Annotated in this window: 49 protein-coding genes, 1 tRNA gene and 2 pseudogenes (1 of these 52 only partly in view); 38 read left to right on the top strand and 14 right to left on the bottom strand. The window is 64.4% G+C overall.

The genetic code is table 11. The features are described 5' to 3' along the window. Positions 1-205 precede the first annotated feature (205 nt). The 3 genes from AC1Z32_RS38715 to ilvD all read left to right on the top strand — a co-directional run bounded on the left by AC1Z32_RS38715 (position 206) and on the right by ilvD (position 3,231). Positions 206-628, top strand: a complete 423-nt coding sequence (locus AC1Z32_RS38715) for a nuclear transport factor 2 family protein (protein ID WP_483484132.1) — start codon at positions 206-208, stop codon at positions 626-628. 2 nt (positions 629-630) lie between these two features. Continuing rightward, positions 631-1,263, top strand: coding sequence for a TetR/AcrR family transcriptional regulator (locus AC1Z32_RS38710; protein WP_483484131.1), 633 nt, complete (start codon positions 631-633; stop codon positions 1,261-1,263). 108 nt (positions 1,264-1,371) lie between these two features. Then, entirely contained in the window at positions 1,372-3,231 is a 1,860-nt protein-coding gene (gene ilvD, locus AC1Z32_RS38705; protein WP_483484130.1) for a dihydroxy-acid dehydratase, read from the top strand. A gap of 65 nt (positions 3,232-3,296) precedes the next feature. Here ilvD and AC1Z32_RS38700 read toward each other — a convergent pair whose 3' ends face one another. Together AC1Z32_RS38700 and AC1Z32_RS38695 are read right to left on the bottom strand one after the other, a co-directional pair. Further along, positions 3,297-4,169, bottom strand: a complete 873-nt coding sequence (locus tag AC1Z32_RS38700; RefSeq protein ID WP_483484129.1) for an NAD(P)-dependent oxidoreductase — start codon at positions 4,167-4,169, stop codon at positions 3,297-3,299. A 40-nt stretch (positions 4,170-4,209) separates the two neighbouring features. Continuing rightward, on the bottom strand, positions 4,210-5,538 hold the full coding sequence (locus tag AC1Z32_RS38695; protein WP_483484128.1) for an MFS transporter: 1,329 nt from the start codon (positions 5,536-5,538) through the stop codon (positions 4,210-4,212). Positions 5,539-5,802: 264 nt separating this feature from the next. Here AC1Z32_RS38695 and AC1Z32_RS38690 point away from each other — a divergent pair, with 264 nt between their 5' ends. The 5 genes from AC1Z32_RS38690 (at position 5,803) to AC1Z32_RS38670 (ending at position 11,530) form a co-directional block, all read left to right on the top strand. Next, a complete protein-coding gene (locus tag AC1Z32_RS38690; protein ID WP_483484127.1) occupies positions 5,803-6,723 on the top strand; it encodes a LysR family transcriptional regulator in 921 nt (306 codons plus the stop codon). A gap of 229 nt (positions 6,724-6,952) precedes the next feature. Continuing rightward, positions 6,953-8,056 carry a tartrate dehydrogenase gene (locus AC1Z32_RS38685; protein WP_483484126.1) on the top strand — a complete coding sequence of 368 codons (1,104 nt, stop codon included), beginning with the start codon at positions 6,953-6,955 and terminating at the stop codon, positions 8,054-8,056. A 2-nt stretch (positions 8,057-8,058) separates the two neighbouring features. Further along, a complete protein-coding gene (locus tag AC1Z32_RS38680; protein WP_483484125.1) occupies positions 8,059-9,507 on the top strand; it encodes an aldehyde dehydrogenase family protein in 1,449 nt (482 codons plus the stop codon). 20 nt (positions 9,508-9,527) lie between these two features. Continuing rightward, positions 9,528-10,361, top strand: a complete 834-nt coding sequence (locus AC1Z32_RS38675; RefSeq protein ID WP_483484124.1) for a Rossmann-like and DUF2520 domain-containing protein — start codon at positions 9,528-9,530, stop codon at positions 10,359-10,361. Further along, positions 10,358-11,530, top strand: a complete 1,173-nt coding sequence (locus AC1Z32_RS38670; RefSeq protein WP_483484123.1) for an alpha-hydroxy acid oxidase — start codon at positions 10,358-10,360, stop codon at positions 11,528-11,530. The genes AC1Z32_RS38675 and AC1Z32_RS38670 overlap by 4 nt, the downstream gene beginning before the upstream one ends. Here the strand turns inward: AC1Z32_RS38670 and AC1Z32_RS38665 are convergent. Next, entirely contained in the window at positions 11,521-12,378 is an 858-nt protein-coding gene (locus AC1Z32_RS38665) for an oxidoreductase (RefSeq protein ID WP_483484122.1), read from the bottom strand. The two genes, AC1Z32_RS38670 and AC1Z32_RS38665, sit on opposite strands and share 10 nt — an antisense overlap. Before the next feature lie 119 nt (positions 12,379-12,497). Here AC1Z32_RS38665 and AC1Z32_RS38660 point away from each other — a divergent pair, with 119 nt between their 5' ends. From AC1Z32_RS38660 to AC1Z32_RS38650, 3 genes are all read left to right on the top strand, one after another. Next, positions 12,498-13,433, top strand: a complete 936-nt coding sequence (locus AC1Z32_RS38660) for a LysR family transcriptional regulator (RefSeq protein ID WP_483484121.1) — start codon at positions 12,498-12,500, stop codon at positions 13,431-13,433. A gap of 134 nt (positions 13,434-13,567) precedes the next feature. Continuing rightward, positions 13,568-13,936, top strand: a complete 369-nt coding sequence (locus tag AC1Z32_RS38655; RefSeq protein WP_483484120.1) for a BON domain-containing protein — start codon at positions 13,568-13,570, stop codon at positions 13,934-13,936. A 56-nt stretch (positions 13,937-13,992) separates the two neighbouring features. Continuing rightward, positions 13,993-15,585, top strand: coding sequence for an MFS transporter (locus AC1Z32_RS38650; RefSeq protein WP_483484119.1), 1,593 nt, complete (start codon positions 13,993-13,995; stop codon positions 15,583-15,585). 47 nt (positions 15,586-15,632) lie between these two features. Here AC1Z32_RS38650 and AC1Z32_RS38645 read toward each other — a convergent pair whose 3' ends face one another. Continuing rightward, a complete protein-coding gene (locus AC1Z32_RS38645) occupies positions 15,633-16,007 on the bottom strand; it encodes an NUDIX hydrolase (protein ID WP_483484118.1) in 375 nt (124 codons plus the stop codon). Between the two features lie 229 nt (positions 16,008-16,236). Between AC1Z32_RS38645 and AC1Z32_RS38640 the strand changes: the two genes are divergently transcribed. From AC1Z32_RS38640 to AC1Z32_RS38605, 8 genes are all read left to right on the top strand, one after another. After that, positions 16,237-17,073 (top strand): CHAD domain-containing protein, encoded by an 837-nt coding sequence (locus AC1Z32_RS38640; protein WP_483484117.1) that lies wholly within the window; start codon positions 16,237-16,239, stop codon positions 17,071-17,073. 80 nt (positions 17,074-17,153) lie between these two features. Further along, complete coding sequence (locus AC1Z32_RS38635; protein WP_483484116.1) at positions 17,154-17,903, top strand: DUF2278 family protein; 750 nt, start codon at positions 17,154-17,156, stop codon at positions 17,901-17,903. Positions 17,904-18,005: 102 nt separating this feature from the next. Next, on the top strand, positions 18,006-18,221 hold the full coding sequence (locus AC1Z32_RS38630; RefSeq protein ID WP_483484115.1) for a hypothetical protein: 216 nt from the start codon (positions 18,006-18,008) through the stop codon (positions 18,219-18,221). 139 nt (positions 18,222-18,360) lie between these two features. Continuing rightward, positions 18,361-19,599, top strand: a complete 1,239-nt coding sequence (locus tag AC1Z32_RS38625) for a multidrug effflux MFS transporter (RefSeq protein ID WP_483484114.1) — start codon at positions 18,361-18,363, stop codon at positions 19,597-19,599. A 104-nt stretch (positions 19,600-19,703) separates the two neighbouring features. Continuing rightward, positions 19,704-19,928, top strand: a complete 225-nt coding sequence (locus tag AC1Z32_RS38620; RefSeq protein WP_483484113.1) for a hypothetical protein — start codon at positions 19,704-19,706, stop codon at positions 19,926-19,928. A 171-nt stretch (positions 19,929-20,099) separates the two neighbouring features. Next, entirely contained in the window at positions 20,100-20,693 is a 594-nt protein-coding gene (locus AC1Z32_RS38615) for a nitroreductase family protein (protein ID WP_483484112.1), read from the top strand. 108 nt (positions 20,694-20,801) lie between these two features. After that, positions 20,802-21,086, top strand: coding sequence for a hypothetical protein (locus AC1Z32_RS38610; RefSeq protein ID WP_483484111.1), 285 nt, complete (start codon positions 20,802-20,804; stop codon positions 21,084-21,086). A 24-nt stretch (positions 21,087-21,110) separates the two neighbouring features. Next, positions 21,111-22,109, top strand: a complete 999-nt coding sequence (locus tag AC1Z32_RS38605; RefSeq protein ID WP_483484110.1) for an FkbO/Hyg5 family chorismatase — start codon at positions 21,111-21,113, stop codon at positions 22,107-22,109. On the opposite strand, the gene AC1Z32_RS38600 is transcribed toward AC1Z32_RS38605, so the two are convergent. Continuing rightward, on the bottom strand, positions 22,101-22,970 hold the full coding sequence (locus AC1Z32_RS38600) for a LysR family transcriptional regulator (protein ID WP_483484109.1): 870 nt from the start codon (positions 22,968-22,970) through the stop codon (positions 22,101-22,103). The genes AC1Z32_RS38605 and AC1Z32_RS38600 overlap by 9 nt on opposite strands. A 93-nt stretch (positions 22,971-23,063) precedes the next feature. Here AC1Z32_RS38600 and AC1Z32_RS38595 point away from each other — a divergent pair, with 93 nt between their 5' ends. Genes AC1Z32_RS38595 through AC1Z32_RS38585 form a run of 3 tightly spaced genes read left to right on the top strand, consistent with a single transcriptional unit; the run spans position 23,064 to position 24,659 of the window. Then, the gene (locus AC1Z32_RS38595) at positions 23,064-23,993 is read left to right on the top strand and encodes a DMT family transporter (protein WP_483484108.1); all 930 of its coding nucleotides are present in this window, start codon (positions 23,064-23,066) and stop codon (positions 23,991-23,993) included. A 58-nt stretch (positions 23,994-24,051) separates the two neighbouring features. After that, positions 24,052-24,339 carry a type II toxin-antitoxin system CcdA family antitoxin gene (locus AC1Z32_RS38590; RefSeq protein WP_483484107.1) on the top strand — a complete coding sequence of 96 codons (288 nt, stop codon included), beginning with the start codon at positions 24,052-24,054 and terminating at the stop codon, positions 24,337-24,339. Then, positions 24,339-24,659, top strand: coding sequence for a CcdB family protein (locus tag AC1Z32_RS38585; protein ID WP_483484106.1), 321 nt, complete (start codon positions 24,339-24,341; stop codon positions 24,657-24,659). Before AC1Z32_RS38590 ends, AC1Z32_RS38585 begins: the two co-directional genes overlap by 1 nt. A 74-nt stretch (positions 24,660-24,733) precedes the next feature. On the opposite strand, the gene AC1Z32_RS38580 is transcribed toward AC1Z32_RS38585, so the two are convergent. Then, a complete protein-coding gene (locus AC1Z32_RS38580) occupies positions 24,734-25,654 on the bottom strand; it encodes a LysR family transcriptional regulator (protein WP_483484105.1) in 921 nt (306 codons plus the stop codon). Positions 25,655-25,782: 128 nt separating this feature from the next. Between AC1Z32_RS38580 and AC1Z32_RS38575 the strand changes: the two genes are divergently transcribed. The 7 genes and pseudogenes from AC1Z32_RS38575 (at position 25,783) to AC1Z32_RS38545 (ending at position 33,129) form a co-directional block, all read left to right on the top strand. Next, positions 25,783-27,909, top strand: a complete 2,127-nt coding sequence (locus AC1Z32_RS38575; protein WP_483484104.1) for a 3-hydroxyacyl-CoA dehydrogenase NAD-binding domain-containing protein — start codon at positions 25,783-25,785, stop codon at positions 27,907-27,909. A 36-nt stretch (positions 27,910-27,945) separates the two neighbouring features. Then, positions 27,946-29,154: an acyl-CoA dehydrogenase family protein gene (locus AC1Z32_RS38570; RefSeq protein WP_483484103.1), complete on the top strand. Its 1,209-nt coding sequence runs from the start codon at positions 27,946-27,948 to the stop codon at positions 29,152-29,154. Between the two features lie 12 nt (positions 29,155-29,166). Continuing rightward, positions 29,167-30,306 (top strand): acyl-CoA dehydrogenase family protein, encoded by a 1,140-nt coding sequence (locus tag AC1Z32_RS38565; RefSeq protein ID WP_483484102.1) that lies wholly within the window; start codon positions 29,167-29,169, stop codon positions 30,304-30,306. Positions 30,307-30,366: 60 nt separating this feature from the next. After that, positions 30,367-30,621, top strand: a complete 255-nt coding sequence (locus AC1Z32_RS38560) for a hypothetical protein (RefSeq protein ID WP_483484101.1) — start codon at positions 30,367-30,369, stop codon at positions 30,619-30,621. Positions 30,622-30,909: 288 nt separating this feature from the next. Next, positions 30,910-31,038: pseudogene (locus tag AC1Z32_RS38555) on the top strand (ESPR-type extended signal peptide-containing protein); the annotation flags it as partial. A gap of 84 nt (positions 31,039-31,122) precedes the next feature. Then, positions 31,123-31,401 (top strand): annotated as a pseudogene (locus tag AC1Z32_RS38550) (two-partner secretion domain-containing protein); the annotation flags it as partial. A 204-nt stretch (positions 31,402-31,605) separates the two neighbouring features. Continuing rightward, the gene (locus AC1Z32_RS38545) at positions 31,606-33,129 is read left to right on the top strand and encodes a sensor domain-containing diguanylate cyclase (protein ID WP_483484100.1); all 1,524 of its coding nucleotides are present in this window, start codon (positions 31,606-31,608) and stop codon (positions 33,127-33,129) included. A 22-nt stretch (positions 33,130-33,151) separates the two neighbouring features. On the opposite strand, the gene AC1Z32_RS38540 is transcribed toward AC1Z32_RS38545, so the two are convergent. Both AC1Z32_RS38540 and AC1Z32_RS38535 read right to left on the bottom strand, forming a co-directional pair. Next, positions 33,152-34,099, bottom strand: a complete 948-nt coding sequence (locus AC1Z32_RS38540) for an amino acid ABC transporter substrate-binding protein (protein WP_483484099.1) — start codon at positions 34,097-34,099, stop codon at positions 33,152-33,154. A gap of 12 nt (positions 34,100-34,111) precedes the next feature. Then, entirely contained in the window at positions 34,112-35,419 is a 1,308-nt protein-coding gene (locus tag AC1Z32_RS38535) for a dicarboxylate/amino acid:cation symporter (protein WP_483484098.1), read from the bottom strand. A 379-nt stretch (positions 35,420-35,798) separates the two neighbouring features. Between AC1Z32_RS38535 and AC1Z32_RS38530 the strand changes: the two genes are divergently transcribed. From AC1Z32_RS38530 to AC1Z32_RS38520, 3 genes are all read left to right on the top strand, one after another. Then, positions 35,799-37,253 carry an ATP-binding protein gene (locus AC1Z32_RS38530; RefSeq protein WP_483484097.1) on the top strand — a complete coding sequence of 485 codons (1,455 nt, stop codon included), beginning with the start codon at positions 35,799-35,801 and terminating at the stop codon, positions 37,251-37,253. Positions 37,254-37,344: 91 nt separating this feature from the next. After that, positions 37,345-39,006 carry an FAD-dependent oxidoreductase gene (locus AC1Z32_RS38525; protein WP_483484096.1) on the top strand — a complete coding sequence of 554 codons (1,662 nt, stop codon included), beginning with the start codon at positions 37,345-37,347 and terminating at the stop codon, positions 39,004-39,006. Then, positions 39,003-40,406: an ATP-binding protein gene (locus AC1Z32_RS38520; protein WP_483484095.1), complete on the top strand. Its 1,404-nt coding sequence runs from the start codon at positions 39,003-39,005 to the stop codon at positions 40,404-40,406. The genes AC1Z32_RS38525 and AC1Z32_RS38520 overlap by 4 nt, the downstream gene beginning before the upstream one ends. A gap of 6 nt (positions 40,407-40,412) precedes the next feature. On the opposite strand, the gene AC1Z32_RS38515 is transcribed toward AC1Z32_RS38520, so the two are convergent. Further along, a complete protein-coding gene (locus AC1Z32_RS38515) occupies positions 40,413-41,765 on the bottom strand; it encodes an NAD(P)/FAD-dependent oxidoreductase (RefSeq protein WP_483484094.1) in 1,353 nt (450 codons plus the stop codon). Positions 41,766-41,905: 140 nt separating this feature from the next. On the opposite strand from AC1Z32_RS38515, the gene AC1Z32_RS38510 reads away from it, so the two are divergent. Next, entirely contained in the window at positions 41,906-42,841 is a 936-nt protein-coding gene (locus AC1Z32_RS38510) for a LysR family transcriptional regulator (RefSeq protein ID WP_483484093.1), read from the top strand. Between the two features lie 74 nt (positions 42,842-42,915). On the opposite strand, the gene AC1Z32_RS38505 is transcribed toward AC1Z32_RS38510, so the two are convergent. From AC1Z32_RS38505 to AC1Z32_RS38495, 3 genes are all read right to left on the bottom strand, one after another. Then, a complete protein-coding gene (locus tag AC1Z32_RS38505) occupies positions 42,916-43,362 on the bottom strand; it encodes a DUF4279 domain-containing protein (RefSeq protein WP_483484092.1) in 447 nt (148 codons plus the stop codon). After that, the gene (locus AC1Z32_RS38500) at positions 43,346-44,071 is read right to left on the bottom strand and encodes a hypothetical protein (protein WP_483484091.1); all 726 of its coding nucleotides are present in this window, start codon (positions 44,069-44,071) and stop codon (positions 43,346-43,348) included. Before AC1Z32_RS38500 ends, AC1Z32_RS38505 begins: the two co-directional genes overlap by 17 nt. A gap of 314 nt (positions 44,072-44,385) precedes the next feature. Then, positions 44,386-44,470: transfer RNA gene (locus tag AC1Z32_RS38495), tRNA-Leu, on the bottom strand. A 175-nt stretch (positions 44,471-44,645) separates the two neighbouring features. Here AC1Z32_RS38495 and AC1Z32_RS38490 point away from each other — a divergent pair. After that, entirely contained in the window at positions 44,646-45,848 is a 1,203-nt protein-coding gene (locus tag AC1Z32_RS38490; protein ID WP_483484090.1) for a mechanosensitive ion channel family protein, read from the top strand. On the opposite strand, the gene AC1Z32_RS38485 is transcribed toward AC1Z32_RS38490, so the two are convergent. Next, on the bottom strand, positions 45,843-46,838 hold the full coding sequence (locus tag AC1Z32_RS38485) for a LysR family transcriptional regulator (RefSeq protein WP_483484089.1): 996 nt from the start codon (positions 46,836-46,838) through the stop codon (positions 45,843-45,845). The genes AC1Z32_RS38490 and AC1Z32_RS38485 overlap by 6 nt on opposite strands. Before the next feature lie 96 nt (positions 46,839-46,934). On the opposite strand from AC1Z32_RS38485, the gene AC1Z32_RS38480 reads away from it, so the two are divergent. Together AC1Z32_RS38480 and AC1Z32_RS38475 are read left to right on the top strand one after the other, a co-directional pair. Next, a complete protein-coding gene (locus AC1Z32_RS38480) occupies positions 46,935-48,989 on the top strand; it encodes an oxidoreductase (RefSeq protein ID WP_483484088.1) in 2,055 nt (684 codons plus the stop codon). 50 nt (positions 48,990-49,039) lie between these two features. Next, positions 49,040-50,617: an ABC transporter substrate-binding protein gene (locus tag AC1Z32_RS38475; protein WP_483484087.1), complete on the top strand. Its 1,578-nt coding sequence runs from the start codon at positions 49,040-49,042 to the stop codon at positions 50,615-50,617. Positions 50,618-50,647: 30 nt separating this feature from the next. On the opposite strand, the gene AC1Z32_RS38470 is transcribed toward AC1Z32_RS38475, so the two are convergent. Beyond that, positions 50,648-51,520, bottom strand: coding sequence for a GNAT family N-acetyltransferase (locus AC1Z32_RS38470; protein ID WP_483484086.1), 873 nt, complete (start codon positions 51,518-51,520; stop codon positions 50,648-50,650). 247 nt (positions 51,521-51,767) lie between these two features. On the opposite strand from AC1Z32_RS38470, the gene AC1Z32_RS38465 reads away from it, so the two are divergent. Continuing rightward, positions 51,768-53,246, top strand: coding sequence for an aldehyde dehydrogenase family protein (locus AC1Z32_RS38465; RefSeq protein WP_483484157.1), 1,479 nt, complete (start codon positions 51,768-51,770; stop codon positions 53,244-53,246). A gap of 207 nt (positions 53,247-53,453) precedes the next feature. Beyond that, positions 53,454-53,557, top strand: partial view of a haloacid dehalogenase type II gene (locus tag AC1Z32_RS38460; RefSeq protein WP_062608427.1) — the start only. The gene runs 565 nt beyond the window's last position; 104 of the gene's 669 nt are visible here — the first part of the coding sequence; it begins with the start codon at positions 53,454-53,456; its stop codon lies beyond the right edge, outside the window.

Raw genomic sequence — 53,557 nt, 5'->3', positions numbered from 1 at the left:
GATATCCGGATCGAAACGATGTAATGGCGCGGCCTCGAAAGGGGCTGCGCCATTTTTTTTGTCCCATGGCTGCTTCTCGAATTGAAGTGATTGCATAGCGAACGATCGCCTCCATAGACCGATATTTCGATCTTGTAATGAGACTGTCGTCTCACTAGAATGAATCGGCAAGCATGACGAACGCGATTCGCGCAAGGAGGCAATCATGACGCTGACCCCTGTGGAGATGGATCGGAAGATCGACGAGCATTTCGGCTTCGAGCGACGCGACGATGTCGAAGGCGTTCTCGCCACGCTGACAGACGATGTGGAGCACGATGTCGTCGGCTGGCCCGCAGGCCCGGCGCACGGGCGCGAGCACGCACGTCCGTTCTATGAAGCGTTGTTCGCGGATTTGTCGGAAAGCCGGGTCGAGTGTCTGCGCCGTCTTTATGGCGATAGCTTCGTCATCGACGAATCGATGTGGCGCGGCAAGGCGCCGGGCAGGCCGTTCGGGCTCGAAGGCCGTGGACGTCCGCTGGAATTTCGCATGCTGCATGTGGTCGAGTTCAGCGAGAGCGGGCAGATCCGGCGCGAGAACGTGTGGGTCGATCTTGCGGCGATCATCGGGCAATTGCCGCAGGCTTGACCATGGCCGATTCAGTAACGAGAGCGCGCGGGAATCAGAAGCAGCGCACGCGAAAGGATCTGCTGCAGGCCGCTTCGCGGCTCATGAAGCAGGGGCGGAAGCCCGGTCTCGAAGAAGTGGCTGCCGAAGCGATGGTGTCGCGCGCGACGGCGTATCGCCACTTTCCGAGCATCGATGCGCTCTTGATGGAAGCATCGCTCGATGTCGATACGCCGGATGCGCGCAAGCTCTTTTCCGCGCGCGCATCGGATGATCCGGCCGCTCGTTTGCTGCGTGTCGACGCCGCGCTTCACGACATGATTCTCGCCAACGAGGCGCCGCTACGGATGATGCTCGCGCATTCTCTGGAACGCGCGGCGAAGGGTGAATCGGGAGACGAAGTGCCGCTGCGCCAGAACCGGCGCACGCCGCTGATCGAAGCGGCGCTCGAACCGGCGCGCGATCAGTTCAGGCCCGCCACGCTGGAGACGCTGACTCAGGCGCTCGCGCTCGTCATCGGCACGGAGGCGATGGTCGTCTGCAAGGACGTGCTGCAGATCGACGATGCACGCGCGCGCAAGGTAAAGCGTTGGGCGATTCGGGCGCTGGTGGATGCGGCGCGGCGAAGCGGAATGGACGAAACAGGTATGGGATAATCTGAAAATTCGCGCCGCCTCGACTCAAGAGGTCGCCGACATCGGCGCGCAAGGCCCGTTATCCCTCGTGGCCCGCTTCCATCCCGCGATACTTCAACAGCAACCACGATGCCCACTTACCGTTCCAAAACTTCCACCGCCGGCCGCAACATGGCGGGGGCGCGCTCGCTCTGGCGCGCCACCGGCATGAAAGACGAAGACTTCTCGAAGCCGATCATCGCCGTCGTCAATTCGTTCACCCAGTTCGTGCCGGGTCACGTCCACCTGAAAGACCTCGGCCAACTGGTCGCGCGCGAGATCGAGGCCGCCGGCGGCGTGGCGAAGGAGTTCAACACGATCGCGGTCGATGACGGCATCGCGATGGGTCACGACGGCATGCTGTACTCGCTGCCGAGCCGCGAGATCATTGCGGATTCGGTCGAATACATGGTCAACGCGCACTGCGCCGACGCCATGGTCTGCATCTCGAACTGCGACAAGATCACCCCCGGCATGCTGATGGCCGCGATGCGCCTGAACATCCCCGTGATCTTCGTCTCCGGCGGCCCGATGGAAGCGGGCAAGACGCGTCTCGCGAATCCGAAGACCAAGGCCATCGAGCTGAAGAAGCTCGATCTCGTCGATGCCATGGTGATCGCCGCCGACCAGTCGTACTCCGACGCCGATGTCGCCGAAGTCGAACGCTCCGCATGCCCGACATGCGGCTCGTGCTCGGGCATGTTCACGGCCAACTCGATGAACTGCCTCACCGAAGCGCTCGGTCTTTCGCTGCCGGGCAACGGCACCGTGGTCGCGACGCACGCGGACCGCGAACAGCTCTTCAAGCGCGCGGGCCGCGGCATCGTCGAGCTGGCGCGCCGTTATTACGAGCAGGAAGAGGCGCGCGTGCTGCCGCGTTCGGTCGGATTCAAGGCCTTCGAAAACGCGATGACGCTCGATATCGCGATGGGCGGCTCGACCAACACGATCCTGCACCTGCTCGCGATCGCGCGCGAAGCCGAGATCGACTTCACGATGGCGGACATCGACCGCCTCTCGCGCACCGTGCCGCAATTGTGCAAGGTCGCGCCGAACACGAACAAGTATCACATCGAGGACGTGCATCGCGCGGGCGGCATCATGGCGATCCTCGGCGAGCTGGATCGCGCGGGCAAGCTGCATACCGACGTGCCGACCGTGCACGCGCCGACCCTGAAGGACGCGCTCGCGCAGTGGGGCGTCAAGCTCACCGACGACGAAGCGGTCAGGACCTTCTACATGGCCGGCCCGGCGGGCGTGCCGACGCAAGTTGCGTTCAGCCAGAACACGCGCTGGCCGAGTCTCGACACGGATCGCGCCGAAGGCTGCATCCGCTCCTACGAGCATGCGTTCTCGAAGGAAGGCGGCCTCGCGGTGCTCACGGGCAATATCGCGCTGGATGGCTGCGTCGTGAAGACGGCTGGCGTCGATGAAAGCATTCTCGTGTTCGAAGGCACGGCGCACGTCACCGAGTCGCAGGATGAAGCGGTCGAGAACATCCTCAACGACAAGGTCAAGGCGGGCGATGTCGTGATCGTTCGATACGAAGGCCCGAAGGGCGGTCCCGGCATGCAGGAAATGCTTTACCCGACGAGCTATATCAAGTCGAAAGGCCTGGGCAAGACATGCGCGCTGCTGACCGATGGACGCTTTTCGGGCGGTACGTCGGGCCTGTCGATCGGTCACTGCTCGCCCGAAGCGGCGGCGGGTGGCGCGATCGGTCTCGTGCGCGACGGCGACAAGATCCGCATCGACATTCCGAATCGCACGATCGACGTGCTGCTGTCCGACGAGGAACTCGCGCGCCGTCGCGAAGAGCAGAACGCAAAGGGCTGGAAGCCCGCGAAGCAGCGTCCGCGCAAGGTGTCGGCGGCGCTGAAGGCGTATGCGAAGCTTGTGATGTCGGCGGACAAGGGCGCGGTGCGCGACCTGTCGTTGCTGGACGATTAAGTCCGCGTCAGCCGCAAATAGAAAAAGCCGCTCTCCGGAGCGGCTTTTTTCGTTCTATATAGCGATCAATCGCCCAGCAGATTCGGCAACTCCAGCAACGTGCGATGCGCGCCGCCGTCCTCGACCGCGCCCGCGAACGTCGACTTCACGGCGGACGCGATAGCATCGACCGCGCCGGTGTCGCCGGCCATCGTCACGTAATAGCCGAGGTCCTTGAGCGCGTTGGACATGTGAAAAGGCATGCCCGTCGGATCGCCATCCACGAGCGATGGACGCAGCCGTTCCAGCGCCGCGCCGCCGCCACCGCCTTTCGCGAGCACGTCGACGAAAGTCTGCGCATCGACGCCCGCGCGCTTCGCGCAGGCCGCCGCTTCGGAGATCAGCGCGATCGTTCCCAGCGACACGAAGTTGTGCAGCAGCTTCATGCTATGCCCCGCGCCGAGACCGCCCACGAGCGTGACGTTCTCGGCGTACGTGCGCAACAGCGGCTCGATGCGCGCGAACAGTTCGGCTGAAGCGCCGACCAGCAGATTCAGACGTCCTTCGTGCGCTTCCTTCGCGGTGCGCGTCATCGGCGCATCGACGAAGAGGCCGCCCGCTTCCTTGACGAGCCCGGCCATGCGCACCGTCGATGCGGGCACGGCCGTCGAGCAGTCGATGACGATCGTTCCTGGCCGCAATCCCGCGAGCACGCCATCGGGCGCGGTCAAAACGGCCTCGACTTCGGGCGAGCCCGTCACGCACAGAATGACGATGTCCGACTCGCGCGCGAGCGCTTCGCCGTTCGCGACGGTCTTCACGCCGCCCGCGCGCAGTTCGTCGAGCGGCTGATTGCCGGGATGCTCGACCACCGTCAGCGGATAGCCGTGCTTCATCACGTTGCGCGCAATGCCATGCCCCATCAGGCCGATACCGATCATGCCGATTCGCTGCTTCATGCTGTGTCTCTTCGTGTTGTCGGGTTCAGTTAAAAAAGGCTCAACGGTTCACGAGGCGCCTGGGCAGCAGCATCGTCAGGACGATGCCGAGCACGAGACAGCCGACCATCGAGAGGATCGGCAGCGTCATGCCGCCGGAGGCCTGCTTCAGGAAGCCGACCGCATACGGGCCGAAGAAGCCGCCGAGATTGCCGAACGCGCTGATCCATGCAATGCCGACCGCCGCCGCGGCCTGCCCGAGCACGGCCGTGGGCATGCTCCAGAAGAGCGGCGGAAACGACAGCAGGCCCGCATTCGCGATGCACAGCGCGAACATGCCGAGCCACAGATTGTCATGCCAGAGCACGGAGAGCGACAAGCCCACCGCGCCCATCAGCAACAGCGCCGCGACGTGCATGCGCCGCTCGCCGCGCTTGTCCGCGCTGCGGCCGAACATCACCATCACGACGACCGCGACCGCGTTGGGCAATGCCGCGAGCGCGCCGATCGCGAAGTCGCCGCTGATGCCCATCGACTTGATCATCGTCGGGGCCCAGAACGTGTAGCCGTAGATGGCGAACACGTCGAGAAAATAGATCAGGCAGAACGCCCACACGAGCCCGCTCGAGAGCAGGCCCTTGTGATTCGATTCGGCCGTCACCGCGCGATCGTCGGCCAGCACGCGTGCGAGGAACGCGCGATCGGCCTCGCTGTAACGCGGGCTTTGCGTGACGTCGTCGTCGAGTCCTTTCCACGTGTAGACGGCCGCGAGAAACGCGGGCAATGCTTCCACGATGAAGATCCACTTCCAGCCGGGCAACTGCATCAGGCCGTCGAAGTACTGCATGATGAAGCCCGTCAACGGCGAGCCGATGAGGCCCGCGAGCGCGAGCGCCGCATAGAACATGCTGAGGATGCGTGCGCGCCGGTCGCGCGGAAACGACCGCCCGATATAGAAGACGATCGCCGGAATGAAGCCCGCCTCCGCGACGCCGAGCAGGCAGCGCATCACGTAGAACTGCATCGGCGTGGAGACGAAGGCCGTCAAACCCGACACGATGCCCCACGACAGAATGATGCGCGTGATCCATCTGCGCGCGCCGACGCGTTGCAGGATCATGTTGCTCGGCACTTCGAAAATCACGTAGCCGAGAAAGAAGATGCCCGCGCCGAAGCCGAACACCGCATCGGAGAAGCCGAGCTGTTGCGCCATCTGCAGCTTGGCGAAGCTCACGTTCACGCGATCGATGTAGGACGTGATGTACGCGAACATCAGGATTGGCAGGATGTGCAGCGCAAGGCGGCGGAAGATCCGGTCCGCCGTGGCCGCGTCGTGTGCCGGGGCGGACGATGCCGCGCCTCCGGCCATGCTGGTCGCATCGATTTCCACGTCTGTCTCCATGTCTGTTTTTTGAGCCCCGTCCTGCGTCAGCCGGATTCGTGGAACGGCGGACGCGGCGGGACAGATGAAATGTAGCGGCTGCTGAGCGCGGGAGATATGCGAAATGCGTGAAGCGGGCTTTCGAATACTTCGAACACGCGCTTCGCGGCGCGGCGCGCGCACCGACTAGGGTTTTCCTGTATCCGGCCACGACGCAGCGAGACGAAGCCAATGCCATACTGCGCGGCATGATCTCTCACGGAGCACCGGGTTTTGTTCGATCTCACGTCGCTGGCTCTCTTTCTGCGCGCAGTCGAAATGGGCAGCCTGTCCAAGGCGGCGCAGCAATCTCATATGTCGCTGTCGACGGCGAGCCGGCGCATCGCGCTGCTCGAACATCACTTTCGCGTGGGGCTTTTGAACCGGACATCCGCGGGCGTCGAGCCCACGCCCGCGGGCGAAGCGCTCGCGCGCCACGCCACCGAACTGCTGCTCAAGACCGACGCGATCTATAGCGAGCTCTCCGATTACACGAAAGGCTCGGTCGGCCGCGTGCGCGTGTTCGCCAATATCTCCGCGATCAGCCAGGACTTGCCGGACCATCTGCGCGCGTTCTCGCAGCGGTATCGGGACATCAAGCTGCATATCAGCGAACTGCGCAGCATGGACATTCTTCAGGCGTTGCGCGAGGGGCGCGCGGATGTCGGCGTGGTGACGTCGCAGTCCGGCATGGAAGGCATTCGCCTCGCGCCGTATTGCACGGACCGCATCAGCGTCGTCGTGCCGGAGGACCATGTGCTGCAGGGCGAGCAGATCGACTTCGCGGCGCTGCTCGAACACGATATCGTCGGCCTCGACGATAAAGCCGAGGTCACGCGCATGCTCGTCAAGGAAGCCGCGCTCGCGGGCCGCACGATCCGCTTTCGCGTGCAGGTGCAAAGCTTCGAGGGCATGTGCCGGCTGATCGCGGCGGGGCAGGGCATCGGCGTGCTGCCGGAGGGCGCGGTGCGGCTCTTTCGCGAGCCGATGCATCTGCGCTTCATCCGCCTGACGAATCCGTGGGCCGAGCGCGTGATGTCGGTGGGAATTCGCGTCGGCGCGGCGCCTCTGCCCGCGCGCAAGCTCTTCGACTACCTGAGCGGCCTCGCGCCCGCATCGCTCGTCGCGCCGGGCGGCGAACGCTCGCACGGCTGAGCCCTTGCGGATATTCGAAGACTCCCGTTCCCGGATTCGCACTTCCTTCGCGCGAAGGCGTCCGCTAGATTTCCCCTCTGAATAGTCCGATGCCCGGGCGCACGCGCGTTCCGAATGGCGAAAGAGACGAAGGAGACAAGCAAGCCACGCCGCGCATACGCTGCGCGCTATGCCTCCTCTCGCGCTTTCGCGGGGCATTCCCGTGTCGAACTCAAGGAGGCATAGCGCAATGGCAACAACGCATCACATCGCCGTCATTCCGGGCGACGGCATCGGCAAGGAAGTCATGGTCGAAGGCTTGCGCGTGCTGAAGGCCGCCGCCACGCGCTACGACATCGCGCTCGACTTCGACGAATTCGCGTCGTGGTGCACGGAGCATTACGTGCAGCACGGCACGATGATGCCCGCCGACTGGGATAAACAGATCGGCCGGCACGATGCGATCTTCTTCGGCGCGGTCGGCACGCCCGACGTCGTGCCGGATCACACGGCCGTGTGGGAATCGATCATCAAGATTCGCCGCGAGTTCGATCAATACGTGAACCTGCGCCCGGTGCGGCTGATGCCCGGCGTGCCTTCGCCGCTCGCGAACCGCAAGCCCGGCGATATCGACTTTCTGGTCGTGCGCGAGAACACCGAGGGCGAGTATTCATCGGTCGGCGGACGCATGTTCGAAGGGACCGAGCGCGAGTTCGCGACGCAGCAGTCGGTGTTCACGCGCACGGGCGTCGACCGCATTCTCGACTTCGCGTTCCAGCTCGCGCAAAGCCGCCCGAAGAAGCAGCTCACCGCCGCGACCAAGTCGAACGGCATCTCGATCACGATGCCCTACTGGGACGAACGGCTCGCCGAAGCGGCGAAGCGCTATCCGGAAATCGCGACGAACAAGTTCCACATCGACATTCTGTGCGCGCATTTCGTGCAGCATCCGGACCGTTTCGATGTGGTCGTCGCATCCAATCTCTTCGGCGACATTCTTTCGGACCTCGGGCCGGCCTGCACGGGCACCATCGGCATCGCGCCTTCGGCGAACCTGAATCCCGAGCGGCGCTTTCCGTCGCTCTTCGAGCCGGTGCACGGCTCGGCGCCGGATATCGCGGGCAAGGGCATCGCGAATCCGATCGGGCAGATCTGGTCGGCGGCGCTGATGCTCCAGCATCTCGGCCGTGGCGAAGCGCGCTACGAAGCGGCGGCGAAGACGATCGTCTCGGCCATCGAAACCGTTCTCGACAGCGGCCCGCGCACGCCGGACATGGGCGGCACGGCGAACACCATCGAAGTTGGCACGGCGATCGCCGAAGCCGTCACGGAACACGCACTGATCACGGAGTAAGCATGGAATATCGTCACTTCATCGGCAACGCCTGGAAAGCGGGCGATAACGGCGAATCGCTCGATGTCATCGATCCGAGCACGGGCGAGCCGTTCGCGGCGATCGCGCGCGGCACGGCCGCCGATATCGACGCGGCCGTCGCCGCCGCGCGCCACGCGATGGGCGAGGCGCTCGACGGCCCGTGGGCGAAGCTCTCGCCGGTCGAGCGCTCGAATCTGCTGTTTGCCTATGCGAAGGCCGTGCTCGAAAACGCCGACGAGCTCGCGCAACTCGAAGCACGCGACACCGGCAAGGCGCTCAAGACCGCGCGCACCGATGCCGCCGTGCTCGCGCGCTACCTGCAGTACTACGCGGGCTGCGTCGACAAGCTGCACGGCGAGACGCTGCCCTATACGACCGGCTTCACGGTGCTGACGGTGCGCGAGCCGATCGGCGTGACGGGGCACATCATTCCGTGGAATTACCCGATGCAGATTTATGGCCGCAGCGTCGGCGCGTCGCTCGCGGCGGGCAACGCGTGCGTCGTGAAGCCCGCGGAGGACGCGAGCCTGTCGATCCTGCGTCTCGCTGAAATCGCGGCGGACATCGGCTTTCCGGCGGGCGCGATCAATGTCGTCACCGGTCTCGGCAGCGAGGCGGGGGCGGCGCTTTCCGCGAACGAAGGTATCGGCCATATCTCGTTCACCGGATCGACGGCGACGGGCGCGCTGGTCGCACGCACGGCGGCGGAGCGTCATTGCCCGAGCGTGCTCGAACTCGGCGGCAAGTCGCCGCAACTCGTGTTCGACGACGCCGATCTCGACGAAGCGCTGCCCGTCATCCTCAACGCCATCATCCAGAACGCCGGACAGACGTGTTCGGCGGGCAGCCGCCTGCTGGTTCAGCGCGGCATCTACGAGACGGTGATCGAGCGTCTGTCGCAACGCTTCGAGGCGCTTCGCACCGGTCCTTCGTCGATGGATCTCGACATGGGCCCGCTCGTCAACAAGAAGCAGCAGGCACGCGTGCGCGCCATGGTCGAAGAGGCGGAAGCGCAAGGCATTCGCGTCGCGGCGCGCGGCAAGATCGCGGTCGAGGCATCGCGCAACGGGTACTTCCAGGAAGCCGTGCTGTTCCGCGACGTGCCGCCGCAAAGCAGCCTCGCACAGGAAGAAGTCTTCGGCCCGGTGCTCGCGGTGATGCCCTTCGATGACGAAGCCGAAGCGGTGAAGCTCGCCAACGGCACGAACTATGGTCTCGTCGCGGGCGTGTGGACGCGCGACGGTTCGCGCGGTTTGCGTCTCGCGCGCAAGCTGCAGGCCGGTCAGGTCTTCGTGAACAACTACGGCGCGGGCGGCGGCGTCGAGCTGCCGTTCGGCGGCGTGAAGGCGAGCGGCCACGGACGCGAGAAAGGCTTCGAGGCGCTGTACGGCTTCACGAGCCTGAAGACCATCGCGATCAGGCACGGCTGAGCGCCACGCGGTCTCACATCATGGCGACTCTCAACATCATCGGCGCGGGGCGTGTGGGCGCGACGCTCGGCAATCTGATCGTCGCGAATCGCGTGCTCGATATCGGCGATGTATGCGACAGCGATATCGCGCACGCGCGTGAAGCGGCCGATTTCATCGGCGCGGGCCGCGCGCTCGACGATATCGCCGCGATGCGCCCCGCCGATATCTGGCTGCTCTCGGTGCCCGACATGCGGATCGCGGACGTGGCGCAAGCGCTCGCGGAACATCGCAAGGGCGACGCGCCATCGGTCGCGGTGCATTGCAGCGGCGCGCTCGATACCGACACGCTCGAGCCCTTGCGCGCGATCGGCTGGAGCGTCGCGAGCGCGCATCCCATGCTGAGCTTCGCGAATCCCGGCACCGCCGTGTTCCAGTTCGAAGGCACGCCCTGCGGGCTCGAAGGCGACAGCGCCGCGCGTGCCGCATGGAGCGCGATTCTCGCGGCAATCGGCGCGCGCTGCTTCGATATCGAGCCGGGCAGCAAGGCGCTTTATCACGCGGCGGCGGTCGTCGCGTCGAACTTCCTGCCGATACTCGCGGCGATGTCGGTGGAGATGTGGCAGGCGGCGGGCATACCGCAGCCGCTCATCGAAGACATGATGCATACGCTCGCGCGTAATGCGGCCGCCAATGTGGTCGCGCTCGGGCCGAAGGATGCGTTGACCGGTCCCGCCGCGCGTGGCGATCGCGCGGTGGTCGAAGCGCAGGCGAAGGCCATCGGCGAGTGGGACGCGGTTTCGCGCGATGCCTACGACGCGCTATCGACGCTCGCCACGCGTCTCGCGCTCACCGGCAAAGTCCGCGAGGCATGACGCTCACGCTCGACAACGCGCTCTCGATTGCCGATCTGCGCGAGCTCGCGCGCCGCACGCTGCCGCGCTTCGTGTTCGAGTTCATCGACGGCGGCGCGGAAGACGAGATCACGCTCGCGGCGAATCGCACGGCATTCGAGCGCGTCGCACTCGTGCCGCGCGTGCTCAACGATGTCTCCACGCCTGATCTGTCGACGCCGCTGTTGGGCACGCGCAGCAGCGCGCCCCTGCTGATCGCGCCGATGGGCTCGTGCACGTTCGCGCGTCCCGGCGCGGATCTGTCGATCGCCAAAGCCGCGGCGGCGCGCGGCATTCCGTACGTGCAATCGACGATGTCCACGACTTCGCTCGAAACCATCGCGCGCCATGTCGACGGCCGTTTGTGGTTCCAGCTCTATACGCTGAAGGATCGCGACTTCACGCGCAGGCTGATCGATCGCGTGCGCGGCGCGGACTTCGAGGCGCTCGTCGTCACCGTCGATCTCGCGGCCGGCGGCAAGCGCGAGCGCGATCTGCGCAACGGCATTGCGATTCCTTTGAAGCCGCGCGCATCGCATATGCTCGATGCGCTGCGTCATCCCGGCTGGGCGATGCGCTATGCGCGCAACGGCTCGCCGCAGTTCGAGAACGTGCGCGATCTCGATCCGGGCGATGGCGCGGGGCTCACCATCGCGCACAAGGTGGGCAAGATGCTCGATGCCGCGTTTTCCTTCGACGATCTCGCGCGGCTTCGCGATCAATGGGGCCGGCGCATCGTCGTGAAGGGCGTGCAGCATCCGGCGGATGCGGCGCGGCTCGCCTCGCTCGGCATCGACGCGATCTGGGTCTCCAACCACGGCGGCCGCCAGCTCGACGGCGCGCAGTCGAGTCTCGAATCGCTGCATGCCGTGCATCGCGCGCTCGGCACGGGCACGGAACTCATCATCGATTCGGGCGTGCGGCGCGGCGTCGATATCGTCAAGGCGGTGGCGCTCGGCGCGCAGGCGGCGGCGATTGCGCGGCCTGCGCTGTTCGGCGCGGCTGTCGGCGGCGACGAAGGCGCGTTGCGCGCGCTCGATATCTTGCTCGACGAGGCGCAACGCGCGATGGTGCTATGCGGTACGCCGAACGTCGATGCAATCCGCGCAGGCGATATGATCGCCGCGCCCTGGCCGCGCGCTCAGGACTGAAAGTCCGTCGACGCCGACAACGTCTTCCAGCTTTCGGTTTCCGCCGCGACATACGCGTTCTTCTCCGCGATTGCCTTCAGCGTGTCGGTGCCGAGCGGCAGGCGCAGCGGCGGCGTTTCTGCATCGGCGAGCGCGACGAGCGCGGTCGCGAGCTTGTCGGGATCGCCCGGCTGATTGTGATTCATGGTGACAGCAAAGCGCCGCACGTTGCCCGAGGTCGCATCGTAATCGTCGATGATCTCCTTGCCGACCACGAGCGACGACGCATCCAGAAAGTCCGTGCGGAAATAGCCCGGCTCCACGACGGTCGCATGAATGCCGAGCGGTTTCAGCTCGGCATGCAGCGCCTCGGTGATACCTTCGACGGCGAATTTCGTCGAGCTATAGACGCCGAAGCCCGCCGCCGCGCGATACCCTCCGACCGACGACATGTTCACGACATGCCCGCTGCGCTGCCTGCGCATCGTCGGCAGCACGGCGCGCGTCACGTTGAGCAGCCCGAAGACGTTGGTGTCGTACATGCGGCGCACGTCGGCGTCGCTGGACTCTTCGACGGCGGCGAGCAGACCGAAGCCCGCGTTGTTGACCAGCACGTCGATGCGGCCGAACTTGGCGACGGCGGCTTCGACGGCCGCTTTGGCCTGGGCTTCGCTCGTGACGTCGAGCGCGACCGGCAGCAGCGCGGGCGATTCGCCGAGACGCTCGACGATCGCCGAGACATTGCGGCCCGCGGCGACGACCGCGTTGCCGTCGTCGAGCGCCGCGCGGGCGATCAGCGCGCCGAGGCCGCGCGATGCGCCGGTAATGAACCAGACGCGCTTGAATTGCTGTTGGCTGACGTTGCTCATGATGTGCTCCGTTCGTTTCGGTGGTGAAGGTGAAACGAAGCATAGGCCGCCCGATTCGCACGAACTAGCCGTCGAACGCTAGACTAATAATCAACTAATATTTGCTAATCGAGGCGTTCATGAACGAGGTACGCGCGATTTCGATCTTCGTGCGCGCCGCCACGCTCGGCAATCTGCGGCGTGCGGCCATTGATCAGGGGATTTCGCCGCAAGCCGCGAGTCACGCAGTCATGCAACTCGAAAAGTCGCTCGGCGTGCGCCTTTTTCATCGCACGACGCGCAAGCTGTCCCTGACCGAGGAAGGCCAGCGGCTTTTGCAAAACGTCGAGCCGGCGCTCGCGATGCTTTCGTCGGCAATGGCGGATGCGCGCAGCGCGAAGGAGCACATCGCCGGGCCTTTGCGTGTCAGCGCGCCGAAAGCGCTCGGGCGCGCGCTGTGGCCTTCGGTGCTCGAATTCGCCGCGCTGTATCCCGATGTCCAGCTCGACGTGCGCTTCGACGACCATTTCACCGATCTCGTGGCGGAGCGCGCCGATGTCGGATTGCGTGGCGGATCGCCGCCCGCCGGCGGCGCGATCGCGCGGCGCCTCGTGCCGATTCAGCTGATCGTGTGCGCGTCGCCCGCGTATATCGGGCGGCACGGCACGCCGCGAACCGTCGAGGATCTTTCCTCGCACCGTTGCACCGGCTACCGGCGCGCGAACACCGGCAAGCAGGCGCCGTGGGAATTCATGATCGGCGATGAAATCGTGTATCGCGAGATCGGGGCGACGCTCTGCGCGAACGATATCGACGCGGAAGTGGACGCGGTGCTCGCCGGCCTCGCGATCGGTCAGCTGGGAAGCTTCTCGGCGGTCACGCATATCCGCGAGGGACGGCTCGTGCCGCTGCTCACGCGGCATATGACGCAACGCGAATCGATCTATATCTACTACCGGCATCGGACCGAGCAGCCGCTTCGCGTGCGAACGTTCATCGACTTCATGGTCGCAAAGCTCGCGGATAACGGTGACTTTTTCCTGTCCGCTTCCGAATTGCGCGCGCTGGCGAAGTGAAGGGCGAATGGCGCGCGGATCGTTTGAACCGGCTTGGTTCTCCTGACGATTCAAAACTATCCCTTGGATGTGGCGCATCGACGACTAGAATTCATCGTGCCTCTATGACGTTCAAGTCACCCTGGAGCCACGCAATGAAAACGATCAATGCGCTCAAGCTCGCAGCCGCCGCGTCGGCGGTTGTGTTTTCCGTCAACGTGTGGCCGCAGAGCAGCGATGCGGCGGCCACGGCCGGCGCCAGCGCGCCGTCGGCGAGCACCGGAAGCTCGAAATCAGCCGCCCGCAAGGCCAACCGGGCGCTCAGCAAGCAAGTGTCCCAGGCGCTGCAGAAGGGCGGCGTCGACACGAGGGGCATGAACGTGATCGCCAAGAACGGCGCCATCACGCTCGCCGGGCGCGCCGCCGACGCATCGCAGATCGACAAGGCCGCCTCGATCGCGAAGGGCGTGAGCGGCGTCACATCCGTCAAGAATTCACTGACGATTCAGGAAGGCGGGCAGTAACGCACACGCCGCCACGCGGCGACAGTGCGTGCTCGCGCACGCGGCGGGAGCACGCCATGAGTTCGTTCGTCGACGTTCACGATCCGGAACGGCAACGTCTGCCGTTTCGCGAATCGCTGCTCGCGATGCTCGGCATCGTCTTCGTCACGATGCTGGTCGCGCTCGACCAGACGATCGTGGGCACGGCGATGCCGCGCATCGTCGCGGAGCTGAAGGGCTTCGAACTGTACGCATGGGTCGCGACTTCGTACATGCTCGCATCGGTCATCACGATTCCGATCTTCGGGCGGCTGGGCGACCTGTATGGGCGCAAGCCGTTTCTGCTCGCCGCCGTCGCGTTATTCACATCGGCTTCTGTATTGTGCGGGCTCGCGAACAGCATGCTGTTTCTCGTGATCGCACGCGGTTTGCAGGGCATCGGCGGCGGCATTCTGCTCGGCACGGTGTTCGCGACCGTCGCCGATCTCTTTCCCGATCCGAAACTACGCCTGCGCTGGCTCGTGCTCGTCACGTCGACATTCGGCGTGGCCAACGTGATCGGCCCGACGCTCGGCGGCATGCTCACGCAGATGCGCGGCTGGCGGCTCGTGTTCTTCGTCAACGTGCCTATCGGCATCGTGTCGCTGATGTTCGTGCAGATGTTCGTGCCGAACCTGCATCGCCTGAAAGGGCGCGAGCGGATTCAACTCGACTGGCTCGGCGCGTGTGTCGTCGCGGTGACGCTGGGCGCGCTGCAACTGTTGATCGAGGTGCTGCCGAAGGAAGGCTTGAGCGGCACGACGATCGTGCTCTCGCTGATCACGATCGTGTTCGGCGCGACGCTGTACTTCTGGGAAAAGCGCATGGGCTATCCCGTCGTGCCCATCGACGTGCTGCTCGACCGCAGGCTCGCCGCGCTGTTTGCGATTTCGGTGCTGGGCGGCTTCGCGCTCTTCTCGATGGCGTTCTACATTCCGCTGCTGTTTCAGGGCGGCTATGGCATGTCGCCGCACGATTCGGGCATGCTGATCACGCCGCTCCTGCTCGGCACGTCGGTCGGCAGCATGCTCAACAACCGCATCGTCACGCGCATCCGGCGCGCGAACGTGCTGCTGTATGCCGGCTTCGCGCTCTCCGCGGCCGGCTGTCTCGCGCTCGTATCGCTGAAAGGCCACGAGCCGCATGCCGTCTGGATGGCGTGCATGGGCGCGAGCGGACTGGGCCTCGGGCTCGTCGCGACGAATCTCACGATCTGCTCGCAGCAGATCGTCGCGCGCGATCAACTCGGTGCGGTCACGGCGTTGCTGCAATCGTTGCGCATATTCGGCGGCATGCTGGGCACCGCGATCACGGGCGCGCTGCTCGGGCATCTCTATGCGCGAAGCGTGCACCGTCCGCTCGATTCGTATCAGGCCACGCAATGGCTCAAATCGTTCGCGAGCCCGGATCTGCTGATCGATCGTGCGGAACAGTCAGCGTTGATCGAGCGCCTCGTCGCGGCCGGCCAGCCGGGCGACGCGATGATGCATTCGGCGCGCATGGCGCTCGTCGACTCGATTCATATCGGGCTCGTGGTCGCCGCGCTGGCGGCGTTCGTCGGCTTGTGTCTCGCGTGGTTCGTGCCGGCGGTGCGGGTGGTGTATGGCGATGCGAACCAGCAACGCGCTTGATGCCGCAACGCCGGTCGAACGTGCCCGGGGGTCAGCGCGTCAGCACGTCAGCGCTTGCCGCGATTTGCGCCGCCGAGCGCTTTGACGATCACCTTGGTGGGTGAACTGGTGGCGAGCCGCGAGACATCCGAGACGTGGACCCAGCGGCATCGGGAGATTTCATTGCTCGCGCGCGGCTTCGCGCTCTTTGGCACATCGCAGAAGAAGACGTGGTGATGCTTCTGCCTTCCGCGATGGTGAAACAGAAACTTCGCCGACTTGCCCGAGAGACGCGTTTCTTCCTTGAGCTCGCGCAGCGCGGCATCCGGCAGATGTTCGCCGCGCTTGAGCATGCCGCCGGGCAGCGCCCATTTGGTGCGGCGTCGTGCGACCAGCAGGATGTGGTTGCCTCGCCGGCAGATGACAGTGGCGCGTTTCCTCACGCTGGCTCCGAATATCGTCTTGTTTCTCTCGACGTGCGGTGCGCATCCCGCAAGCGGGTCCTAGTGTACCCAACAGTCATTTCGTTGTGGAGCGGGCAATAAAGGCGGCATTTCCCGTATTGCGTATCACCGAAAACCTGTTCCGTTGCTTCGTTGCGCCGATAAGGCAGGAGGGCGCGGGCAGGTACGCATGTTGCGTGGCGAGTGCATTCGAGAACAGGGAACGATCATGGCTTCGGATGACGGAACGCGCAACGCGCACGCGACGAATGAAACAGCGCAATCGAGATTCGGCGAGCTGGCGTCGCCGCTCATCGAAGAGGCGACGAAGCATGCCGCTGCACTGAACGGGAGCACGAACCCCGAAGTGCTGCACAAGCTGCGTGTCGCGCTGCGCCGGCTTCGAACCTTGTTCTGGGCCTATCGGCCCTTGCTGGACGACGATTTCGACACGCGGCAGCGCGCGTTGTTCAAATACCTCGCGACATCGGCGGGCAGCGCGCGCGACTGGGACATTCTGCTCGAACTGCTGAACGAACTCGATGTGAAAGGGCTCGACGAATCATTGAAGGCGCGTCGCGCGGACGTGCTTGCGTCGAGCATCGAAACCATCGCGAATGCGGACGTGAAACACGTGTTGCTCACAGGGCTGAAGGAGGCCAATCACGATCTCAACACGGGACCTCGCCGCGTGCCTGTCGATCGGTTCGCGAAGAAGCGGATCGGCGCGGCGCGCAGACAACTGAAAAAGCGCATCAGGAAAGCGCTGCGCGCGAAGCAGTCGAACTATGCGGCCTATCACGAAGTGCGCAAGGCCGGAAAGAAAGTGCGTTACCTGCTGGAGCTCTTCGAGCCGGATATCGCGCCGGGCATGCGCGAAAAAGTGAAGCGCCTGAAGCGTTTGCAAAAGCGCTTCGGCGCATTGAACGATGTGGTGGCGAGCCGCAATCTGCTGACGTCATCGGCAGACGCGTTGCCCGGTGGTGTCGACGCGAAACCTGCGCTGAGCGCGCTGAAGGCGGAGCAGAAGGAGCGCTTCAAGGCTGCGAGAAAGGCGATTAGTTGATATCGGCGTCGATCGCGCATCGCTCGAAACGGTGTCACACTTGCCGCATCAAATGATGGCTCACTTCATGGAGCAGCATCATGGCGCGCAACGAATATGTCGTCTTCAAAGGCAAGTTGAGTCTCGGCGTTCCCTTTCTCGGAGGTTACAAGGGCGATCCGCACTATGTGATCGTCTGCGAAGACGCGCAAGGCAAGCCGTTCAATATTGTCACCAACGTGAAGTCGGATAGCTCGCTGACGGGACCGGCGGGTTATCTCGTGCTGTACCTGTGGGACTCATACTTCGATCATCCGATGATCGCCGATCTCGGCAAGCTCGCCGCGGGCGTTGCCACATCGAACTTCCCGAAACTCGACTATGTGCACGACAAGCGCCTGCTCGACCTGAGCGCGATGCGTCCGATCCCGCTCGACACGAAGGACGAGCAGAACGATATCAACGCGCTTCTCAACGAGATGCTGCAGCTCGACATGTCGGAAGACGGCGTCGACTACGTCTATAAGACGCCCGGCTACAGCGACGATCGTCTGGGATGGAAGCCCGCGAAAGACGTGACCGTCTACGGCTTCGGCTTCCTGTTCGAGCCGGAAAAGAACGGCTTGCACGAGACGCACATGAACCAGGGGAACCCGAAGCCGGGCAAGGGCAGCCATGTGAAGGACCACTCGAACGAGAACGGCGTGTTTCAGGACGGCGCGGTGATGGTCGAAGTCGACGGCAAGTTCCAGGCGCTTTTCGTCGCGTTTCAGACCCAGCTCGTGCCGACCGATAATCGGGGCCGGCCGATACCGGGGCAGTCGCATCCCATTCTGGAAGGGAAGATATGAGTTCGTACCCCGCGCTGATTAGCTAACGTCAATGCATTCGTTGGGCAGACGCATCGCGCGTACTAGCATGAATCGCTCGCACGCTTTTTCACGGGATCATTCATGCGATACAAGGGATACGATGTCGAGCCCTCCGCGCGGGCCTTGCCGAGCGGCCTCTTTGCCGCGAACCTGACCATCGGGCGAGACGCGTCTCCCCACGGCGCGTCCTTCACGTTCGATGCGCTCGATTACTTTTTCGAAGCCGATCACGCGATTGCGTATGCGTGGCGCTGGGCGCGGCTGTGGATCGATCAGCACGGCAAACGGGCAGGGTAGCGCGCGCGAAGGCGCCGAACGCATCACTGCGCGCGATGGGGACTTTGTGTCGATCAGCGCGTTGACAGGCACAATACGATGAATCCGCCATCCGGACCGGCCCTGAGAGGCCGCCGGCCCCCGCTCATTCATCGTCGTCATGAACCACGCTCATCCTTCGCAGAATTCCCCGCGTTTCCTGCTGTTTCTGGTTTGCCTGTTCGCCTCGGCGGGGCAGCTCGCCATCGACATCTACGTGCCCGCGCTGCCCGCGATGGCGCGTTACTTCGCGACATCGCCGCAGGCGATCCAGTCGAGCGTCTCCTGTTACATGGCGGCGTATGCGATCGGGCAACTCGTGTTCGGCCCCGTCGCCGATGCCTACGGACGCAAAAAAGTGCTGGCGTTCGGGCTGGTCGTCTTTACGCTCGGCTGCCTGCTCTCGCTCGCCGCGACGAGCCTCGAGACCTTCCTCCTCGCGCGCGCCCTGCAGGGCTTCGGCATCGCGGCGACGAACCTGCTCGCGAAGGCCATCATCACCGATTCGTTCAAGGGCCAGGCGCTGATGCACGCGTTCACCTACATGTCGATCGCGTGGGGGCTCGCGCCGATCGTCGCGCCCGTGATCGGCGCGCATTTGCAGGAATGGTTCGGCTGGAAGGCGTGCCTCGTGTTCCTGCTGATCTATTCCATCGTGATGTGGACGCTCGTGTGGCGCTATCGCGAGACCTTGAAGCAGCCCGTGCATCTCGCGCCGCGCACGCTCCTGACGAACGCGGGCAAGGTGCTGTCGAGCCCGGTGTTCCAGAGCTGTTTTCTTGCGCAGGGTTTGTGCTACAGCATTCTGCTCGTGTTCAACATCGTGGGCCCGTTCATGGTGCAGAACACGCTGCACAAGCCGCCGACGTATTTCGGCTATCTCGCGCTCGCCATCGGCATGATGTATTTCCTGGGCGGCCTGTCGAACCGCGTGCATGGCGTGCGTCTGCCGAGCGCCGAGCAGCGTTTGCGCATCGGCGCGCGCGTGATGGCGGGCGCGTCGGTCGTGATGTTGCTGCTCTCGCTGACGATCGGCCTCACCGTATGGACGCTCGCCGCGCCCGTGCTCGTGATGGGCTTCTGCGCCGGCGCCATGTACCCGACGCTGATGGCGAAGGGCAACTCGCTCTTTCCGCATATCGCGGGCCTCACGGCGGCCATTCTCGGCTGCGCTCTCCTGCTCGTATCGTCGGTGATGATGGGTCTCGCGGGCTTCGTTTCGGTGCAGATCCTGACGCCGCTCGCGGCGTTCTTCGTGATTCTCGCGTTCACCGTCGTTACGATGGTGACGCTGCTGTTGCGGCATCTGGAGCGATCGCAGGATGGGCGCCCGGTGCGAGGGGGCGTCGACGCGGCTTGATGCTTCACGGTGGTGCGTCCTGCAATGCATTGCAGAAAAGCTTGTTTGACCAGGCGTTTTTGAGCGCCTAGATTCGAGCTGTTCACGCATCGAGGAGGCGAGCCATGCCGCACTTCCTGAACCAGTACTTGCAGGCGCTCTCGGCTCCGGCGGGGCGCGTGCGCAAGCACTTCACTAAAGAAGCGGCGGCGCACGAGGCGCCTGCCGCGAACGAGACCACGCGCGCGGAGCAGCTCGAACATATCTCCGTCTATGCCCGCGCGGGCTATTTCAACATGGGCTATACCGTCGACGCGTTCCAGTTGCCCGGCGAGTCGCCGCTGCACTGACACGCGAAAGCAGCAAGCGCATCGTTTCCGCCAGCGAAGCGATCTGCCTTAGCGAAAGCGTGGGAATCCAAATGACGCGCGCTGCGCATAGCATCTGCAAAAGCGTTCGTTTGAAGCGAGGACATGCGACCGTACCATCGGATGCTCCATTCCCGTTGCGCCGAGACTTTCATGACAGATCGCCCCGCTCCTACCGACATCGCCATTCATCCGCTGATCGCCGGGCGCTGGAGCCCGCGTGCTTATGCCGATCGCGCCGTCGCGCACGCGCAGGTGGTCGCGTTGCTCGAAGCGGCGCGCTGGGCGCCCTCGGCGTACAACGCGCAGCCGTGGCGCTTCGTCGTGTTCGAGAAGACCGTTGATCAGGCGGCGTTCGAACGCGCCTTCGCGTGGCTCGTGCCGTTCAATCAGTCATGGAATGTGAACGCGCAAGTGCTGATCGCCGTACTTGCCGATACCCTCGATGCCAAAGGCGAGCCGAATGCCAATGCCGCTTATGACGCGGGCGCCGCCGCTATGGCGCTGCTGCTCCAGGCTCATGCGCAAGGCCTCGCCGCGCACGCGATGAGCGGCTTCGATGCGCCCGGCCTCAAGCACGCATTCGAGATTCCGGAGCGATTCGCGGCGCTTTCCATGATCTCCGTCGCGCATCACGGCGATGCACGCGCGTTGCCTTCCACACTGGCCGAGCGTGAGCGCGCGCCGCGCGCGAGATTGGCGCTGGATGAGATCGCGCAATTTGGAGGATGGAGCCAGGCGCACTGAGCTGCCACTTCAGCACGACCGTACACCGCCTGTCCCGAACGCCTGTGGTATAAGCACCGCATGCACGCGCCCCTCTGCGGCGCGCAACGAACGTGACAGGAGCATGCAGTGAGAAGGACCGCCGAAAACAAGTTGAAGGTGGTCGCGGTACGGGTCGATCCACAATTCGAGCAACGGCTGCGACTATTGGCAGAAACGACGGGACGCAAGCAATCGTTCTTTCTTCAGCAGATGATCGAGAACGGCATCGCCGCCATGGAAGAGACGTGGTTGCCGCCGGACGTGCTCGAGCAGGTGAAGAACGGCACATTGCCGGCCCTGCAGCAGGATCGGGTCGCGACGGCGGATCTTTTCGGCGAATCGCCGGGCGATCATCCGGACCAGGTTTCGTAACGCAGTCGCGCAAGGAAGATGCGAGTGCAACCTGTTCGCCCGGAAGCGATCGAGTCCCGCTTCGCCGGCCCTGACGCGGCATGTGACGACCGCACGCTCGCGCGCATCGTATTCGGTGCGGCGAGCAGCGGGCCGCGCATCGAAAGCGGCGTGCCCACGTTGCAACTGAAAATGTGCGACGACGCGCGCGACGGTTTCGCCGAAATCTGGAGAAGCGCCGGACCCGTGCGCAGCGGGACCTTCAACGATCTCGTCTTTGCCCACGATAGCGAGTTCCTGTTTTGCGCGGGTTTCATCGCGTCTTCCGGCCGATACACCGAAGCCACGCGCGAGACCTATGCGGACGCGTTCGCGCTGGTGCGACAACTCGGCTTCCCGAAGATCTTCCGCATGTGGAACTTCATTCCCCACATCAACGGCGAGAATGGGGAAGGGCTCGAGGTCTATCGCGATTTCTGCCGCGGACGCGCGATTGCGTTCGAGCAGGATCATGCCGCGGCAGCGGGCATGCCGGCGGCGACGGGCATCGGCACCTGGGGCGATGGCGTCGGCTTCTATTTTCTGGCGTGCCGCGAGAGCACGGTCAGGCATATCGAGAACTCGCGTCAGACGCCCGCGTATGAATATCCGCAGCGTTACGGTCCGAAGCCGCCGAGCTTCGCGCGCGGCACGCAATTGCACGACACGCTGTTCGTTTCCGGCACCGCCAGCATCATCGGACACGAGACGATGCACGAAGGCGATCTCCACAAGCAGTGGGATGTCGCGATCGCCAATATCGCGCATCTTATCGGCGCGGAGAATCTCGCGGCGCAGGACGTGAACGGCGGCTATATGCTTCGCGATCTCGACCGGATCAAGGTTTATTACCGGCATGCGACGGACCTGCCCGCCGTGACGAAGCTCGCGCGCGCCGCGTTTCATCCGGAGGCGAGCATCCGCTTTCTGAAGGTCGATATCTGCCGCGCCGATCTGCTCGTGGAAATCGAAGGGATCGCGTCATATCGGCATCGGTCAGACTGAGGCCGACTGCCTGAGCGTCTTCACGAGCAGGCTGTGCAGACTGTCGACCGCCTTCGAGCCGCGCGAGTCGCGGCTGCGATAGACCGCGACTTCCATCGGTTCGAGCGGGCCGAGGCCTTCGTCGCTGCCCAGGATCCGCAAGTCGCCGGGCGCGCTGCATTGCGTCAGCGCCGCGACGGCCAGGCCGCTTTCGACCGCCGCAATCTGCCCCGCGAGGCTGGAGCTGTTGTAGACCACCTTATAGCGGCGTCCCTGCTGCGCGAGCGAATGGATCGCGCTGCGCCGCGCGAGGCTCGTGCTCTCGTACACGGCGATCGGCAGCGGATCGCGCCGCCATAGCTCGAACTGCGTCGCGCCGACCCAGACCATCGGCTCATGAAAAAGCAGCGTGCCGCGCCGGCCATGATCGCGCGACACGAGCGCGATATCCAGTTCGCCATTCGCGACGCGCGGAATGAGCGATGTCGACTGCTCGCAGATCAGCTCGATCTCCACGCCGCTGTGTCTCGGCGCAAAACGCCTGAGCACGGGCGTCAGATATTTGGCCGCGTAGTCGTCGGGGACGCCGAGCCGCACGCGGCCGGTGAGCTGCTCGCCCTGGAGCGCGACCTGCGCTTCGGCATGCAGATCGAGGATGCGGCGCGCGTAGCCGAGCAGCGTCTGCCCGTCGTGAGTCAGTTCGAGCGTGCGCGAGCCGCGCTCGATGAGCCGCAGCCCCAGCGCGCTTTCGAGCTTCTTCAACTGCATGCTCACCGCCGACTGCGAGCGATGCACTTCCGTCGCGGCGCTCGACAGCGAACCCGCGTCGACCACGGCGACGAAGCACTTGAGCCAGTCCATCTGCAGATCGTGCTGTTTCATCGGTTTAGTTCAGGCAAGCGCTTTCGAAAATCGAATGAGTGATGTTCGAATTATGCGCTTTTCGTTCGGGCCGTCACGCAACACACTGAGGGCATGAATACGAACCAGGCATCTCATCAGGCGGCGTCGAGCTTCGACGCTACGCGCAACGAAACGCGCCGCGCGGCGGGCGGGTGGCCATTTGTTCTCGGCTGCGCGCTGCTCGGCACGATAGGCGTGTTTCTGCACGAAGCGAAAGCCGATCCGTTGACCGCGACGTGGTTTCGCTGCGCGTTCGGTCTGCTCGGCTTGACGGTCTGGGTGCTGCTGCGCGGGCACATTCGCGCTCTGCGCCTGACCCGCGCCACGGGCCCGTGGATACTCACAGCCGCTTCGTTGATGGTGCTGAGCTGGTCGTTGTTCTTCAGCGCGGTCGAGCGGACCTCGGCGGGCGTCGCCATCGTGCTGTTCCATGTTCAGCCGATGTGGGTGCTGGTCCTCGCATCGTTGTGGCTCAAAGAGGCGATCGGCAGGCAGCGCGTCGCGTCGGTGGCGGTCGCCATGATCGGTCTCGCGCTGGCGACCGGAATCGTCGAGCACTCGGTGAACGGCACGCTTCAGCCCGGCTACTGGGCCGGAGTCGCCGCGTGTATCGCGGGCTCGTTCTGCATGGCGTGCGTGACGCTCATCGCGAAGCGTCTGCATGCAATGCAGCCGGGCGTCCTCGCGTGGTGGCAGTGCGCGATCGGCACGCTCGTCCTGTGGGTATGGCCGATGCAGCAAGGCTGGCCCGCGTGGGGGATATCGTGGGCGTGGCTCGCCGGGCTCGGGCTGATCCACACGGGTCTCGCGTACACGCTCATGTACATCGGCATGGCGCGGCTCGAAACCGGGCGCATCGCCGTGTTGCAGTTCGTCTATCCGGCTGTGGCTATCGTCATCGACTGGCTTTGCTTCGATCAGCACCTGAGCGGCGTGCAGCTTGCGGGCATCGCGTTGATGTCGGTCGCTATCTGGTTCGCGGAGCGGGGGCGGCGGTCGTGACAGCACAACGGTCCCTATGTAATGCTATGCGCATACTCTATGCACATTGGAGATGCACATGGCTGAGGCATTCGTGACCCGCGCCGAGCTTCCATCGGCCAACCAGCCGGAGAAGGGCACAAAAGTGACGCGCAAGCCGACCAATGTGTCTCTGCCGTCGGATCTGCTTGAGCGTGCGAAGGAATTGAACGTCAACGTTTCCCGTGCGAGCGAACGGGGACTGCGTGAAGAAGTTCAGGAAGTGGAGGCTCGCCAATGGGCCGAGCAGAACGCCGAACTCGTCAAAGCGTACACCGCGATGGTGGAGCGAGAAGGGCTACCTCTGGCTAAATATCGGACGTTTTGATGGCCCGTTTTGACCTCTACGCGAATCCTAACGAAGACTCGCGAGAAACCACGCCTTACGTGGTGGACGTGCAGAGCGATCACGTCGGGAGCCTGCCTACCCGCGTGGTGATTCCCTTGCGCCGTTCGAAGATTCTGCGCTACTCGGGTACACCATCCGATCTGTTGCCGAATTTCATGATCGATGGTGAAGACTGCTTTCTAGATACTCCAGCCATGGCGGCCATTCCGGCGAATGTGCTTGGCCGAAGGATCGGCTCACTTGCCGAATTTCGCGGCTTGATTGCCGAGGCGAGGGACCGGCTCTTTGGTCGTTATTGACTGCATGCACTGACTGCGTCGCTGCTCGGCTATCCGCGCGTTTTTTCGCCTGGGCTGGCAGCGCTCGCGACGGTTCAAGGCTTGGCGGGTGGTAGCCGCCCGCGTCCCGCCTCGTGCGCCCGCTCCAGCATGAAGTCGATGAACGCCAGCGTCGCGCGCGTGTGATGCCGGTTCGGCATATACAGCATGTACATGTGCGTGCCGAAGATGCTGAGCCGCCACTCATCGAGCGCCGTGACGACCTCGCCGCGCCGCATGTCTTCCATCACGACATAATCCGGCACGATGCCGAGCCCGAGGCCGGCGAGAATCGCATCGCGCAGAAAGAGAAAGTTCTCCGAGATCAGGCTCGGTTCCAGCAGCACTTCATGACGCTCGTCGTCGAGATAAGCGGCGACGCGCGTCTGCTTGCCGACGACCGTCGCGGTGATCACCGGCACGACCCGTAATTCTTCGAGGCGCGTGGGCATGCCATGCGCCTCGGCATATGCCGACGATGCACACGCGACATAGCGCACCGGCCCCATGTCGCGCGCGACGAGACTCGGCGGCGGCTCCGGCATCACGCGCACGGCGATATCGACTTCATCGCGCAGCAAGTCTTCGACGCGATTTTCGAACATCACGTCGAGGACGATATCCGGATACGCCCGCTTGAACGCGATCAGCCATTCCGACATCACGAGCTGCCCGTAGCCGCTCGGCACGGAAAGCCGGACGCGCCCCTGCAGCCCTTGCCCGAGCGTCGATACGGATTCGTGCGCCGCGAGGAGCGCGTTCTGGATCGACCTGCCGTGCTCATAGAGCTTGAGCCCGAGTTCGGTCGGTTCGACCCGCCGCGTGGTCCGCCGCACGAGTTGCAGGCCGACAGACTTTTCGAGCTGATTCAGGTGATAGCTGACATTGGCGCGGCTCATTTTGAGGCGGCGCGCCGCTTCGCTCAGATTGCCCGCATCGAGAATTTCGACCAGCAGCGTGAGTTCGTTGACGTCCACGGCACATTTCACCATTGTCAAAATTTCTTTGACAGTCTGTCAATCGCCGCTGTAATTGTCAAGGATGCTTGTCCCCGCGAGAATGCTTCCACGCCAAACCGGAAACATAGAATCAGGAGACTTGATCCATGACGCTCTCGAGCGCGCCCGAAACGGCCACCGTCCAACATGAATTGCGCGGCAGCGTCCTCGTCGTGACCATCGATCATGCGCCCGTCAATGCGCTGAATGCGGCCGTGCGGCGCGGCCTCATCGACGCGATCGAAGCCGCCGATGCGAACGCGTCGGCGCGCGCGGTGCTGATCGTGGGCGCGGGGCGCAACTTCATCGCGGGCGCCGATATCCGCGAGTTCGGCAAGCCGGCGGTGCCGCCGTCGCTGCCGGAGGTGTGCAACCGAATTGAGGCGTGCGGCAAGCCGGTCATCGCGGCGATTCACGGCGCGGCGCTCGGCGGCGGGCTGGAGGTCGCGCTGGCGTCGCATTACCGGATCGCGGTGGAAGGCGCGAAGCTCGGCCTGCCCGAAGTGCAACTGGGCCTGTTGCCCGGCGCGGGCGGCACGCAGCGCTCGGCGCGCCTGATCGGCGCCGGGGCGGCGCTATCGCTGATGCTGAGCGGCCGTCACGTCGGCGCGCAGGAAGCGCTGCGCCTCGGTCTCGTCGATCGCGTCGGCCAAAGCGATGATGTGTTCGCCGAAGGCCTCGCCTACACGCACGAACTCATCGCGACGCAGGCCGCGCCGCGCCGCACGCGCAACGCGCGCGGTCTCGCGGACAGCGAAACGAGCGCCGCCGCGATCGCCGCCGCGCGCGCCGACACGCAGAAGAAAGCGCGCGGCCTGCTGTCGCCGCTTAAGATCGTCGACTGCGTGGAGGCGGCGCTGAACCTGCCGTTCGATGAAGGTCTGCGCTTCGAGCGCGAGCAATTCCTCGAATGCCGCGAAAGCCCGCAGCGCGCCGGGCTCGTCCACGCGTTCTTTGCGGAGCGCGAAGCGCAGAAATCGCCGGAAACGCGCGATGCGCAACCGCGCGCGATTCAGTCGGTCGGCGTGATCGGCGGCGGCACGATGGGCGCGGGCATCGCCGTCGCGCTGCTCGACGCGGGCCTTGCCGTGACGATGGTCGAGCGCGACGACGCATCGCTCGAACGCGGCCGCGCGCACATCGAGAAGGTGTACGACGGGCTGATCGCGAAGGGCCGCATGACGCACGATGCGAAAGCGCGCGCCATGCAGCGCTTCAATGGCGACACGAAGTACGACGCGCTCGCCGATGCCGACCTCGTAATCGAAGCCGTGTTCGAGGACATGGCGGTCAAGAAGGCCGTGTTCGCGGAACTCGATCGTGTGTGCAAGCCGGGCGCGGTGCTCGCGAGCAACACGTCCTATCTCGACATCGACGAAATCGCGGCAAGCATCTCGCGCCCGCAAGACGTGCTCGGGCTGCACTTCTTCTCGCCCGCGAACATCATGAAGCTGCTCGAAGTGGTCGTGCCCGCGCGCGTCGCCGCCGATGTCGTCGCGACCGGCTTCGAGCTCGCGAAGAAGCTGAAGAAGGTCGCGGTGCGCGCGGGCGTGTGCGACGGCTTCATCGGCAACCGCATGCTCGCGGTGTATCGCGCGGCGGCGGATCATCTGATGGAAGACGGCGCATCGCCGTATCAGATCGACAAAGCCGTGCGCGACTATGGTTTTCCGATGGGACCGTATCAGGTCATCGACCTCGCGGGCGGGGACATCGGCTGGGCCGCGAGAAAGCGCCGCGCCGCGACGCGCGATCCGAACGCGCGCTATGTGCGCGTCGGCGACGAGTTGTGCGAGCGCGGCTGGTTCGGCCAGAAGACCGGACGCGGCTTCTATCGCTACGAAGACGGCGCGCGCGGCGGCAAGCCGGACGCCGAAGTCGAAGCGATCATCGACGCCGCGCGCAAGCGTGCGGGCGTGACGCCGCGCGCGTTCAGCGACGAACAGATCGTGCGCCGCTACATGGCCGCGATGATCAACGAGGGCGCGAATATCGTGCACGAAGGCATCGCGCAGCGCCCGCTCGATGTCGATGCCACGTTGATGCACGGCTTCGGTTTTCCGCGCTATCGCGGCGGCCCGATGCATTATGCGGATACGGTCGGCCTCGCCAATGTGCTCGCCGATATCCGCGAGTTCGCGAAGGAAGATCCGCTCTTCTGGCGCGCATCGCCGCTTATCGTCGATCTCGTCGAACGCGGCAAGAATTTTTCGAGCCTGAATCAGCCGGCCTGAATCCGGGCTTCGTCACTCTCACTTGGAACAGCAGTCATGGACCTGAAATTCACCGCTGACGAAGAGGCGTTTCGCGCGGAAGTGCTGGAATTCCTGCGCACGTCGCTGCCCGAGCGCATCGCGCACAAAGTGCATACGGGCAGGCACCTGACGCGCGACGACATGGCGCAATGGCACGGCATCCTCAACGCGAAAGGCTGGCTCGCGAATCACTGGCCGAAGCAATACGGCGGGCCCGGCTGGACGGCGGTGCAGAAGTTCATCTTCGAGAACGAATGCGCGATTGCGGGCGCGCCGCGCATCGTGCCATTCGGCGTGAACATGCTCGGGCCGGTGCTCATCAAGTACGGCAGCGAAGCGCAGAAGCGTCACTGGCTGCCGCGCATTCTCGACGGCTCCGACTGGTGGTGCCAGGGCTATTCGGAACCGGGCGCGGGCTCGGACCTCGCATCGGTGCGAACCACCGCCGTGCGCGCGATGGAGAACGGCCAAGAGTATTACATCGTCAACGGCCAGAAGACGTGGACCACGCTCGCGCACTTCGCGAACATGATCTTCTGTCTCGTGCGCACGTCGCAGGATGCGCGCAAGCAGGAAGGCATCAGCTTTCTTCTCATCGACATGAATACGCCGGGCGTGGAAGTGCGTCCGATCATCACGCTCGATGGCGAGCACGAAGTCAACGAAGTGTTCTTCACCGATGTCCGCGTGCCCGCGGCGAATCTCGTCGGCGAGGAGAACAAGGGCTGGACCTATGCAAAGTACCTGCTCACGTATGAGCGCACGAATATCGCAGGCGTGGGCTTTTCGGTCGCGGCGCTGCGCCGCCTGAAAGCGGCGGCGGCCAAGGTGCAGAGCAATGGCCGCGCGCTCATCGACGATCCGCTGTTCGCCGCGCGGCTCGCGCGCGTCGAGATCGATCTCGAGAACATGAAGACGACGAATCTGCGCGTGATCGCGGCAGTGGCGGGCGGCGGCGTGCCCGGCGCTGAAAGCTCGATGCTCAAGATTCGCGGCACCGAAATTCGTCAGGAGATCTCGTCGCTGATGCGCCGCGCGATGGGACCGTATGCGCAACCGTTCATCGACGAGGCACTCGACGAGGGCTACGAAGGCGCGCCCGTTGGGCCGGACGAGGCATCGAGCGCGGCGGCGCAGTACTTCAACAATCGCAAGCTGTCGATTTTCGGCGGCTCCAACGAAATTCAGAAGAACATCATCGCGAAGATGATGCTCGGGCTCTAAAGGATTCGCACGATGAATTTCCAGCACACGGAAGACCGGCGGATGCTCGCGGATTCGCTGAACCGCTTCATCGCCGAGCAGTACGGGTTCGAGACGCGCGACCGGATCGCGCGCTCGGAAGAAGGCTTGAGCCGCGACATGTGGCGGCGCTTTTGCGAGCTCGGCATCATCGGCGCGTTCTTCGATGAATCGTCCGGCGGCTTCGGCGGCGACGGCTTCGATGTCTCCGTCGTGTTCGAGGCGCTCGGGCGCGGGCTCGTCGTCGAGCCGTTCCTCGATGCGCTGATCGTCGGGCGCGCGCTCGCGCAGTCGGGCGATGACAGGCAGCGCGGGATCATCGTGAAGATGATCGACGGCGCGGCGATCGCGGCACTCGCGCATGACGAGCCCGGCTCGCACTACGAGCTTTCACGCGTGAGCACCCGCGCGACGCGGCACGGCGATCAATGGGTGCTGAAGGGCGCGAAGGGCGTCGTGCAGCAGGGCGAGCATGCGGACGTGCTGCTCGTGTCGGCGCGCACGTCGGGTGGCGACCATGACGAAGCGGGCATTTCGCTCTTCGTGGTGCCGCGCGATGCGCGAGGCGTGAGCGTGCGCGGGTATCGGAAGATCGATGGCGGACGCGCGGCGGAGGTGTCGCTCGATGACGTCACGCTCGATGCCGATGCGCTCGTTGGCAAGGAAGGCGATGGCTACGCGACGCTCGTGCATGCGGTGGGTTACGGTCTCGTCGCGCTGGCTTCCGAAGCGGTCGGCGCGATGGATGTCGCGAAGGAGCACACGCTCGAATATCTGCGCACGCGTAAGCAGTTCGGCGTGCCTATCGGCGCGTTCCAGGCGCTGCAGCATCGCATGGCCGATGTGCTGCTGGAAATCGAACAGGCGCGTTCCGCTGCGATCAATGCGGCGGCGGCGGTCGGTGAAACGGGCGTCGCGCGTGAGCGGGCGCTGTCGGCGGCGAAGTATTCGGTGGGGCGCATCGGCGCGCGCGTCGCGGAAGAGTCGGTTCAGTTGCACGGCGGGATCGGCATGACGTGGGAGCTGCCGCTTTCCCACTACGCGAAGCGTCTCGTGATGATCGATCATCAGTTGGGCGATGAAGACCATCATCTCGCGCGATATATCGCATTGGGACGCGCTGAGTTGTCTTGAGCGCGTATCACGCCATGGTTCCCGAACTCGACAACGAACTGCCCTGAGGCCACGACAACCATGCTGGCGATCATTCACGACAAGGTTCGGAGCGAGGCGGCCATGCTCGCCGACAAGGACGACGCCACGCTCTGGCGCTGGTTCTCCGAACTCTACGACGAAGGGCGAATCCGCTGGTGCCGTTCCGCGCAAGGATGGCTCGTCAGCGTGGATCACAAGCACCTCGCGACGGAGCCGGATTTCGATGCCGCGATCCGCGTTTCGCGCGAGCGCTATTTCAGCGGCAGGCTAAAGCGGGCAGAGGCTCGCCGCTGAGGCGCGGGTGTTTTAAAAGCCGCTCGATCATCGGGTCAAAGCTTATCGGGCCTTTCTCGGCCTTTTTGCCGGTCATTCGAGGCCAGGTTGAATCGGATGGCGTCCCCTGACGCCGGATTCGACGTGCAACCGATCGTGAGCGCGTGAACGTCGCACGAACAGCGCCCGCAGATCGGCGCCCTATTTCAGAGTTATCTGACTGTTAGCAACTCGCAAGGTATCGAGAATTCCGGGTTTTCCGGAACTCGGAGTTCCGGACCCATTTGCTGCAGTCACAGAAGCTCTGAAATGAATAAGAACTCGTACCGATTGGTGTACAGCCGCGTGCGCAACATGGTCGTCGCAGCGGCAGATTTCGCCGTGGCGCGTGGCAATGCGGCCGGGACAGGGGAGCGTGGCGCACGTCGCAGCGCCGACACGTCGATTTTCACGCCAGCGTTGCGCGTCATGGCATGGGCCGCGATCCTGATGCTCGGCACTGCATCGACGTTGGCCGTCTCGCAAATCGTCGCGAAGCCGGGCTCGGGCACGCAGGTGCTGCAGACACAGAATGGGCTCGATCAGGTGAATATCGCCAAGCCCAGTTCGGCCGGCGTCTCTCTTAACAACTATTCACAATTCGATGTGCCCGGCAAGGGCGCGATCCTGAATAACTCCCCGACCATCACGCAGACGCAGCAGGCGGGTTATATCAACGGCAACGCGAATCTGACGCCGGGTCAGGAAGCGCGCATCATCGTGAATCAGGTGATGTCGAATTCGCCTTCGCAACTGCGCGGCTAACGTCCTCGTTCAACAGCCCGGCAAGCTGGACAGTGAAAAAGCACTTCGATGCACAAAGTCTGGAAGCCCGATCGACACCCCACACCCCGCCCCTCCAACCCAAATCAGACAAATAGGAGAGAATATCGTCCGAGCTCGCTGACCGAGGACCATGCAGAGCAAAGATAAACTCGCGAGCCAGCATTCCGGGATCTCCAAATAGTGGCCACCGACAATATCCGAAACCCGAGTCTGAACGCGCCGGCGCCATCGCGTCCGCGCCTATCCGCGCCGAACATCATCGTGCTATGCGGGACCGTCATCGCGCTCGCGATGGTCGGACTGTGCGCGCTGGTGCTTTATCAAGGCAGGCTCGACGCGCTCGATCGCGCGCGCGACACGTCGCGCAATCTCGCCTTGCTCGCCGAGCGGGACATCGAACGCAATTTCGAGCTATACGAACTCTCCCTGCAAGCCGTCGTCGAAGGCGTGCAAAGTGCCGATGTCAGCGCGCTACCGCCGCGATTACGCAACGACGTGCTGTTCGACCGGGCAGCCACTGCGCGCGATCTCGGATCGATTCTCGTGCTCGACACGAACGGCAACATCGTCATCGATTCCGGCAGCATCGTGCCGCGCCCGGGCAACTTCGCGGACCGGCGTTATTTCACCGTTCAGCGCGATCATCCCGACACCGGGCTCTTCATCAGCAGCCCGTTCGCGTCGCGGCTGCGAGGCGGGGCACCCAGCATCGCGCTCAGCCGCAGGCTATCGAATCCCGATGGATCGTTCGCGGGCGTTGCGATGCTCGCGATCAACCTCGAATACTTCCGCACCCTCTTCGCGGGACTTTCGCTCGGGCCGCACGGCGCCGTGTCGCTGATCAGCCAGGACGGCATGATGATCATGCGTCAACCCTTCGATGCGCAGGTGATCGGCCGCGACATCAGCCATGCCGACACCTACAAGCGCTTTCGCGCGGCCGCGCAGGGTAGCTTCAGCGAGAAATCCTCGCTCGACGGCAGGCGCCGCCTCTACTATTTCCGCAATTTCCCGAAGCTGCCGCTCATCATCATGGTGGCCGAGGGCGAAGAAGACGTCTATGCGGCGTGGCATCGGCGCGCGGTCATCATCGGTTCGTCGATGGGCGTGCTCGCGATCGGCTTCATCATCCTGTCGTTCGTACTTGCCGCGCAGTTCCGGCGGCGCATGCGCGCCGAGTCGGAACTGCAACTGCTCGCGCGCACCGACGGACTGACCGGGCTGCACAACCGCCGCACGCTTGGCGAGATTCTCGATCAGGAGTGGCGCAGGGCGCGCCGCACGCGCAGTCTCTTTTCTCTGCTCTTCGTCGATATCGACCGCTTCAAGGCCTTCAACGATGCCTACGGCCATCAGGCCGGCGACGACGCGCTCGCGGCCGTCGCGCGCTGCATCGGCGACAACATCCGCCGCCCCGCCGACACCGCGGCGCGCTATGGCGGCGAGGAGTTCGTCGTCGTGCTGCCCGATACACCGACCGAAGGCGCGGCGCGCATCGCGGAGCGGATTCGCGCGGCCATCAGCGATCTGTCGATCGAGCACGCGGGCAGCGAGTTCGGCCGTGTGACGGCGAGCATCGGTCTCGCGAGCTGGCGTCCCGAACGTGACGACGACGTGAGCACGCTCATCCGCGCCGCCGACGAAGCGCTCTACGATGCGAAGGCATCCGGACGAAACCGGGTCATGCAGGCTGGCGCCGTTTGAACTGCCGGTTGCGCGCCTGCACTCACTGAGCCTCGCCGCCCGCCATCGTCTCGATGATGCTTTCGAGCTGCGCGCTCATCGGCATGTCGAGGCTCTTCCCGGACGGCAGACGCTGCAGGAACCAGCGCTTGTATTGCCGCTCGATCTCGCCATCGGCGGCGAGTTCCTGGAACGTGTCCCTCACCACCTGCGCGAGCTGCGGATCGTTCTTGCGGAACATGATGCCGTATGGGTCATATGACAGGTAATCGCCCACGACCTGATACGCGCCGCCTTTCGCCGCGTTTTCGGCGATGAGGCCGTACAGCAGCACATCATCGGTGGCGAATGCATCGGCCTGGCCGTTGGCCACGCGCGCGAAGCCATCCGCATGGTCCGGCACGACCTGCAAGCGCATGCCGAGCGCGAACTTCCTGTCGAGATCGCGCAAGGCTTTCTCATTCGTGGTGCCCGCCGTCACCGCGACCGTCTTGCCCGCCAGATCGCGAAACGAGCGGATCGGCGAGCCTCGTTTCACCATCACCTTCGTGCCGGCCACGAAGATGATCGGCGAGAAGGCCACGCGCTTCTGACGCTCGACGTTGCTCGTGGTCGAGCCGCATTCGAGATCGACCTTTCCATCGACGACCGCATCGATGCGATCTTCCGGCGTGACGTGAACCCACTGAATATTCAGGCTCTTGTGGATCGCGTTGCCGATCGCGGCGACGAGCGACTTGCACAGCTCGATCGAATAGCCGATGGGCTCCTTGCGCGCACTGAGATACGAGAAGGGCACCGAGGCGTCGCGGTAGCCGAGCGCGATCGTGCCCGTGTCACGCGCTTTCGCGAGCGTGCCGGTGAGCGTCGCGGGGGAGTAGGCGTCGTTGTTCGGCGGCGGTGTCTGCACGTCATCGGCCGCGCGCGCGCCGAAGGCCGTGGCGATCAGGCTGGCCACAGCCAGCGCCGCCCAGAAGCGCTGCGTCTTCATGGCTCGCCTCCGTCAGACTTGCGCCGGATGCGCCAGCGACGCTTCCTGTTCGGCCTCGATGCGCGCCGCATTCGCCGCCGCTTCCGATTCCGACAGCAACTCGCCTTCCCACTTGGCGACCACCGCGCTCGCGATCGAATTGCCCACCGCATTCGTCGCGGAACGGCCCATGTCGAGGAAGGTATCGACGCCGAGGATCAGCAGCAGGCCCGCCTCGGGAATATTGAAGTGATTCAGCGTGGCCGCGATCACGACCAGCGACGCGCGCGGCACGCCGGCCATGCCCTTCGACGTCAGCATCAGGATCAGCAGCATCGTGATCTGCGTGCTGATCGGCAGATGGATGTTGTACGCCTGCGCGATGAAAAGCGTCGCGAACGTGCAGTACATCATCGAGCCGTCGAGGTTGAACGAATAGCCCATCGGCATCACGAAGCTGGATATCTTGCGCTTCACGCCGAAGCGGTCGAGCGCGTCGAGAATCTTCGGATACGCGGCTTCGGAACTGGCGGTCGCGAACGAAAGCATGAACGCTTCCTTGATGAGCGACAGCAGCCGGAAGACGCGCCGCCGGAGAAACAGGTAGCCGGCAAGCACGAGCAGGCCCCACAGCAGAAACAGGCTGAGATAGAAGTCGGCCATGAAGACGGCGAACTTGAGCAGGATCGTCAGCCCGTTGACCGCGACGGTGGCGGCCATCGCGGCGAACACGGCCAGCGGCGCGAGCTTCATCACGTAGCCGGTGATCTTGAGCATCACATGCGAAAGCTGATCGATCGCGCCGAGCAGGATCTTGCCTTTGTCACCGAGCGCGGCGAGCGCGACACCGAAGAACATCGAGAACACGACGATCTGCAGGATCTCGTTGTTGGTCATCGCTTCGGCGAACGAACGCGGCACCATGTGGCTCACGAAATCCTTCAGCGTGAATTTCGATGTCGCGAGATTCGCCGACGCGCCGATGTCGGGCAGCGGCAATCCGAGGTTGTCGCCGGGCTTGAGCAGGTTGGACATCACCAGCCCGAGCAGCAGCGAAATGAGCGAAGCAGTGATGAACCAGCCGAGCGCCTTGGCGAACACGCGTCCGACCGAGGCCGCGTCGCCCATGTGCGCAATGCCGACGACCAGAGTGGAAAACACGAGCGGCCCGATCAGCATCTTGATGAGCCGCAGAAAGACATCGGACACGAGCGAAATGTAACCGGCTATCTCGGTGGCGGATTTCTTGTCGGGAAAGCTCGTGAAGATCATGTAGCCGACCAGGATGCCGACGACCATTGCGACCAGAATCCAGATGGCTGCGGAATTCTTCTTGTTCATCTCCAGGCCTCCATTGACTGCGTATCGAACGATTGCACTTCAACTTGCGGATGCAACAGGCGATGCAAGACGGGACGGCGATTGCCCGCGAATCTTCAGATGGTAACGTTGCCCTCCGATCTTCGCTGAGCGCGGCGCGTATCCCTCCGATGCGAACATGGATGAGGACGGGTGACAGGTGTCCATCATAAGCCTTTCGCCGTTGCCGGGAATGTGAAGCGCTGTCATGCGTGCGTTGCCGGACTCGCTTGCTTCGAATGCAGCGCGCGAATTGCCTAAACTGAATCGACAGGTTCGAACGCGCAACGAATGAAGCGATTCTTTCATTGCGGCGGTAGCGAGGCGCGTGCCACGTCCTCGAGGATGGCCGGAGAGAACCATGATCGAACTCGACAGGCTCGCCCGAATCCGCATATTTGCCGATCTGCCGCGCGATCGTCTGGAATGGCTGAGTGAGCGCGTGACAGAGTTCTCCATCGCGGCCGGCGACGTGCTGCTGCGCGAAGGCGACATGCCCGCGAGCCTGATCGTCCTTCTCGACGGCGAAGTCGACGCCACGCAAAGCGCGGGCGGTCAGAGCGCTGAGGAGCGCTACGTCGAGGGCTACAGCGGGCCTGAGGCGTTCGGCACGCCGAGCGTGATGGCGTCGATCCCCTATCCGGTGACGCTCACCGCGAAGAGCGAGTGCCTGCTCGCGCACTTGCCGGAAGCCGCGTTTCGTGAACTTTTCGTTTCATGCGGCTCGTTCAGCCAGGCCGTGGCGCGCGTGATGACCGACTGGCTCACGGCGCTCGAAACGGCGGCGCTCAATCGAAGCCGGCTCGCCGCGCTGGGCAAGCTCGCGGCGGGGCTCGCGCATGAGTTGAACAATCCGGCATCGGCATTGGCGAGCGGGCTCCAGTACATGCGCAAGGAGCTCGACGCGCTCGAAGGCTCGGCGCTCGCGCTCGGCCGCCACGCGGTGCCGGAAGGCGCGCTCGGCCGGCTCACTGCGCTTGCGGCGGGCAAGGCATCGAACGAACGCGCCGATGCAGCGGCTTCCTTCGCGCAAAGCGAGCGCGAGTCGCGGCTGGCCGACTGGCTCGGCGCGCGCGGCGTCGCGAAGCCGTGGCGGATCGCGCCGGTGCTCGCGGCGCACGGCGTCGCGGCTGATGACCTCGCGCCTTTCGCCGACGAGCTGAGCGCCGGCCAGCTCGATGCGGCCATCGGCTGGATCGCGCGCGGGCTCGATCTTCGCGCGGTCATGGACGACGCGATGCAGGGCGCGCAGCGCATCTCCGGAATCGTGACGGCGATGAAATCCTATTCGTTCATGGATCAGGGCCCGCAGCAGGAGATCGATCTTCACGACGGCATCGACGACACGCTGATGGTGATGACGCACGAGACGAAGCGCGGCATCGAGCTCGCGCGCGACTACGATCGCAGCCTGCCGCGGCTTCAGGCGTACGGAAGCGAGCTCAACCAGGTGTGGACGAGCATCATCGAGAATGCAATCGAGGCGATGGAAGGCCGGGGCCATATCGCAATCCGCACGCACCGCGACGGCGCCGATGCTGTCGTCGAGATCGCGGACAGCGGCCCGGGCATTCCGGCGGATGCCGTGGAGCACGTGTTCGAACCCTTCTACACGTCGAAGCGCGGGCCGCACGCGCAGGGCCCGAGCATGGGGCTCGGCCTGCATATCGCGTACCGCATCGTGGTGAACCGGCACGGCGGAACGATCGGCGTGCGATCGGATGCGAACGGAACGGTCTTTCGGGTGACGCTGCCGCTCGCGGGCAGGCACGGCGTAACGCATGACGTAGCGCCGCTTGCGGGCCCGGTCCTGTAATGAATGCAAGCCGCGCGAAACCTTGCCGCCGCAGCGTCTACAATGTCTGCAACGGATGCCGCGCCCGCAGGCATGGGCGCCTTAAACCATCATGGACAAGCCCGTGATCCTCGCCGTGGACGACGACCCGATCGTGGCCGGCGCGGTCGCGCGTGATCTGCAGGTCGCGTATGGCGAGCATTACCAGATCGTGCGCATGGACTCGGGGCCGGCGGCGCTGGAGGCGGCGCAGCACTTGCGCCTGCAGAACCGCTCGGTGGCGCTGTTCATCGCGGATCAGCGCATGCCGAAGATGAGCGGCATCGAGTTTCTCGAGCAGGCCATCGAACTGTTTCCCGAAGCCAAGCGCGTGCTGCTGACCGCTTACGCCGACACCGATGCCGCCATCCGCGCGATCAACACGGTGCATCTCGATCAATACCTGCTCAAGCCCTGGCATCCGCCCGAGCAGAACTTCTATCCGGCGCTCGACGATCTGCTCGCGGACTGGCATGCGTCGTCGCGTTCGGCATTTCAGGGCATCCGCATTCTCGATCACCGCTGGTCGCCGCAGGGGCACCAGTTGCGCGATTTCATGGCGCGCAATCACATTCCATTTCGCTGGCTAGACGTCGAGCGGCACGGCGAGGCCGATCCGCTCCTGAGCGCGCTCGCGCCGGGGCAGCGCCAGTTACCAGTCGTGGTGTTCGAGGACGGCACCGTGCAAAGCCGTCCGACGATCGCGCAGATCGCCGAGAAAGTCGGGCTGCACACGCGCTCGACGACGCCGTTCTACGATCTCGTCATCGTCGGCGGCGGGCCGGCCGGGCTGGCGGCGGCGGTGTATGGGGCATCGGAAGGGCTGCATGTCGCGATCATCGAATGCGATGCGCCCGGCGGGCAGGCGGGCACGAGCTCGCACATCGACAACTATCTCGGCTTTCCTTCCGGCGTGAGCGGCGCGGATCTGTCGCGGCGCGCGCTCGCGCAGGCGCGGCGCTTCGGCGCCGAGATGATTCTCACGCAGCACGCGGTGGGGCTGCGCATCGAGCCGCCGTACAAGTTCGTCCGGCTCTCCGATGGATCGGAGGTGAGCTGCCTCGCGCTGATGGTCGCGAGCGGCGTGTCGTATCGCAAGCTGGAAGCGCGCGGCATGCAGGAGCTCACGGGCGCCGGGGTGTATTACGGCGCGGCGCTGGTCGAGGCGGTCGCCTGCTCGAATCAGGATTTGTTTATCGTGGGCGGCGCGAATTCGGCCGGCCAGGGCGCGATGTTTCTGTCGAAGTACGCGCGTTCGGTCACGATCCTGTGCCGCGGTTCGTCGCTGAGCGTGGGCATGTCGCACTATCTCGTCGAGCAGATTCACGAGACGGAGAACATCCGCGTGCGGCCGCATACGGAGGTCGAGAGCGTGAGCGGCGAGGGCCATCTCGCGGAGATCACGTTGCGCGACTTGCAGACCGGCCGTTCGGAAACCGTTCCGGCGAGCGGGCTTTTCGTGTTCATCGGCGCGGCGCCGTGCACGGAGTGGCTGCGCGGCGTGGTCGAGCGCGACGAGCACGGCTTCCTGCTGACGGGCCGCGCGCTCATCAAGGGCGGCCGCGCGCCGGCGGGATGGGAGCCCGGACGCGATCCGTTCCTGCTCGAAACGAGCGTGCCCGGCATCTTCGCGGCGGGCGACGTGCGCGCCGATTCGGTCAAACGTGTGGCGGCGGCGGTCGGCGAAGGCTCGATCGCGGTGCACTTCATTCATCAATATCTCGCGAACCCATGAGCGCTCCGTCGATGCTCTTCGAGATCCCGCTCTTCGCGGGCCTGTCCGACGAGTGCAAGCAATGGCTCGTCGCGAGTCTGACCGAGCATCGCCTGAAGAAGGGCGAGGTCCTGCTGCACGAAGGGCAGATGGTCACGCATCAGTTCATCCTGCTCGAAGGCGAGCTGCTGACGGAAAAGCTCGTCGCGGGCCGTCAGGTGATCGACGACACGCGCGCCGCGCCAGTTTCGGTCGCGGAGGCGTCGCTGCTCTCGGGCATGCCGCTGCCGCTGACCTTCAGCGCGAACACGGATTGCTATCTGGTCTCGCTGCCCGAGAGCGTCGTGCGCAAGCTCTTGAGCGAGTGCGAGTCGTTTGGCAAGCAGATTTTCCGTTCGATGTACGGCCGCATCAGCGCCTACGACTCCTTCATTCTCAGCGGCGAGAAGCTGGCCGCGCTGGGACGGCTGTCGGCGGGGCTTGCGCATGAACTGAACAATCCGGCTGCGGCCGTCGCGCGCGCGGCGGACGGCATGCGCGATGCGCTAGACAGCCTGCATCGCGCGACACGCTCGCTCGTGCTTTGCGCGATGCCCGCCGATGTCATGGACACGCTCGACGCATGGGCGAGCCGCGCGCCGCCCGCCATCGATGCCACGCCGCAGGGCGCGTTGCGGCAGAGCGAAGCGGAAGAGCGCTTCGCGCAGTGGCTTTCGTCGCACGGAACGGACAAGCCCTGGCTCATCGCGCCGCGGCTCGTGGCGGCCGGCTTCGCGCCGGACGAACTCGAGTCCCTGACGCCGCGCGTGAACCCCGAGCAGTTCGGCGCGGCCATCCGCTGGCTTGCCGCGACCGTCGAAATGCGCTTTCTGTCCGAGCAGACGTGGCTCGGCGCCGGGCGCATCTCGGAGATCGTGAAGGCGATGAAGTCGTATTCCTACATGGACCAGGCGCCGCTGCAGGAAGTGGACATCCACAACGGCATCGAAGATACGCTGACCATCATGCAGCACCGGCTGAAGCACGGCATCGTCGTGAGAAGGGACTACGACCGCGCGCTGCCGCCGGTGCCGGTCTACGGCAGCGAGCTCAATCAGGTGTGGACCAATCTGATCGACAACGCCGTCGACGCGATGGAAGAAAGCGGCGAGCTCACGATCCGCTCGCATCGCGAAGGCGACTGCGCGGTGATCGAAGTCTCGGACACCGGGCACGGCATTCCGGCGGATATCCTGCCGCGTCTCTTCGAGCCGTTCTTCACGACGAAGCCGCCCGGCAAGGGCAACGGCCTCGGGCTGCACATCGCGTACCGGACGGTGGTGCATCGGCACGACGGCAGACTCAATGTCGTGGCCAACGATCGCGGCACCACCTTCCAGGTGCGCCTGCCGCTCGCGCATCGGCATGCGGCGGCGCGTTGACGGCGTTCAGTTCAGCTTCACCGTGGGCCGCACACGCTCGCGCAGCCATTGGCTCGCGGCGTACATCACCGCGCGCTTGACGCCCGTGAGCCCCATGATGTGCCTGCGATACAGGTGCCGGTAGCACGACGCCGCGAACCATCCGTCGATGAAGAGCGGCCGGCGCAGCAGCTCGCTCATCAGGGCGCCCGCCGCGCCCGCGCGTCCGAAGGAAATCAGCGTGCCCTGATCGCGGTAGGCGAAGAGCGGCACGGCGCGGGCGTCGAGACGGCGCGCGAGGGCATCGGCGAGATAGACGGCCTGCTGGTAAGCCGCCTGCGCGCGCGGCGGCACGAGCGCGTCGCCCTTCGATGCGGCGCACGCGGCGCAGTCGCCCATCGCGTAGATGCCCGAGTCTGGCCCCACCTGCAGCGTTCCGTCGACGATGACCTGCCCGAGCCGGTTCAACGGCAATCCTTCGAGCGTGCGCAGCACGGCCGGCCCTTCCACGCCAGCGGCCCAGATGGTGATATCGCTCGCGAGCGTTTCGCCGTCGGCTGTCGCGACGGCGTTCGCGTCGACCGACTGCACGCGGCAGCCGAGCCGGACTTCGACGCCGAGGCCCGCGAGCACGTCCTGAGCGCGCGCGGAGATGCGCTCGGGCAGCGCGGGCAGCACGCGCGGCGCACCTTCCAGCAGACGAATGCGGATGTCGTCCGCCGGATCGAGCGACGCAAGGTGATAGTCGCGCAGCATTTCCGCCGAGCCGCGCAGCGCGGCGGCCAGTTCGACGCCGGTCGCGCCGCCGCCGATCACCGTCACCGAAACCGGCGTCTTGGCGGCGCCGGGCGCCGCTTGCCGCGCGTGGCCCGAGCGCAGCAGGCTCGACAGCAGACGCCGCCTGAAGGTCTCCGCCTGTTCCACGGTCTCCAGCGTCAGCGCGTGCTGTTCGGCGCCGGGAATGGAGAAGAAGTTCGTGACGCTGCCGAGCGCGAGCACGAGCGTATCGAATGCGAGCGTTCTCTTCGGCAGGAGCGGGCGACCGTCGATGTCGGTCGTCTCGTCGATGACGATCTCGCGGCGCCCCCGGTCGATGCCCGAAAGCGCGCCCTGCTCGAAGCGGAAGTGGTTCCACTTCGCGTGAGCGGCGTAGTCGATCTGATGGCTCGATGCGTCGATCTGGCCTGACGCGACTTCGTGCAGGAGCGGCTTCCAGAAGTGCGTCGGGAAGCGGTCGATGAGGGTCACCTCGGCCCGGCGGCGCTTGCCGACGCCATTGCCGAGGCGCGTGGCGAGCTCGAGCCCGGCGGCGCCGCCGCCCACGATGACGATGCGGTGGGGCGAATCAACCTGGTGTTGCGCGTAAGGATTCAACATCATGGTTCTCCCGGGTGGTGCTTCATCGATTGAATGCGTTTGTGTCGCAGCGGCCTCGCTTGACGACCTCGTTGGAAAAAATATAAGGTCGCGAAAACATTTGCGCTATTTAGTATTTATCGCCGACTCATAAGTTTTCACTAATGTTAAAGACAACGACCTTCCGGCAATTGAGGACGCTGCAGACTGTTGCGCGCGTGGGCAGCATTTCGGGCGCGGCCGTGGAGTTGCATCTCACGCAGCCGGCGGTGTCCCTGCAGATTTCGCTTCTGGGCGAGGCGGCGGGCACGCCGCTGTTGCGGCGCGTGGGGCGCGAGGTTCAGCTCACGGCAGCGGGCGAGGTAATGGCGCGTTATGCGAACGAGATCCTGAGCCTCTGGAACGAGGCCGGCGAGGAAGTGGCGGCGCTGCGCGGCGAGCTGGGCGGCACGCTGCGCATCGGCGCGATCACAACGGCGGAATATCTCGTTCCGCCGCTCCTTGTGAGATTCACGAAGCAAAGACCGGGCGTGAAGCTGCAGTTTCGCATCGGCAATCGCGATGACATCGTGCGCATGCTCGCGACGAACGAAATCGATCTCGCGATCATGGGACGGCAACCGCGCGAGCTGCGCACGAGCGCGGCGGCATTCGCGAAGCACCCGATGGCGTTCGTCGCGGCGCCGTCGCATCCGCTCATGCACGCGAAGCGCCTGCACCTGACCGATCTCGAAGCGGCGAACCTGCTCGTCAGGGAGCGCGGCTCGGGCACGCGCGTCGCCATCGAGGGGCTGTTCAAGGAGGCGGGATTGAAGCTGCACGCGGCGTCGGAGCTGTCGAGCAATGAAGCGATCAAGCAGCTCGTCGAAGCGGGGCTCGGCGTGGCGTTTCTTTCGCTGCACGCGTGCGCGCTGGAGATGCAGGCGGGACTGCTCGCGACGCTGCCCGTGCCGTCGACACCGATCGAGCGGTCGTGGCATGTCGTGCATATGTCGGAGCGGCGCTTGCCGCAGGTGGCGAATGCGTTTCGGGAGTTTCTGGTGCAGTCGGGGGCTGAGGTGGGGGCGGCGGGAGAGAAGCGGAAGGTGCGGGGGCGGTGAGGGTGGGCCGCTCTGATCGAACGGCCCACGAGCCTCGGACACGGACCATGCGTAGCGGCTCGCTGCCGCCCGAGCTACCAGTATACGTCGATCTCGACGGTACCGCCCATCGCCTCCATCATCGCACGAATGTCGGCGGGCACATCTGGCTCACTATCGCCGGGCTCTCTATACAAGTAGCACCATAACGCCAGCGTCGCATTCTGTGCTTGAATCAGCTCGCGCAGATCGGGCCGCGGTAGCGCAAGCATGCTCTTGATGTAGCGCAGATGCGGCGCGAGCTGATCGCTGCGAATGGCGGTCTTGCTTTCGAAACTCCAGAAGTCGTTCGCCGCCGGTCGAGTGCTCAGCCTCCCTGAGGGATAGAGATACGGTTGTCCCTTTGTTCGGACACTGCTTGGCGTCACGCTGAAATATGTCGTCCAAAAACCGGGGTCCGCCGCGCCTCCGGAAATTATGAGCGTCGCGTGTGCGCGGGCGTGAGGGGCGATTGTGCTGGTCGCGTCAGGGCGCATAGTCATGGATATTGTCATCGAGGATTCGCTTCTTGAATTCGACGCGGCCATCATCATGGAAGATCACGTTGTCAGCTGGACCAAGTCCGTTCCTGGGCTTGAACTCGTGAAGCATGTCGCTGAATGTCGTTTCGTCATAGCCGAGCATCTTGGCCGCAAAGCGCGGGTTGTTCGTCTTGGTCGCGACCTCAAGCACATGATCACTGGGCGCGGCGGGCAGATACTCGAATGGTGCACCATCGAGCAACGAACTGCTGAGCGCCGTGGCGATCGTTCCATCGGGCAGAACGTCGCCGGGCTCGGCGGCCCAGATCGCCGGAAAATCGTCGGCGAGCAGTCTCGGAAGTCTTGGCCGTTCAAGCGGACGCACGCTGGCCGCGATGCTTGCCGCGCGCCGGAACAACGGCAACGCAGCGACAACTTCGCGCGGTTTGGGGCCGAGGCGCTCGCCGCCCGCGTTCTGATGAACCGACGTGCCTTTCACGGGCTGATCCGGAACCGTTACCAGATCGCCCGTCTCAATTGCGCGTTCGATCTTCCACGCAGCGGAAGCGTCGTCGTCACTCAGGCCGAGCAGATCGCGCAACTCGGCCATGATCTGCCGATCGTGCGACCAACTGAACTTGTCGGCCAGGAAGCTTCGCGCGCTCGCGGCGGCTCGCTGTTCGGCGTCGCGGCTCGTAAAGAACACATCGCGACGCTTGCGCAGCGTCAACGATAGTCGGCGCAGTCTTACTTCATTGCCCACTGGCATCCTCCATTTCGTCGCTTGCGAACATAAATAGTTAGCATAGCAAAGCATAAGGGGGAGATTGTGCGATGCCGTCAGCAGGTTACGCCTCAGCAACCGACACTGACCGCGTAACAGCGAAGCATATCGACACGGACGGCATCCTGCGCGATACACGGCGAGCTTCGACTTCCATCTTCCGGCGCGCTCAAACACGCGCATCGGCAAAACGCAAAAAACCCCGACAGCCTTCCGACGTCGGGGTTTCAGTCGAACGTGGTGAACGTTCGAAATGTATCTGGTGCCCAGGGCGGGACTCGAACCCGCACGCCTCTCGGCGCTACCCCCTCAAGATAGTGCGTCTACCAATTCCGCCACCTGGGCAAGGGGACCGCATTGTAGCGGGAAAATCGGAAAATGCGAAGGGTCCGCGTGCATTGCTTCGATTTCGAAGACCGAGGCGCTGCTACTACGGCCGCTACTACAATACCCAGCGTAGCAAGTGTCACCGCCGATTCGCCTGAATAATCTCATCGGTTCGCCCGGATCAGGAGCGTCCATGTTCGGCAACAGCTTGCGTTTCGAAGTCGGACCGGACTGGCAAGTCCACGTCGCCACGGACAGCTGGGCCGTCGCGACCCTGCTGGTGGCTGCCCTGCTGCTGGGGATTCTGCTGGCGAGCGTGATTTGCTATTACGCGACGCGCTCGATCATGCTGATGATCGTCAGCCGGCTCGCACGCAAGGAAGGGCGCAAGTGGCTGATCGCGGCGGAGCGCCATCGCGTGTTTCACCGGCTCGCGCCGCTCGTGCCCGCGGGGATCGTCTACCTGTCGGCGCCAATGCTCTCCGGCCTCACGTTTCCGCTGATCCCGGCGCTCGGCCGGCCATTGGCGATTCTCGCGGCCTGCTACATGGTCTACACGCTGGTGCGCGCGGCGCTCGCGCTGCGTGACAGCATCGACGAGCGCTACAGTCATTTCCCGTCAGCAGGCGAAAGACCGATCAAGAGCTTTCTGCAAATCGCCACCATCGTCGTGTATCTGGTCGCGCTGATCGCGGTGGTGTCGCTGCTGCTGGAGCGCTCGCCGCTCTATCTGCTGACGGGCCTGTCGGCCATCACCGCGCTGCTCATCATCATCTTCCGCGACTCGCTGCTCGGCTTCGTCGCCAGCATTCAGCTCGCGGCCTATGACATGCTGCGCGTCGGCGACTGGATCGAAGTGCCGGGGCATGTCGCCGATGGCGTCGTGATCGATATCGCGCTGAACACGATCAAAATACGCAACTTCGACAACACGATCGTGATGTTGCCGAGCCAGATCCTTCTGACGCACAGCGTGAAGAACTGGCGCGGCATGTTCGAGTCGGGCGGTCGGCGCATGCGTCATGCGATTCACATCGACGCCGACACCATCCGCTTTCCCGACGACGCGCTGCTCGCCCGCCTGCGCGATGCGATCGAGCGTCCGCTCGCGGCGCCCGAAGGCGAGCGCCGCACGAACCTCGGCCTGTATCGGCTCTATCTCAGCGGATATTTCCGTGAGCATCCCGCCGTGCGACGCGATCTTCCGCTCGTGATTCGTCACGTGCAGTCCGCCGCGCCTGTTGTCGCGCTGGAGATCTGCGTCTATATCAACGAGATACGCTGGGAGCGGTACGAGAATCTGCTCTCGGACATGCTCGATCACGCCTATGGTGTCGTGCCGCTGTTCGGCCTGCGTTGCTGGCAGAAAGAGCGGTCGTCGTCCGCGGCATCATGACGGCGATGAATCCGTGACCGCGGGTTCGGCGCGTCGCGCGGATTGATCGACACGATGCTTCGGCACCGCTCGCAACGCAGCGAGCACGCGCCGTGCATCATCGAGTTCCTTCTTCATCTCGTCGATGAGCCATTGAGCCACCGCGCGCGTGCTCTCCGAAGGATTCGACGAGCGATGTTCGAGCACGTAATTGCAGCCCGTTTCGATATAACAGTCCCACGCCGGAATGACCTTGCCTTCGTTGAGCGGCGCCGCGATTGCAAGCAGCCAGCCGAGCACGACGCCCTGGCCGAGCATTGCACACTGCACGGCGAGCCCCGGGTCCGTGTGATGCACCGCTTCACCGATGCCTTTATCGGACAGACCCGTCGCACGATGAAAATCCGCCCATGAAAGCGTGGTGACGTCGAGATGAATATAAGCGTGACCTTCGATGCTCTTCGGCGCATCGAGCGGGCCAAACTCCGCGAGATAGTTCGGACTGCAAATAGGGACGATGATCTCCGGACACATCAGCAGCGGATCTTTCTCCGAGCCGGGCCCATGCAGACGGATGCCGAGGTCCGCATCTTCGAGCGGTCCGTACAGGCGCCCGGGCATCACCTGCAAGCGCAAATTGATGGAAGGAAACGCACGGCGAAACTCGGCATAGCGCGGCAACAGCCACAGCGCGGCGAACCCGCTCGCGAGCGACAGCGTGACGATCTCGCCTTGCGCGTGATCGCGCTTGAGTTCGTCGATGGTATCGCCGATCTGCCCGAAGCCGGACGCGACGGCGCGCTGCAATGTTGCGCCGCGATCAGTCAGGGTTAGCCCTAGCTTCGTGCGCTCGAAGAGCTTGAAGCCGAGCGCGTCTTCGAGCCGCGCCACCATGCGGCTCACCGCGACGGGCGTCACGTTGAGCTCGCCGGCCGCCTTGGTGAAGCTCAAAAGCCGCGCGGATGTTTCGAAGACCAGCAGTGCCTGAAGCGAAGGAAGTCGGAGACTCATACAACACCATGTTATGGGGCATGCATCCATTTGTAATTTGACGGCGCATATTGGCCTCCTTACCTTGGCTCCGACGCCCACTTCATCTGGCAGGCCATGACACACGACACCGATAACCGCGCCGCCGCACCTGCTTCATCGGATCCATTGCTTCAGCCGTTCACCCTCAAGCATCTCGTGCTCAGGAACCGCGTGATGAGCACGAGTCACGCAAGCCGCCTGACACGCGATGAATTTCCGCAAGAGGTCTATCAACGGTATCACGAGGAAAAGGCGAAAGGGGGTATCGCGCTGACCATGTTCGGCGGCTCGTCGAACGTGAGCCTCGACAGTCCGAACACGTTCCAGCAGATCAACGTCGGGACCGATGCCGTGGTGCCGCATCTGCGGCGCTTCTCCGATCGCGTGCATACGCACGGCGCGGCGCTGATGTGCCAGATCACGCATCTCGGGCGGCGCGGCGATGCGTACACGGAACCCTGGTTGCCGATGATCGCGCCATCGCCCGTGCGCGAAACGCTGCATCGCGCCGTGCCGCAGGCGATTCATGAGGCCGATATCAAACGCGTGATCCGCGACTTCGGCCTCGCGGCGAAGCGCTGCCGCGAAGGCGGGCTCGATGGTATCGAAACGCATGCGGGCGGGCATCTCATCGGTCAGTTCATGGACCCGACCGTCAACCTGCGCACCGACAAATACGGCGGCTCGACGGCCAATCGCGTACGCTTCGCGATCGAGGTCCACGAGGAAATTCGCCGGCAGGTGGGCGACGATTTCATCGTGGGCTTTCGCTTCGCGCTCGAAGACGGATGCAGCTTCGAGGAAGGGCTGGAGATGTCGCGCATTCTGCAGGACACCGGCCTCTTCGACTTCTTCAATGTCACATTCGGGCGCATGGACACGAAGATGTCGCTCGCGGTGAATTCCATGCCGGGGATGTTCGTGCCGTCCGCGCCGTGGCTGCCGAAAGCTGCTGCATTCAAGCGCGCCGTCGATCTGCCCGTGTTTCATGCGGCCAAGATCGCCGACCTCGCCACCGCGCGCTATGCGATCCGCGAAGGCTTGCTCGACATGGTCGGCATGACGCGCGCGCATATCGCGGAGCCGCATCTCGTGAAGCTCGTCGAAGCGGGAAAGGAGGACGAGGCGCGGCCGTGCGTCGGCGCATCGTTCTGCCGCAATTTCCGCGCGACATGCATCCATAATCCGGCGACATCGCGCGAGACGTATCTCACGCATGACATACCGGAGGCCGCGCAGAAGAAGCGCGTGCTGGTCGTCGGCGCGGGACCGGCGGGACTCGAGTCGGCACGTATCTGCGCGACGCGCGGCCACGACGTCACCGTGCTCGAAGCGAATTCGACGGCGGGAGGACAAATGCTGCTCGCGGCGACGGGAAGCTGGCGGCGCGATCTCATCGGCATCGTGGACTGGCGTGTCGCGCAGCTCGACAAGCTCGGCGTCGATGTGCGCTACAACCACTACGCGGAATTGAGCGACGTGCTCGATCATGGCGCGGACGTCGTTATCATCGCGACGGGCGGTCTGCCGAATCTCGATGCGCTGCCTGGCGGCGAGCAGTGCAAGTCCGTGTTCGACGCGCTCACGGAAACGCCGCCGCGCGAGGGCAGCGTGCTCGTCTACGACGGCACGGGCCGTCACAACGCGTACCTCTGCGCCGAACGCTATGTCGATGCGGGCCTCGACGTATCGCTCGCGCTCATCGACAGCATGCCCGCGCAGGAAACCGGCGGACGCGGCGACGATCAGGTGTGGATGCGCAACATCGCGCGCTGGAATGTGCCGGTGCGCACGAACATCGAGCTGATCGAAGTGAGCACGTCGGATAACGGCAAGCGCCGCGCGGTCTTCCGTCATCATCTGACGAATGAGGTCGTGGAGATGGAGACGGACCATGTCGTCGTCGAGCGCGGCATGCTCGCGGTCGAAGATCTCTTCGAGGCGGCGCGCATGTACTCGATCAACGACGGCTATACCGATCTCGAAGCATTCGCCACGGGTAAGCCGCAGCCTGCGGCGCAAGAAGGCGAGGAAGGGCAATTCCATCTGTACCGCATCGGCGACGCGAGCGCGTCGCGCGACATTCACACGGCCATCTACGACGCCTACAGACTTTGCATGGCGCTGTGAGGGCACGTTCCATCCTATCCGCATAACGACATGACCGAGCGAGGCTGACCATGACATTGCCGAAGGAACTCGTTGTCGCCGATCCTGGCCGCCGCAAGGCGATGAAGACGCTGGCCGCCGCGGGCGCGGCGACCCTCATTTTGCCGGGCGCTTCGACACTCGCGTTCGCGGCGGCCGAGCCCGCGCCGCAACGCGGCGGACGCATCCGCGTGGCGCTGGCGAACCAGTCGCTGATGGATTCGCTCGATCCCTCGAAGGGCACGCATACGGGCGACTACTCGCGCGCGTACATGTTCTATAGCGGCCTCACCGAGCTCGACGCCGACTTCAAGACGCAAAACGCGCTCGCGGAAAAGCTCGAATCCGACGACTTCGTGAAATGGACCGTCACGCTGCGGCCCAACGTGCATTTCCACGACGGCAAGCCCTTCACATCCGACGATGTCGTGTTCTCGCTGATGCGCCACAAGGACCCGGCGACGGCATCGAAGGCCAAGTCCATCGCGGACGGCATCAGTTCGGTGAAGGCGGCCGGGCCGCTCAAGGTCGAGATCACGTTGACGGAACCGAATGTCGATCTTCCCGCGCTGCTCGCGATTCCGCATCTGGTGATCGTGGCCGCGAACACGACGGACTTCTCCAAGGGCAACGGCACGGGCCCGTTCGTGTGCAAGGAGTTCACGCCGGCGCAGCGCTGCATCGGCACGCGCAATCCGAACTTCTGGAAGCCGGGTCGTCCGTATCTCGATGAGGTCGAGATCATCGGCATCGGCGACGATGCGGCGCGCACCAATGCGCTGCTCGCGGGCGATGTGCAGCTCATCTCGCCGCTGCCCGCGCGCGATGTCGATCGCGTCAAGCAGACGGGCAAGGTGACGGTGCTCGAAAGCCCGTCGCAGCTTTATTCGGACCTCGCATTGCGGCAGGACATGCTGCCAACGAAGAGCACGGACTTCAACGAAGGCATCAAGTATCTGCACGACCGGCAGCGCATCGTGAACGTGATGCTGCGCGGCCACGGCACGCTCGCGAACGATCATCCGGTGCCGGAGTGGCATCCGTATTTCATGAAGGGATTGCCGCAGCGCGCATACGATCCGGACAAGGCGCAGTTCCACTTCAAGAAGGCCGGCACGCCGGGCGCGCGCGCGGAGATCATCGCGCCGCCATCGGTCGAGACTGCGCTCGATTCCGCAATGATGCTCCAGCAGGCCGCGAAGCAGGCGGGCGTCGATATCAACGTGCGCCGCGTGCCCGCCGACGGTTACTGGACCACGTACTGGATGAAGTACCCGATGACCTACGGCTCGATCCTGCCGCGCCCGACGCTCGATCTGCTGTACACGCAGTTCTTCCGCTCGAATGCGAACTGGAACGAGTCGGGCTGGAAGAACGAGCAGTTCGATCAACTGCTGGTGCAGGCGCGCCGCGAGCGCGACGAAGCGAAGCGCAAGCAGGTATACGGCGACATGCAGACCATCGTCTATGAGAAGAACAGTCTTGTGATTCCGGCGTTCATCAACTTCATCGACGCGCAGAGCTCGACGCTGCGCGGATTGAAGGGCACGCCATCGGGCCGCGTGATGGGCTACCGGTTCGCGGAGTTCGCGTGGCTCGACAAGGCGTGAACATCGGTCGCGCCGATGTTCACGGCCGAGCTACCACAGCGCCTGGCTCGTCAGCGCGAACTGCGTGAGCGTTTCATCGACGGATGGCGTGCCGTTCAGCGCCATCTGCTCGATGGTATCGACGAGCGGCAGTCCGAGCCCTTCGAGCCACGCGGAAAGCCCATATCGCAGCGGCGTATCGACACGCACGAACATGCCCGCGTTCAGCGCGAGCCAATAGCTGATCAACGCCTTGGCGCGGCTCTGGTCCGTCGATTCGGGCGCGATCACCGGGCCGATCACATGACCGTCACCGAAACGCCGGAACAGCGCGAAGCCGATGAGTTCGCCATCGCGATCGAGCGCGATGCCGCTTGCGACATCGAGCAATTCCGGCAGCAGATCGGTGCGATCCAGACCGCTCGCGCGAGATGCCAGTTCGGCGAGACGCGGCGTGTCCTTCGCGCCGATCGGACGCAGCCGTTCGCCCGGCGGAAGCGATACGAGCGGCGGCTGAAACGCCGCGCCCTGATGCTGATGAATGGTGTCGATACGCGTGAAGCCGCGTTCCTCGCACAAGGGCTTGCCTTCGTTCGATGCATGGATCAGCAGCATGCGCGAGCCGAGCTTCGCCATCAATCGATCGAGCAGACCGCGCCCGATGCCGCGACGCTGATGCTCGGGCGACACGATGAACATGCCGAGCGTCGCGGCATCCGTGCCGAATTGCCACGCGAGCGCCGTGCCGACCAGTTCGCCTTGCTGGGAGACGGCGGCGAACCCGCTGCCGAGACGCGCCGCGAAGCGCCAGTCGTCCGCGCGATGCCGCCATTTGACGGACGCCGACAGCGCGTGCGCCGCGGCGATGTCGTCGAGCGTGAAAGCCCGGTATTCGACCACATCGTTCTTGCTCGAGTCGGGCACGCCGGCCTCCTCACTTTGAAGACATTTACCGTGACTTTGACACCGCGCAGCGCGCATGGCTAGGACGATCTTCCTGTCCCGCGCGGCGCATGGGCCGGCGCGCGTGGTGCAACGCAAAACCGCAGGTTATCGCGGCAAGAACGCGCGCGCTGTGCCGAATCGGCAATTTTGTCAGCGAAATATGCCGGTGCGCTGGTCCTACGATAAAGCCATGTCAACGCAACATCCCGGAGGAGGACTCACGCATATGGACCGGTTCGATCCTGCCAGCATCGCCATCAGGAGCGGGCACTTCATCGGCGGCGAATTGATCGATGCGGGCGCGTCGCGTATCGAAGTATCGCGTCCGTCGGATGGCGTCGCGTATGCATCGGTGCCCGTCGCCGATGACGCGATGATCGACTACGCCGTGCAGAACGCGTTCAGCGCGTTCAAGAAGAGCGACTGGGCGCGCCGCGCGCCACGCGAGCGCGCACGCGTGCTGCGCAAGTTCGCCGATCTCGTCGCCGCCGATGCAACGAATCTCGCGCCGCTCGAAGCCCTCGGCTCGACGCGTCCCGTGCGCGATGCATATAACTGGGACGTGCCGTTCACCGCCGAGAGCATCCGCTTCTATGCGGAGCTTGCCGACAAGATCGGCGGCGATGTCGCGGCGACCGATCATCGGCATCTGGGCATGACGATCGCCGAGCCGTATGGCGTGATCGGTGCGATTGCGCCGTGGAATTTTCCGCTCGTGATGGGCGTATGGAAGACCGCGCCCGCGCTCGCGGCGGGCAACGCGGTCGTGCTGAAGCCCTCGGAGATGACGCCGTTCAGCGCACTGCGTCTTGCCGAACTCGCGCTCGAAGCGGGCGTGCCGCCGGGCATCTTCAATGTCGTTCAGGGCGATGGCCGCACGACCGGCGATGCGCTCGTGCGTCATCCGCGTATCGGCAAGGTCACGTTCACCGGATCGACGCGCACCGGCGCCGCGATCATGGCCGCCTGCGCGGAGAGCGGCACGAAGCCCGTCACGCTCGAACTCGGCGGCAAGAGCCCGCAGATCGTATTCGCCGATGCACCGCGCATCGATGAAGTGGCGCGGCGTATCGCCGGAGCGATCACGGGCAACGCGGGGCAAGTGTGCGTCGCAGGCTCGCGGCTGCTCGTGCAGCGACCGATCGCGGATGAGTTGATCGAACGCATCGCGCAAGCCTTCGGCGAGCTCAAGGCGGGTCCGACATGGGCAGCGGGCACGACCTTGCCGCCGATCATCTCCGAGCCGCAGGCGCAGCGCATCGACGCGATCGTTCAACGCAGCATCGCGGGCGGCGCGACCTTGCGTTGCGGCGGCAGGCGCGCGGATGCCGCGACGCCCGGCGCGTTCTATTCACCGACCTTGCTATGCGACGTCACGCAGGACAGCGACGCCGTGCGCAGCGAAATCTTCGGCCCGGTGCTCACGGTGCAGTCATTCGACACCGAGGAAGAAGCGCTCGAACTGGCTGCGCATCCCGAATACGGTTTGGCCGCGGGCGTGCATACCGCGGACATCGGCCGCGCATTGCGCATGGTGCGCGGCATCGAAGCGGGCACTGTTTGGGTCAACCGTTATGGACGCACGAGCGACTTCGTGATTCCGACGGGGGGCTACAAGCGCTCGGGTATCGGCAAGGATCTCGGCCGGCAGGCTTATGAAGCGAATCTGCGCTTCAAGAGCGTACTTATCGACACCGAAGGCTGAGGCAAACGCACAAGCACGAACGTTCGAAAAAGCCGCCGCATTTTTTGCTGTGGCGATGGCCCAAAACGCATGACTTATATCGTCGCGAGGCACGCATTCAACGCCATCAGTCATTTTTGCCTTGTTTAAATTTTTCTTAATGCATCGCTGTTCCTTGTTTTCACCACTGAACTCCGGACGGGTTCATCACACGACAGGACTGACACCATGATCGATTTCGAGCCGAAGTACATCACGTTCGACTGCTACGGCACGCTGACGAAGTTCCGCATGGCCGATATGGCGCGCGAGATGTACGCCGACCGCCTGCA

The sequence above is a fragment of the Caballeronia sp. 11_S32 genome (assembly GCF_056930355.1).
The sequence above is the reverse complement of the archived record's forward strand: the minus strand, read 5'-3'. Positions and strand labels throughout refer to the sequence as shown.

Coding starts and splice junctions, on each gene's coding strand:
- AC1Z32_RS38660 (WP_483484121.1), top strand. CDS start 12,498: ATGAACGAGGTACGCGCGATTTCGATCTTCGTGCGCGCCGCCACGCTC.
- AC1Z32_RS38570 (WP_483484103.1), top strand. CDS start 27,946: ATGGACCTGAAATTCACCGCTGACGAAGAGGCGTTTCGCGCGGAAGTG.
- AC1Z32_RS38590 (WP_483484107.1), top strand. CDS start 24,052: ATGGCTGAGGCATTCGTGACCCGCGCCGAGCTTCCATCGGCCAACCAG.
- AC1Z32_RS38650 (WP_483484119.1), top strand. CDS start 13,993: ATGAGTTCGTTCGTCGACGTTCACGATCCGGAACGGCAACGTCTGCCG.
- AC1Z32_RS38655 (WP_483484120.1), top strand. CDS start 13,568: ATGAAAACGATCAATGCGCTCAAGCTCGCAGCCGCCGCGTCGGCGGTT.
- AC1Z32_RS38485 (WP_483484089.1), bottom strand. CDS start 46,838: ATGAGTCTCCGACTTCCTTCGCTTCAGGCACTGCTGGTCTTCGAAACA.
- AC1Z32_RS38675 (WP_483484124.1), top strand. CDS start 9,528: ATGGCGACTCTCAACATCATCGGCGCGGGGCGTGTGGGCGCGACGCTC.
- AC1Z32_RS38700 (WP_483484129.1), bottom strand. CDS start 4,169: ATGAAGCAGCGAATCGGCATGATCGGTATCGGCCTGATGGGGCATGGC.
- AC1Z32_RS38640 (WP_483484117.1), top strand. CDS start 16,237: ATGGCTTCGGATGACGGAACGCGCAACGCGCACGCGACGAATGAAACA.
- AC1Z32_RS38490 (WP_483484090.1), top strand. CDS start 44,646: ATGTTCGGCAACAGCTTGCGTTTCGAAGTCGGACCGGACTGGCAAGTC.
- AC1Z32_RS38575 (WP_483484104.1), top strand. CDS start 25,783: ATGACGCTCTCGAGCGCGCCCGAAACGGCCACCGTCCAACATGAATTG.
- AC1Z32_RS38670 (WP_483484123.1), top strand. CDS start 10,358: ATGACGCTCACGCTCGACAACGCGCTCTCGATTGCCGATCTGCGCGAG.
- AC1Z32_RS38635 (WP_483484116.1), top strand. CDS start 17,154: ATGGCGCGCAACGAATATGTCGTCTTCAAAGGCAAGTTGAGTCTCGGC.
- AC1Z32_RS38505 (WP_483484092.1), bottom strand. CDS start 43,362: ATGACTATGCGCCCTGACGCGACCAGCACAATCGCCCCTCACGCCCGC.
- AC1Z32_RS38480 (WP_483484088.1), top strand. CDS start 46,935: ATGACACACGACACCGATAACCGCGCCGCCGCACCTGCTTCATCGGAT.
- AC1Z32_RS38625 (WP_483484114.1), top strand. CDS start 18,361: ATGAACCACGCTCATCCTTCGCAGAATTCCCCGCGTTTCCTGCTGTTT.
- AC1Z32_RS38600 (WP_483484109.1), bottom strand. CDS start 22,970: ATGAAACAGCACGATCTGCAGATGGACTGGCTCAAGTGCTTCGTCGCC.
- AC1Z32_RS38510 (WP_483484093.1), top strand. CDS start 41,906: ATGTTAAAGACAACGACCTTCCGGCAATTGAGGACGCTGCAGACTGTT.
- AC1Z32_RS38515 (WP_483484094.1), bottom strand. CDS start 41,765: ATGATGTTGAATCCTTACGCGCAACACCAGGTTGATTCGCCCCACCGC.
- AC1Z32_RS38585 (WP_483484106.1), top strand. CDS start 24,339: ATGGCCCGTTTTGACCTCTACGCGAATCCTAACGAAGACTCGCGAGAA.
- AC1Z32_RS38710 (WP_483484131.1), top strand. CDS start 631: ATGGCCGATTCAGTAACGAGAGCGCGCGGGAATCAGAAGCAGCGCACG.
- AC1Z32_RS38560 (WP_483484101.1), top strand. CDS start 30,367: ATGCTGGCGATCATTCACGACAAGGTTCGGAGCGAGGCGGCCATGCTC.
- AC1Z32_RS38465 (WP_483484157.1), top strand. CDS start 51,768: ATGGACCGGTTCGATCCTGCCAGCATCGCCATCAGGAGCGGGCACTTC.
- AC1Z32_RS38540 (WP_483484099.1), bottom strand. CDS start 34,099: ATGAAGACGCAGCGCTTCTGGGCGGCGCTGGCTGTGGCCAGCCTGATC.
- AC1Z32_RS38615 (WP_483484112.1), top strand. CDS start 20,100: ATGACAGATCGCCCCGCTCCTACCGACATCGCCATTCATCCGCTGATC.
- AC1Z32_RS38680 (WP_483484125.1), top strand. CDS start 8,059: ATGGAATATCGTCACTTCATCGGCAACGCCTGGAAAGCGGGCGATAAC.
- AC1Z32_RS38685 (WP_483484126.1), top strand. CDS start 6,953: ATGGCAACAACGCATCACATCGCCGTCATTCCGGGCGACGGCATCGGC.
- ilvD (WP_483484130.1), top strand. CDS start 1,372: ATGCCCACTTACCGTTCCAAAACTTCCACCGCCGGCCGCAACATGGCG.
- AC1Z32_RS38475 (WP_483484087.1), top strand. CDS start 49,040: ATGACATTGCCGAAGGAACTCGTTGTCGCCGATCCTGGCCGCCGCAAG.
- AC1Z32_RS38715 (WP_483484132.1), top strand. CDS start 206: ATGACGCTGACCCCTGTGGAGATGGATCGGAAGATCGACGAGCATTTC.
- AC1Z32_RS38620 (WP_483484113.1), top strand. CDS start 19,704: ATGCCGCACTTCCTGAACCAGTACTTGCAGGCGCTCTCGGCTCCGGCG.
- AC1Z32_RS38525 (WP_483484096.1), top strand. CDS start 37,345: ATGGACAAGCCCGTGATCCTCGCCGTGGACGACGACCCGATCGTGGCC.
- AC1Z32_RS38595 (WP_483484108.1), top strand. CDS start 23,064: ATGAATACGAACCAGGCATCTCATCAGGCGGCGTCGAGCTTCGACGCT.
- AC1Z32_RS38630 (WP_483484115.1), top strand. CDS start 18,006: ATGCGATACAAGGGATACGATGTCGAGCCCTCCGCGCGGGCCTTGCCG.
- AC1Z32_RS38530 (WP_483484097.1), top strand. CDS start 35,799: ATGATCGAACTCGACAGGCTCGCCCGAATCCGCATATTTGCCGATCTG.
- AC1Z32_RS38665 (WP_483484122.1), bottom strand. CDS start 12,378: ATGAGCAACGTCAGCCAACAGCAATTCAAGCGCGTCTGGTTCATTACC.
- AC1Z32_RS38535 (WP_483484098.1), bottom strand. CDS start 35,419: ATGAACAAGAAGAATTCCGCAGCCATCTGGATTCTGGTCGCAATGGTC.
- AC1Z32_RS38565 (WP_483484102.1), top strand. CDS start 29,167: ATGAATTTCCAGCACACGGAAGACCGGCGGATGCTCGCGGATTCGCTG.
- AC1Z32_RS38520 (WP_483484095.1), top strand. CDS start 39,003: ATGAGCGCTCCGTCGATGCTCTTCGAGATCCCGCTCTTCGCGGGCCTG.